This is a genomic window from Terribacillus saccharophilus (genome assembly GCF_002272745.1).
In the GTDB taxonomy this organism is placed as follows: domain Bacteria; phylum Bacillota; class Bacilli; order Bacillales; family Amphibacillaceae; genus Terribacillus; species Terribacillus saccharophilus_B.
Genome location: NZ_NPBD01000005.1, coordinates 57,672 through 113,075 on the forward strand (window position 1 = coordinate 57,672; position 55,404 = coordinate 113,075).

A 55,404-nucleotide genomic window follows, 5' to 3' on the forward strand; every position below is an offset into this window, starting at 1 on the left:
TCGGTATCATGATATCGCTTATTATTGCTATCACTTTCTGAATTTGCGCCCATTAATGGCATATGTATGGTCGAGTTTCCATCACTATCTGATTTACTCTTGGATTGTGCGTTATCTTTTGATTGCGTATGACTTTGATCTTCATCCCGCTTTTTCTTTCGGATGGCTATTAAGGCAATTACTACGGCTGCTATAAGTACAATGATTACGCCTACAAAGATATTTGTCGCTATACTATTGTCAATCGTTATTCTATCCATTAGAACTTCACTCCTTAAAACGAAAATAAGCTTTAATTTCCAACATAAACTTTTCTTGTTTTTACAGAATAACATAGATTTATCTACTTTATTTCATGCATTTAAAATGTGATATGTACCTTATCGGTTGTTGAAGGATTATTACTGATATATACCTAACCTCGACAGCTATTGTAATTGGATAATAAATGAACCAGATAAATGGTAAAATTAAGCGAAGAGCTATTAGTTAGAAGGAGCGAAATTATGCGGACAGAATTAAGGAAAATGACTGAGGACGAATTTGATAAATACATAGAAGATTTTATTCCTGACTATGCGAAGGATCTATCCGATAACTTTTTTTTACCCTCGGATTTAGCTTTGGAAGAATCAAGGCAATTTATGGACAATATATTGCCTGACAAACAGGAATCTGATGGTCAATCAGTGTACAATATCTATTCCATCGAAGAGGAGAAAAATATCGGGGTCATTTGGTATAACATACAACCTGACAGTAAAAAAGTTTTTGTATTTCATATCCTTGTTTATGAGGACTTCAGAAAGAAAGGATATGCAACTTCTGTTCTTCAGCAGTTAGAGTCAGATATGAAAAATCAAGGAATTACTTCTTTAGGATTAAGTGTTTTTGGAAATAATCCTGGCGCTTATAACCTATATAAGAAGCTCGGGTATAATACAGCATCAATTTCAATGGGAAAGACTATATGAAACTTTAAACCGTTCTTATTTAATTAAGAACGGTTTTTATACTGCGGTAATTGACCAATCGGCCGGATAAATGCAGAATATGCATTTATCCTAGAACCTAAATTACTATTTATTTACTGTAAACGCGTACTTCTTATTCAATAAATAAGGGCGGTAATAACCGTTAATTGTAGACATCGGAAGCACTTCCGGATGAAGTTGAATACCAAGAGTTTGGATCATATACTCTCTGCGTATTTGGATTCTTTCCCATAATTCTGGATAGTGAGCAGCTAACTCTGTACGCAGTTCTTCGTCCGCCAGCGCAATACCATCTTCAGCATTCGCTCCACCGTATCCTGGAATACTAGGGATAATATCCACTTGGAGCATCATGCCGCTAGCAAGTTGGATTTCTGAATTGGGGTAGATAGGAGAAGACATCCATTCTTCTCCAGCAGTCAAATGACCCGGATTTAACTTCCATCCATATTTTGATTTAGGCAGGACGGATTCAATTAATTCATACATTTCTCCGCCAGTCATACCAATTCTCACATTTTCATACCAAGCAACACTTGCTGCGTAATAAGGTTTAGCAACTGCATCGATATAATCAGACACATTCGTTGGCAACTCTTCAGCAGATGATACAACATATGCAGAACGGTTAGTAAGACCTCCTCTGTAACCTACAGTGACTGAAAATTTATCACCAATCTCTACCTTCTTTGCTCTTGGAGCCACTACTGCGTTCGTAAAACGATCACCCGTAGCACAAATCGTCTGAACATTATTCGGCTGTCCATAAGCAGCCAGTCCATCCGCAAGCTCCATCTCTGTTTTTCCAGGTTCTAATTGATCCAGCACTCGTAAAATTCGGCACGATGCAAGTGACGCTCCAAATTCATAATGAGCGATTTCGTTTGCATTCATTAAAGTACGAGCACCCGTACCTGGATGAATGAACAATGAAGTGGTGTTTAAAACACTACCAGTATCTTTCACAAGCTCTTTCACAGCGTTAACGATAAAATACGGCGTTTCAAATAGTTGTTGATTATCTTCATAAGAACTCGTAAACATTTTCCACCCTGCTATACCAACACACATACCTTCTTTTACTCCTGCAGATGCGATAAGTTCAGCAAATGTTTTTTCAGTCTGCATCGGCTGGTTAGGCAGAGAGAAGTAAGGTACAAGGATAGCTTCTGCTTCTATACGGCTGTATTGTTTCATTCGGAGAGACTCGTTACCCAATAACAGGTACGTACTCCCATTACTATGTAAAACCAATAGAGCTTCCTCGAATCTTGGCTCAAAACCAGTAAGATAGCCAAAGTTGGTACCATGTTCACGGTCACCATAAACAAGAAGAACATCTAGATCTTCATTTTTCATCTGAGCAATCAATTTCTCTTTGTGAAGCTGCATCGTTTCATCAATTAGATCCACTGGTACCTCCGCCGATGTTTCTACAGGTGCAGGTACTTTACTATAGCTGATTCTCTCTATAAAGTTCATTATAATTATCTCCTTCGTTTACCCATCTAGTAGTTACATTGTAAGCGATTTACACAATCATGCGTTAGTGATTCAGCAAATGTTTTATAATCAAACAATTTATGTAGAAACAAAAAACCGACCATCACAGTCGGTTTTAGATAGCCATCACAGCAAGCCAGTACTCTCTATTCGCTTACAAACAGCTATGTCAGTCGACAGGCGAGCCATGCCTGTCAGAGCTTCAGTTCCCCCATACGAAGGAGCTCCACTACAGCCTGAGACCGTCCCTTTACTCCCAGTTTCTGCATCGTATTTGCAATACATACCTTTAGCCAATAATGAGCATAGATGAGTGCGATTTAAAGCTGAAATGTGTATTCAATCTCTAATTCTCCAGTCTGGCCAATACGGATTTCCTTTATAAGTGTCTTAAACACTTCGTGAAGATCCTCGCTGGTGTTGTTCAGTGCAGTGAAAGCATGCTTGATGTTTTGGATGTCCAGCTGCTCTTCTTTCTCAGAAGACAAAAGGAACAATTCATCCTCTGCTTTCTTTGTCTCAGCTTCAATTTCACTTCGTTTGACTTGGAACTCTGCCTTGGAAATAAGCTGGTCTTCTAAGTACAGTTCGATAAGTCGCTTATTCTTTCCTTTTAGTGACTCAATTCTTGCTTTAAGATCCTTCTCCAGCTTTTCTTTTTTCTGCATCATATTGTTCTTTAGATTAAGTGGCATATCATGACCATGCTGCTGCAGCTTAGATATAACCAGCTGTCGTATCTCTTCATATTTTATCGGAGCATGGTTTACACAGCCGTACTCTCCACCGCGTCGGTAGCTACTACATTTGAGATAATCCCAATGTGTCTTAGTACCGTCTTTCTTAGCTTTCCATGAAGCATTTACTACCATGTTTGATCCACAGACATCACATTTCACTAATCCTCTTAACTCATTCCAAGGAGTGATTCTGCGCTTCGTTGCAATGATACTTTTAGTGTTGGCCTTCTCCCACTCTTCCTCAGAAATAATCCTTGGGTGTTGATCATAAAAGATATTCCATTTCTCCATGGGGTTCCGTATCTGCTTCTTCCGGCCGTCCACTTTAACGTGGGTGTATTTGTTTAAAACGACTACACCTGCATACATTGGATTTTGAATAATGGTCTGTATAGTAGTAACTTGCCATTTGTCCTTGCGTTCAGGTCCTACGATTTCCCCTTTGGCCAGTGCATTATTTAGCTCATATGTGACTTTTTTAAAGCCGAGACCTTTATTGTTATAGAGATCAAAGATCATGCGCACTACTTCTGCTTCATCCTCTTGAATAATGAGGTGCTTATCCTTGATTCGATAGCCATACGGAGGTCTTCCACCTCGGAATTCACCTCTACGTACCTTTGAGGCATGAGCAGCACTGATGGACACTGACAGGCTCTTTGGATACTGTGCAGCAAACATGGAAAACATTTCGAACTTATAGTCATTCTTTCCTTCATACAAGCTATCATATTGTTCTTCAATTGTAACTACTCTGACATTTGCAGATAAAAGAAGTTCTTTGATCTCCAGGGAATCTTTTAGATCACGCGCTAGTCGGCTAATGGATTTGAATACAACCATTTTAATTTCTCGTTTACGGGCTTTTTCTAAGATGAGGGTCATTGCTTTACGGGCGAGTATTGTGGTTCCGGAAATCCCGTTGTCCAAGAATACGGAATCGGGATTCCATTCGTAGCTGTTTTTCTCTAACCAGTCACGGCATATATCGATTTGGTTTTCTATAGAAGAAACTTGTTCATCTTTGTCTGTTGAGACACGACCATACACCAGGTACGGATAATCTACATAAGGTGTGACCTGGTCTTTTTCTTTTTGGATCTGTTTAAATATCTCCATATAAGGCCTCCCTAATTGGTATGTGTATCCATTATAGCAGGAACTTAATATGAAAATATAAAACGGACTACATATTAAAATGTAGTCCGTAATATTTATTTAAGTCTTTTTTAGCAATCTGATTAATGATGAAATTATTAATGGAAGAACCAATACAGTACAGAAAGAATAAACATTAAAATACATATCATTTGTATAGGTATTTACCCATTCCATATCAACTATAAATGAATTGGGATTTTCTGGACCTCCGCCAAGATATTCAATCTTATCATTAAAGTGATTTACAAAGCCTATATATAACATAACTTGGATTAACACTGTTGCGATTAAGAATAATATGCCCCACAGTTTATTCAAACTTTTCAGAAGGCAAAGGTTTAATTTAGTACCATATACTATTATCAAAATAGCTGAGACTATAGCAAATGGATACCCTGCAAATGCTAAATTACCATTTCCTGATCGGTTTCCATTCGCAGGTATGTCGAAATTTAATAAGTTGATAATTATGAATGAAATCGCACAGACCAACATTGATAGAATGAGAGTCAGCGTTTTCTTTTTATATTTAGCCAAATGTCGCACCACTCTTTATATTAACTTAGATAAGCAAATCCCATATCTTGGTCATTCACAGTCCAGTCAAACCAATGAGTTCCGTTATTATTTTCAGTTCCATCAGGATTCTTATAAGCTACATGAAGATCCCCTTCAAAACTTCCGTCTCTATCGTAACCTATGCCTGCAACAAAATGATGTTTGAATTCTACTCCGGAAGCTCTAAAGAAATCAAACCTAATACCTGCGGGGTCTCCACTGTTTATTGCTCCAATATATTTAGATTGAGCATTTGTCCCTACAGCATCATTTACAACATTATTTCTCCATGCAGACGCACTACTAGTGTGAAGTACATGCTTGTGCATACCTGAAGCAAACCCCCAGAGAGATGTACCAAAAGCTGTTGTTCCCATGTCACTTCTTAAATGATTTGATAATTTTGCCCAACTACCGTAATATGCATTATCTCTCACGTTATATCCTGAATGATCATGGTAATAATCAATTATCATTGCGCCTGTAGCAGGACCGCAATTAGAATCCTTACCAGTCATTCCACTTCTCCGTTGCCAGATGCGATCGACCTTAAGAACCTTGTATCTTGTATCACCCGCAGCCAAAGTAGAGAATCCACCTCCAACGCTGTTCTCTCCAGTACTCCAACCAGGACTGACTTCAGAAGATAATTCTACAGTTTTAAATTCTTTGTTCATAGCTTCAGTATATTCCTTTTCAGCTTCAGCGATGTCAGTTTTTGAAGTTTTTGAATTAGAACTAACTTTACTCTCTGTTTCTAAGGGAGGAACTAAACTCTCTTTACTTTCTTCAAATTTTTGTTCAGCAACAGTTGCATTTTCAGCAAAGACAAAGCTATTTACAGCTAAATAATATGCTTTTTCTCCTTCTAGCATATTTGTGAATTCATATTCTAATGTGCCATCTACTCCGTACTGAGGTAGTGGATCTAATCTTTTATCTGCTGCCACTATAAAATACCCATTTGTACTTTCAGTTTGGATTTCATAGTAATATGCTATGACATTATCATTCTCATCGTACAAATTATGTACTAAATTAATTTGTCCGCCATTTAGAGCATTAAGATATGGTTTAGCTTCAATTGTTTGATTTATTTTATTAATTGCTTCTTCTTCTGTTACAACGTAAGACTCCGCCTTAGTTACTAAAGGCGTTACTAGGAATACAAGTAACCCTAGCATAAATACGAATATTTTTGAATACATTTTCAATTCGATACCCCCATACAGTTCTTATGACATAGAACTTTATATTTATTGCTTTGTGAAGTAAAAGCAAATCCTCCCACCTATTTATTTGCCATAATTTTATAATATCTTAAAGAAGATGGATTTTGTGGAAAATAAAGTAAAGTGAGGGTGGGAAAGTTGACGTGTGTTTTAAAGCATTAGATCCACGATAATGTTAATGGTTGGGACTTTTATGCCAGGTAATCTTACATGATACATGGTTTTACCTATAATCAAGTACGGATTACATATCACGACGGTAGTTACATGGATACTGTTGTTGGCCGGATCTCATCAGTTAACCACCAGCAGCAAAGAATAGAGATGTTAGTGCCTGAGGAGTACGGATTGATATTCATTCCTTATGATAAATTGGTGGATACAGAAATATTTTAAAAACATATAACACTTTTCGTGGCGCTTGAACTTGATTAAGATGAGGGTATGAATTATGATTTGACGCCTAACAATCCACTGCTACACAAATTTACTCAAGGTGAAATTGATGTATTTAAGGAGATATTCAAGAAGGATACAACTGCAATATTTGGTGAATGATTAAAACCCCTCCGATTAAGGAGGGGTTGTTTTTTCACATCTTCTTAACTAACGAAGGAAATGCTTTAGTCAATTTAATTGGTTCATGAGTAATAAATCTATAATACAGACGCCAACCGATTTACCCTATCGAGGTCATACTTGTAAGCAGATAGATTTAGATCTTTTACAAGAGTTTCATAGAATAATTTTCCATGACTTAGCAACTCTTTTACCACTAACTTTTTATCTAATGTTACAGTCTGATGATCGAATTGGATTTGAATGTTAGTACCTTTGTCTTTTATTGCTATTTCTACCGGTTGCCCTGGAAAAAGGCACTTACCTTCACCGGATTCCAAACATTCTTCTAGAGTATTAATTATAAACGCCCAAAGCATTGGTAAGTCATCCCAATACTCGACACCGAGATACTCTCTATATTGATATTTAAATGAGATTCCTCCATCAAAACTTAAGAGGTTATCGTTAAGTAGCTCGTCTATGTTTGCTTTAACAAACTCAACACATCTATCTTTATTGTTTTCAAAAAAACAAACATAGTCTTCAGGTCTTAAAGAGGCATTATCTAAACTCTCAATTGGTTTCGTTACTATAAATTGTTTGATTTGCAGCATAAATTTACTCCTAATATTTTGGATAAAGTTGTTTCATATGTCCTTTGGATATTCCGAGAACATAAGTCACGCCGTCAACCTTCGCTTCAACTTGATAAGTTGTATTCATTGATTTCTTCCCTAATGTAAAACTATGTTTCTTGGCTACTGCAAGGACTATATTTTTAACTTCGTTTACACTTAAATCCGGATCCAAGAAAGTCTGCGTTTTTTTAGTGCTTCCGTCCCAATATTTAGGATGATGTCTAGTTAGAATATGTTCCATATCCTTTTTATCTACGGTATATGATCTCCCCTTAACAGTATACTTTCCCGATCTATAATTTTTTAGCGCATTTGTTACTTTGGATTTCGGAGACTTCTTAAATATCTTTTTACCATACTTTATAACTTGTTTACCACCGCTCCACACTAACTTACCAATTAGAACTACTCTAGCACTAGCATGAAATACAGGCTCTTCTTGATTCGGATCTTTTACTAGAGGAACACTATCCCAATCTATCTCGTTATCATATGTATCATCAATGTCATCTGCCGAAACATCTTCAAGATTCTCAAATAGTTCCGGAGCTTCTTCTTCAGATATTTCATTATTATATTCTAACTTATCTGCCCAATCTTTATCAGTTACAATAACGTTCTCGGCTGGCTCTTGTCCAGGCATAATAATAATTACTTCTCCAATTGTATCCTTACTTACATGGCTTTCTTCAGCTCTAGCAAAACTCGGTGCTACTAAAGAAAATCCTAGAACAAAAACAAGAACTAAACTTAATAACTTTTTCATGATATTCCCCCACAAATTTTTAATATATTTTCAAACAAATAAAATATATTCTATATATGTGTATTTTGTGTGTTTTTTGTATAATGAGTGAAAATCTACCATTCAGGTAGATATTTATTCCCTCCAATATCTACTAAAAATCAGGGGTAACTTACCATATGGAAAATAGATTGATACTATTGTTGACCAGATCTTATCTGTGAAAATTAACGTTGATTGGAGAAGCTGGTGCCAGAAGAGTAGTACTTAGTGTTTATTCCTTATGAGAAGTTATTGGATAAGGATATAATCTAAATTATAGTTACTTTCACCCTAATTATCATTTATAATTGCTTTAATTATGAATAATTAGGAGGAATTACCTTGGGAATAGATCCCAAGAAAGCTATCATCGCAGCAAGTGTTGTATCACCTTTATCGGGTATGTTAGCTGATGTAGTAGTTGAGTCATATACTAAATTTAGAAAGAGAAAAGAAACTGCTACTGCTGAAGAATTAAGAGAAGATGCTGAAAAAGAAACGCTTGAATATAGAGTAACAGAAGAGTATGCGAAGGTAATTCAAGAAATCGCTATCGCCAAACGTATTGAGAGTGCGGTAGAAGTAGAGATAGAAGAGTTTTATGATTACTCCGGGGAAGCTACCGCTGGTTTTAAGAAAGGGAAGGCTAGCTCAAACCTTGGTCTTACTGGTAATGGTAAGAAAGTACAAAAAAGAATATATAGATTTAAAGGTTCTCTAACCGAAGATACAGAAAGTACAATCGAAAAGCTTTTCAAAGATGCAGAAAATCTAAAGGAAAATGACAAGAACGAGCATGGTCAAGAAGAGCAACCGAACTTTATTTTTGTTGAAAAAGAATAAAAAACATAATACATATCACACCTTTTCTTACTCCCCTTCGATTATAGGAGTAAAAGGAGGAGATATTATGCCAACACTAATCAGAATTGAACTCTACGGAGAGTATGTAAAGCGAGAAATGAGATTTCAAAGGAACGGCTGCTAGAATGGATTGATTCTGAAGAGGATGACATCCAGTTTCCGGAGCTCACACCAAAACATCCATTGATTATTTAGAGGATTTACACCCGGAGAAATATTTGCTTTTGAAGACTTGCTTAGAAAAGATATGGTGACTGTACATTGCGGACCGTTTGTTCCTCTACCTTAATAATGAAGCCCCTCTCCAATTATAGAAAGGGACTCACTCTATACTCTTAAGTTCTTTTCCATACAAGATTAATTGAAACTTATAATTACAATGTAACACTAACTTTTGATTTGTTCTCCAGTATCATATTTATTAAATCCTCGCGATCCATAAGTTGTACATTAGTTCTAATGGCCATTTGTACTGCGCTCTTTGTATATGTATTATTGCTAACTACCCAAGCATCTGTGCAATTGTAGTAGTTCATTGCTGCGACTGCGATAACCTCTTGAACGGCTTTAACACCAACAGGCTGGCTATACCTTTTTGCTTGAATAGCAATTCGCTTTTCTTCTTTTTCTATTATTAAATCGGCACCAAAATCTCCGCTACCCGGAGTTGCCTTTACTAGATAACCTTTGTTCGCAAATAATGCCTTTAAATACACTTCAAATTCATGGCCACTCATCACATCAATCTCATCTATACCGCTTTGACTTAGTCTTTGTATGTACTCCGCTTCTTTTCTCTGTACTTCTTTTATATATTCTGCTTCCAGTCTGCGTCTTCTTTTTGATAAAAGTATAAAAGGAATAACTATTACACAAAAAGTTACTCCCATTAAAATTAGTGTTTCCATTACAACCCCCCTCTTTGTAAACCAAATGTTTGTTTGGCTCCTTCTATTAAAAGTGCCTTCATTCCAGTTGCATAATGCAATTTAATTCGGAATACTTCACGATTATCTCCGCGTGTCCATGCAAGCATTGAGACGGCTGCTTATTCCACAGCGCCTTTGCGCGATCCCAATCTCTTTTATCCCGGCTTACATGATAAGTAGCATGAACCTGTTCAAATTGCTTTTCCTTAACTGCTAACATAATATTTTCCTCCTAATAGTTTGTTAAATACTCAGTACTTCAGATGCTTTCCACTTTCTTTTAACAGCCTTGTCCAATTCCTTACCGTTTAACTTATAGAAATCAGCTATCCTGGCACAAAGGTTACTCATAACCCATTCGAGTTCTTTACTTTCACGATAAGCTGTCTCTGCAGCGTTTATCTCAACGTCTGAAGCATGTTCTGGATTGCGTATAAACAGTTTTAAATCCAATACTTCTGTAACATCCTTAATCTCTTCAAGAGCCTGAATCATAATAGCCAAAGGTGTTTGCCTGTCTATAGCTAAACCATCTATTGTTGGAGCTGTACGACCATCTGTGAAGAGATGTGCTACATCTTGTGTGTATTCGCCATCGTCGTATACCTGTAAGCTAAAGTGTGCTGTATCAGTAGTGACATTTCGTTTATCGTTCTTCATTTTGCTTACAGTGGTTGGATCCAAGTGAAGTTCCTTCGCCATTTGTTCGCCATTAATACCCTGTCTAATTGACAAATTCGTTAATGCTTTTCCTAACTGCATTTTTCCCACTCCTTAAATTGTCAAAGTTCAGTTATTTTTATTGCTTCGAATTACTGTTATGTTTGTTCTAAGGTGTGAGATAGCTTGTCCTTGCAGCTAAGGGCTAGTTAGCCTTAGCCTTAACGGTGTAACCGTCTTTCTTTTGGAAGTACGGTTCGAATGCTTTTTGGAAAGCTTCTTGCTTATCCATGGTGCCGAAGGTCTCCTTGACGACTCTGAGGTTAGCTTTCAGTGGTCTAGCTTTAGGTTTGCTCACATTAGAACCCTCCCTTAGTAGACCTTATGCCAACGGCTCAGTAGGACTAACCTGTTTATTTACTGAGCTTATCTCTGGTGCATCTTCGTCAAGAAGATGCAAGCAAGTCTTCCTTCATACAGGTCGTACTCTTCTTGTATGGACTCATTAATTTCAATGAAGCTGTAAAGTTTGTCCAACTGCCTTTGCTGATCCTTGCGTATTCCTTGAAGTTCTTCGACCAATTGCTCTGATTTACTAAGCGTTTTATTAGCAAGTTCCAACGCATTTTCGTAATGCTCAACCTGCTCTTTATGAATCACTAGGATGTACTTAATTGCTTCAAACTTTTCATCTGGAGTCATGAACGGCCATCCCTTTACGTACCGTTCTAATTTCTTCTGCTGAATATCGTTCATCTCATCACTCCTTTTAGACGATATTCTGATTTATTTTTCATTTGAGCAGGTCGCATATTTCAGTGCATGTATTAGAATAGTCTCTCTCACCAGATATTCTGAAGGCACTTGAAATGTGATCCTCTTTTTGTGTTAATCGCAAGGTAGGAAATTCTGTTATTTAAGCGAATACCTATAATGACTTGCCTTTCGGACAAATGTGTCCAAAAGTCATTTAACTAGATATAGATGTGGTTTTTTAGGAACTGCCTGTTCCACTCTTACCGGAACGCTAGAACCACTTAGATAAGTCTCCATGATGGACCTTCCAGTCTTCCTCTTGTGAAGAGTGCTAACACTCATTAGTAAAGCTGTACCTAACTCTGAGATAAAAGGATTCTCATAGCAATGTGTCATGAGCAGCTTGTTAAAACTCTTCTTAGTGAAGATCGGTCCGAGCTTTTGCTTGAACTTGAGCGAAGAAGTATAATCCCAACTGCCATCATCCACATAATTCTTAATGGGAGGAAAGAGCGTAAAGAACTCCTCCGTGCTTCTTCCTGCCATGAGACTCTAGAGCTACGAAATATTCTTGCAGTTCCGCAGCGTTTTTTCTGGCGTAATCTTGTTGTGCTTAAGTAACGCAACATTAGTGGTGATATACAAGGTGGAGTTAAGCAGGAGGCTGTGCTGGAATTCTTAACGCCCGAAGGAAAAACAATCGATCCAGCTTCTGTTAAAGAAATTAAGTTAGTCCTTGGAGATGTAACTTCAGGTGACTATATGACAACTGAGCCAGTCGAATTTACAGTTACAGTAGAGTAAGTAAGGCCCCTTTGGGGCTTTTTATTTTTCTTAGACTGTTTTTTCGTTTTGATGAGTAGAATTATTAAGCAGATATGAACGTTGAGTTTAATTTTTGTGGTTAATGTTATCTATTCAAATGGACGGTATGGATGACTTATACATCATGGGCGGTATGATGTAACTTTAATCTAAAGAAACAGATCTACTTTTGTAGGTCTGTTTTTTTGTTACTTGAGATAGTTAATGTGTTACATCCATAAATGGTATATAATTCTATGCGTTGGGTAATTGCGACTATTCACATTTGAGGCAACATCAATACATAGGTTCAAAGAGCCAGCCATTGATTAGTTAAATATACTCAACAAAATTAATCTGGAGGAGTTTTTGTTTTGAAAAAGATTTTCGGTTTACTCAGCATGGCACTATTAGTCTTTGTTTTAGCAGCATGTGGGAGTTCAGAAAGTAAAGCATCTGGTGAATCTGACACGAAGTCTAATTCAGTATCCCAAGAGAAAGAGACAGGTGCATCTGAGGTTACTGGCCAAAACACATCTGCAAACACGGAAGACCAAAATCGGACTACAGCTAATGGAGAAAAATCTCAAAAATCGAGTGAAGAATTTTCTATAGAAGGTCCAGACGGCACTTATAACGTAATTGGAGCGTATTATAATGATGAAATGTTAAATAGTGAAGATGGCGCACTCACACTAGATTTCGACGGATTTAAACTGTCTTTCGTTACTTTTCTAGTGGAATACACTCCCAATGAAGAGAATTTATCGGTAGTGCAAAATGATAAGAGGTACGCTGAAAAAGGGAAAATCAGATTACTCATGACTATGACGTCAACTAAAAATACGAATGATTTTGAAGTTAATTATGCAGGCGGTATTACAGTTGTAACAGATACAAACGAGCAAATAAGTAGTTTTGAGGGCTCTCTATCCTCAGTGTCAGCTGAAACATATAATAGCCAAGAAGAAAAAGAAGATAGATTTTTCTTTATTTTAGAAGATCAAGAATCAGTGCCTGATCACATCGAAATGACATTTGAGAATCCTGGTAAAAACGATAATTACTTTGAGATAAGTCACTTAGGAGAAAGGCAGACTATAGAACTTGATTATGGAACTGCAGAAGAATTATCAAAGATAGATTAATGACTATTAAGTTAGTAAATCACATAGCATTAAGCAAGGCCCCTCTGGGGCTTTTTAAATACAACAAAAAGAAATAGGTGTTTAATTATGCAAGAAATGAAAGACTTATTAAGCAATATATCGCAAATTATCCCATATCTTCCGGTAATATTAATAATAGTTACTTTAATTCCTAAAGTGATTAGACTTATCTCCTCTACCTATAGAGAGCGCATAATGCTTACCCACGATGCTCTTTTCTTACGTGAGACTATATTTACCTTATCTGCCTCTTTAGTATTTGCTTTTTCAATTGTAAATACTATATTTGATCCTGACTTTAGTAAATTCACTACAGAAGGTACTTGGGTTTATCTTTTAGTCAACCTCTTATTTACATTGCTCATTTGGTTTGTAGCAGCGCTATATTACAGGTTAATTATAAAGTTACAAGAGGATAAAATGTATTATAAGCTACACCTTAATGGTGAAGATTGGTACGTTATCAAAGCTATTAATAAAAATGAATTACTCTTATATGACCGGCCTATTCGATATGAAACAGAAGGATTAAGAACCTTTATAGTCCCCAAATCAGTTTTAGAGGATAAAATATTGGAATTACATATAGAAAAAAAGAAGAGGAAAGTTAAGAAACAAAATAACTCTTAAAATAAAACTAATTTTCGAAACACTATTTTAATGAAAATGTATAGAAGATATGCATCAGCATAGTCCATGAAAAGAGAGGTTACAATTTGAAAAAATTTATCTTCCCCCTCACTCTATTTCTCGTTATTTTCGTCAGCGCGTGTTCTAACGCATCATCTGGATCTAAAGAGAAACACCTGATGATGTTGTAGCAGCCTTCCAGGACGCGAGCCTTGAAGCTGAGAATCCTACTAAAATGACTAAGGATGACTATGGCGTTGGTCCAATGAAGTCTAAAGACGGTGTTCGTGTAACTGTCCCTCAAGTCTGCAGCGATTGTAATGCCCGTATCATCAGCTACGAAGATGAAGCTGATCTCGATGAAATGAAGGAATACTATGACTCTATGGGCGAAGAAAGCGCCATGTTATTCTCCTGGACTGCCAAGCATAAGAATATCCTGGTACAAGTTAACGGCGATATGGAGGAAGATGAATTTAATAAGTACAAAGAGGCTTTGGAAAGTCTTTAAACAAAGAAGAGGACCCAAGTAGGTCCTCTTCTTTGTCTATGGCATTTTTTAAATGTAGGTTTTGGCAGTATGATTATTAGAGTTAGTTGTATAGTATGTTATTTCTAATCAAACACATATCATTGCTTGTTCAACTAACGAAGCAGTAGTGTTAACTAAGATAGGGTTTAATTATCCTTAAATAAGATATTCCTAAAAAAATAGTGAAAGGAAGTGTGTAATATTGGATAGTGAAAGTAAAATCATTATTTCTCCATTAAATAATGAGTTAATAGAGGATATCAATAAGACTAATGATTATTTTAAGTTATACGGTAGAGTTGTTCCCAGTTTACAATCAGGAAAGTGGTCTTATAAAGAGATTCTTTTTGATGAAACTAGAGAAACACGATTTCCAGATGACAAACTTGATTGGAGCCAATATATAAACCGAGAAGATAAAACTTTGTTTTTAGCTTACATGAATAATACTTGCATAGGACAAATTCGAATAATTAAGGATTGGAATCGCTTCTGTTATATTGAAAACATTGCTACTAAAAAAGATTATAGAGGCAGTGGAGCCGGAAAGTTACTCTTAAATAAAGCGGAAGAGTGGGCAAAACAAAGAAAACTTATAGGAATGTCCTTGGAAACACAAGATGATAATCTTGGTGCATGCAGATTTTATATGAAACAAGGATTCATACTAGGTGGAGTTGACACACTAAAGCAGTCATATAATCCTAATATTGAAACCACTTTGTACTGGTATAAGTTATTCAAGTAACGGGGGCTTTACTTGAATAAACTCTAAAAGACATTCAATATACACCATTTTATTCATTGGCTGTATGTTGAATGTCTTTTAATAAACAGAATATATACTGTCATTTCGTACATGGATTAATGCAGACTACACTCTTCTTTTTTATACTATGAGGTAACGATCCATTACGTCCTCTATAATAAACATATAAACTCTAAGGAGGTTCTCCTATGGATTACAACAATGAGAAGCTTGTCCAAATTTACGCGCAGCAATGTCACCATGATAGTTCTTATATCGTGGGCAACCTACAAGGGCTTAAGGAATTACGTGATGCGATTGATGAGGCAATTAAAACTGGACAAAGCGGAGCATTACTCTGTCCTTCTGACAACGAACTGTACGATGTGCATATAAGAATGCTTAATTCAGAGGAGGTAGACAAGATCCAACTTATCGAGATGCCGTACACTGAGCAGTTTGGTCCAAAGAATGAGAACTTTTATTATGAGCATAAAACAGATGACCCCAAAGCCCCCTACCCTCCTTCTCACCTTTACAAGTGACGAGCTTCAGATTTGCGGCTCTTTTTATATACGTAAAGAGGACAAGTGTCACATTTTCTGTAAAAGGTATACACCACATTTGATATGTGGTTCCGCACTGTTTTTTCTGATATAAACAGTTCTTGGGCGATTTCCTTAGTTGTCTTATCCTGAACCAATAGTTCAAAGACTTCTTTTTCTCGTTTGGTGAGTAATTGTTTTGGCCTGTAGTCATTATCCTTCAAATGTTAACCCCTCCTTGCTATCTTCAGGGTTGCTGCGTCAGGTATTTATTTAGTCCATGTAGCTTATGTAAACCAGAGACGGAGGGTGAACGGAATCAGCGAATTGTTAACGATTGTTTGGAGAAGAGTTACGAAGTGGTGTATTTACTTAATACCGGCTTTTTTTCTATGTAGCAATTTATTCTTTCACTGTATACCTCAAGATTGTTCGAGGAGGTTTAAGAATTTGTATGAAAAAGCCCTGCCTTACGCTAAAATAAAAGGAGATGATGGAGGTTTTAAAAAGTGAATACGAATAAGATTATGTTGTACTTCTGGTTAGTAATTATTGCAATTATTGCCTATTTTACAGGAGAAATTGCTACCTTTATGATGCTGTATTTAATTTTAATGGCTTTACATGCAATACATTCCACAATTATAGACTTTTATAACGATTGGAAAAGTAGTAGGTATTAAAAAGAACTGATACCATTTCTAAAGTGCTCTAATGGAGAGTATGATTGAATTGGATGATAAGTTGTAACTTTGGCACTTATTCTAGAGATGCAGATCTACATTGGTAGGTCTGTTTTTTCGTTAAAAGACAATATTTAATGAGGCTGAATTACAGCTACCTTTCCATGTATTAAACCTCTGGTATACCATTAAATACTTTTAATAATAAATAGTCTTCTTTAATTCTATAACCTCTTTTTGTACCTTTGACCACATCAAATAACTTGCATGCATTAGAGCTTAATTGCCCACTCGTTTTCGCGAAAATGTATAAAGTCTACAATAGCATCGACATACAATACTCATCAAAATTTGTACCATTAATATTAATCGAGTTTCTTTTCGTACCTTCTATATCAAATCCGATTTTCTTATATAATGCTAGACCAGCCTTGTTTTCGGTGACAACGGTTAGTTCAAGTCTCGATACGTTATGCTTTGGAGCCCACTTAATTACTTTATCAAACAATTTTGAGCCTATCCCTTTTCCTCTATATTCTTGTAAAATGCCTATGACAAGATAAGCACAATGTTTTGTTCTCTTAACAGTTCCACCAATAGCAATCAAATACCCAACTAATTTACCTTTTTCCTCGGCTACAAAAATAGTTGAATTATTTTGCTGTTCAAATCGTTCTAGTTGTTTTTGTTGTTGTTCAGGGGTGGTTTTTCTTTCTCCAGCTTCCATAAGCATAAAATCAGATTTTCTCTCAACTTCTTTTACTAGATTTATAAAATTTTCTCCATCATCTATCCTTATCTCTCTAATTAACAAATCAATCTCCTCACTTCTATTTCACTCCTAATATTTTAACATAAAATTCCATATATCCTTAAATTAGAGCTCACAATGTAAAGAATGCCAAATGACAACTGTTAGTGTTTATATTATTAGTACTATTTTTCGTCCTAATGTGCAGACATGATCCAGCTTTTATATTTCTGCTTAGCATTATAATTCAAGTTAATACGATTGGTTACGATTATTAAACCAGGATATAATTTTCCCATTGCATTTATCAGCTTCTTGCTTTTAGCAGGCATTGTTCCCCCAATAGTGTCCTATTTAGGAGAAAATCTGACTTCAGTAACAGATTTCCTGCTTAATCTATCTGTGCCAATCCTCTATATTAGCGCCCTGCTTCTTGGGTTTGCTATTTACGCAACTTCATGGGGTATTACCACCATCATTTATCGAAGGAAAGCTTTTTAGTTGGTAATAGTGTAGAGTAATTCTTTAAATTAATGAGCGTATTCAAGTAATACTTGGATACGTTTATTTCATTTTCAATTACCCTATCTAAACGTAAATACTCTACTTTAAGGTACATTACAGGTATAAAACAAACCTCTTCATTCTCCATTGAATAACCACTTCTTCTTTGCCTATACTTGTAATAGTTAAAGACTGTATCATAATAGACCGATACTAATATAAAGTAGCCTTCTTACAATAAAAGAAGTATTAACTATACCACTTTTAACTTCCATTACGTTCTCACTTCGATTATTCTTAAGGTAGTACAAACAGTACAACAAAAGGGGACATTACAATGAAAGATGAATTGAGATATATAGGAGAGAAGATACAAAAGAACAAGGACGTTATAGCGGAATCTGTCCTTCATAACCTCGATTCTACACTGAACCATGAGCTCCGTATCTTATCCTTACCCGAGAAGCATTTATCTGAATTCAATGCAGAATTGGTATCCATTATCGGCGCCATCCTTTTTGCTGAGGAAAATAAGGAAGAAGTAAAGCAGAATTTTCTTAGCTGGGGAGAAAGAGCCGGAAAATCTGCTACGGAGATGAATCTTTCTCTGACAGCGACACTGCAGTATGTTTCTGGCTTCCGCAGTGTAATATGGGACATCTTTACAGAAGAGCTGGAGGAGCGGCATTTCGCTGCTATTACTATGTTGGATGTATCGAAAATCATCGATCCAATGCTGGAGGTAGTCAGCTTCGAAATCGGAAGACAGTTCGAAAACCACAATAAAAAGATGGTTAGCATTGCTTATAGTGCACTGGAAGAATTATCTGTACCGGTTGTTCCGATTTATGAAGGATTAGCGGTTATACCTATTGTCGGCGAGATAGATACACACCGAGCCAAACTGATTATGGAGACTGCATTGACCCAAGGCAACACTTTGGAGTTAGATCATCTTGTCTTGGATGTTTCTGGTGTATTGATGATTGATACAATGGTCGCCAATCAGATTGTTCAAATTGTCCAATCACTACGTGTAAGCGGAATTAAAACTATCATCACTGGTATCCGTCCAGAAATTGCACAAACAATGGTATCACTCGGCTTAGATTTCAAGTCGATAACCACAATATCGAATCTAAAAAGTGCGTTGCATCAACTAGGATATGGGAAGTTGGACACTAGCAAGAAGAGCTGATCATTATGATCAGCTCTTTCCCTTTTCACTTCACTCTGCTGTATATATTCTTTACCGCTTCATCAATTTCATCGCGTGACATTCGTAAAGCCTTCGCAGATGACCCGTAGCCTATCTCTGCCTTGCCTTCTGCCAGCCCTTTAAAAATACCTTCAGCAAATTCATCGACTGGTTCTCCGAATGTGTGGATACCCACACCTCCCAAATCCGTGTTGACTGCCGGCGGAGCAACTTCAATCACTTCTACTTCCGTTTCAGCAAGCTGCAAACGCAGACTCATCGTGAATGAATGCAAAGCTGCTTTGGTTGCCGAATAAATTGGTGCTATGGCCATTGGTGTAAACGCAAGTCCTGATGTGACATTCATAATCGCCGCTTTCTTCCCTCTGGAAGCAAAGAACGGTGCAAACAACATCGATAGATGGAACGGCGCCTCGATGTTGGCGGATATCTCTTTGTTGTAATACGCCCAGTCATTCACTGGATTTGCTTCTAAAACATTAAAACGCTGCTGAATTCCTGCATTATTGACGAGCACATTGACTTCTGAATGCTCCTTCTTGACCCATTCAAGCAAAGCGAGCCTTTCTTCCTCTACTGACACATCGCATACGCGGGTAATAAGTTCTGGATGTTTGTCTTTCGCTTCTTCTAATTTACTTTCTCTTCTTCCGCACACTATCACCTGACTGCCTGCTTGCAGAAATCTTTCTGCAAATGCAAAACCTATACCAGATGCGCCACCTGTTATTAAAATCGTATTCCCATTAAGATCCATTATGATAACCTCCTACTTAACCAAAACACCGCTTTTATCATTCCCTTCCTTTTGTATCCCATAACTTTTTTGATTAGTATTTTCTCTTTATCTGGTTACAAGCTGTGCGTCTCACACGATGCATTGCTTTCTGCTCTTGTAAGCTGTGTCCATCCCTTTTATTATGGAAATAGAGACAGCTAGAAGGAGCTTATAACAGCATGAGAAAAACAATACATAGTACGATTTGGTTAATTGTCGCCCTGTTCTTAATTAGCGCATGCGGTACAGTCAGCACGACAAATCAACAGTCAGGTTCTGATAGAAATGCTACTACAACATCAGGAACGACTAATAAAGTCGAGGTTTCTTTAATCCGAATTGTCGATGGAGACACAATTAAAGTGAACTACAACGGCCAGGAAGAAACAGTCCGCTATTTGCTCGTCGATACTCCAGAGACAAAGGCACCGAACAAGTGTGTTCAACCCTTTGGTAAGGATGCCAGCAAACGCAATGAAGAACTAGTTACGAATGCGGAGAAACTGGAGCTTGAATTCGATGTTGGTTCAAGAACGGACAAGTACGGCCGACTGCTTGCTTATGTATATGCCGATGGAGTGAGCGTCCAGCAAACATTGCTGATAGAAGGATTGGCACGAGTAGCTTATGTGTACCCGCCAAACACAAGATATCTTGATACTTTCGAGGAAGCGGAAGCTGCTGCTAAAAACGATGATGAAGCAGTTTGGCAGCAAAGTGGCTATGTGACAGATCGCGGATTCAACGGCTGTGCCACCAGCCAAGATTCCTCCGATAAACCAGTTGATAGCTCATCAAATGAATCGACGCAATTTGCCAATTGCACTGAACTGAGAAAAATATACCCGGATGGTGTGCCGAGTACTCACGCCGCCTACCAGCGCAAATTTGACCGGGATAAGGATGATTATGCATGTGAATAAGAAAGGAGATTATTATGGAAGGGACAAAACATGTACATATTTATGCACAGAGCAGGCATCATAATCCAGCGTATATAGTCGGAAATGAAGAAGGGCTTCGAGAATTGATTTTCATATTAGAAACAGCTCTCTCAACAGGCTGCGGATCCGCTGATGTTTTCCCTTCTGACGGGGAAGGCTATAAAGTACTTGTGAAGAAATTGGAACCATCAGATGAAAAGCTGTTTGAAAGCCTGGAGATGCCGTATACAGAACAATACGGCCCTCGAAATACACATAGTTATTATGAGCATCAAGTAGATGATCCAGCAGCACCTTATCCAATTCACTCAGTCTTTCACAAATGACAATACCTAGTCTTATTGTTTATAGTGTAGAAGAAACTAACCAAAAGGAGAATACTTCATGAGTAAAACAGCATATTGGAAAGAAAACTGGCTGCAGCACCGCAACGTATTAATTCAACTGATCGATCAAATCGAAGATGGTCATCTCGATTTTAAACCATGGGATGATGCAATGACACTTCGTGACCTGGTTCTTCACGTAACCGCCTGGAACGGTGTGTTCGTAAATATGGTGAAAACGGAAGCTATGACACCTCCAACTTTACCTGAAGTACATACGATGGTAGATCTTAAGCAGGCTGTTAAGCAATTTACTGATCAAACGGCTCAAGCCTTTGAGGATATTACTGATGAAGAACTGGCATTAGATAACGAAGCAAAGATACCAGGAATGCACGGTAAGAAAGAACTTTATCTTCAAGCTATGTATGATCATGAATTGCATCACAAGGGTCAGTTGTTCATTTATGCCCGTCTAGTCGGAGCAACAGATCTTCCATTTTTCCGCTAAACAAAAATAACCTTACAGCATATTAGCTGTGAGGTTATTTTTTAATCTAGTATAATTTTCCTTAATATTTTCAAATTTTTACAAAAATCTGCTATACAACAGGTCATCTTCGATATATAATCTTTTAAACACATCTTAGATAGAAAACTATAAATGAGGGATGGATATTGGCGTATGTGATCATGCGTGAAGTGAAGGATGACATTCGCTGTCTGAAAGAGACAGGCAGTACGATGTGTAAGCTATTTGATACGATAAAAGATGCCGAATTGATGAAAAAGCAGCTGGTTTCCGAAACTGCTTCGCATATTCACTGGTTTATTGTTGAAATGTAACTGACGAATTTAATTCAGGTAAGCAGTCGGAATAACTTTCTCAAAAGTGCCGTCTTCTTGCCTGTTTATTTTATACACAGCAGCATCTTTCCTAGAGCATACAGCACGATTCAACTGTTCATCCACGAAATGTAAAGCAGCACTATCATCAACCCCATAGCCTTCTTTCATACTACCTTCACCAACAGCCTTTACAAAACTCGGTCTCCGCTTCTCCTCGCCATCAAAATGAGGATAAACACTGCCTGATAAGAAACCAAGCCCATCTATTGCATACAGAGGTCCGTTCAAAGGATCCGTCAGCCCCTCCTCAAACCAGCAATTGGCCCCTGCGCTTAGCCCTGCCAAGATGACTCCATTCTGGTAAGCTTCAGCTAATATGTTATCCAGATTCCATTCACGCCACAATACGAGCATATTGCGGGTACTTCCTCCCCCGACATAGAGGATATCCTGCCCCAATATAAATGTGGGCAAGTCCTCAAATTCAGGTTCAAACAATGACAAATGACTAGGCTTGCACGGAAGTTGATGAAAAGCTTTGTAAAAGCGACGAATATAATCCGGGTTATCTCCGCTTGCGGTTGGAATGAAACAAACACGCGATTCTATTTTACCGCTTTGAGAGATTATATACCGATCGAGAGCCAAGTTGTCCGGTTCCATTGAAAATCCACCACCGCCAAGAGCGATAATCTGTCTTTTCATCCCGCTTTCCTCCTTATCATGCAACATACCCCGGCCAACAGTAAAAGAAAGAGCTATTAACGGTCTCTCCCTTCACTATGCTTATCTCCTGTATGCATCGTTAGTAATACAAGAGAAACCACCTGTACTAAAAACCCGACGATAAACAGTATAGGCGTTTGTGTCACTGTTCCCAACAATAGCAATGAGGAAGCAAATAAAATCAACCCCACTCCCCAACGCTGAAGTCCAGAACGATACATTTTCCTCCTCCTTTTCGTTAGGCTTAGTTAAACCGTAACACATATCCCACGAAATGGAAAATAAACCCTTGTAAAACTAATGGTATTAGTTTATAGTTTAACTAATATCATTAGTTTGGAGTGTGACTTTATGCGTATACAAAAACAACACAATCTATATCAACTCACTTTCATGCCACGACTATTTCCCGTGAACTGTTATTTGGTTGAAGAAGAAAACGGATTGACATTGGTCGATGCAGCGCTAGCATCCTCAGCATCTTCTATTCTTTCAGCAGCACGTACAATCGGAAAACCGATAACTAAAATTGTATTAACGCATGCCCATTCAGATCATGTTGGGGCTTTAGACAGCTTGAAAGATGCTTTACCTAATGCAGAGGTCATGTTATCGCAGTTGGAGTGGGATATACTTCAAAACGGAACGAAAATGGAAGCTGGTCTTCCTATCAAGGGTGGTTATCCAAAAAATATCATAACAAGGCCAGATAGGTTCTTGAGCGAAGGTGCTTTTGTCGGATCACTCGAAGTGATATCAGCGCCTGGGCACTCACCAGGTATGCTGGCATTGTTCGACCATCGAGATGGTGCACTTCTTGTCGGAGATGCTTTCCAGCTTCGAGGTGGCATAGCTGTATCCGGCGATTTAAGATGGCAGTTTCCATTCCCCGCCTGGGCTACGTGGAGTAAAGAAATCTCAATTCAATCTGCTAAAAAGCTAGCAGACTTAAAGCCTAAGATCTTGGCCGTCGGACATGGAGATTTGCTTCACGAGCCGTTAACATCTATGAACACAGCTATACTGCGCGCTGAAAAAGGAGCCAGATAACATGCCAAGAATGCAGCTCACGAAAACAATCATCATTAACACCGCTCTTTCATTAGCGGAAAAGCAAGGATACGAAGCAGTCACAATGGCAAATATCGCCCGTTCTCTATCAATTAAGCCTCCCTCTTTGTATAACCATTTTAAAAACTTAGAAGAAATCAAACACGCAATGGCCGAAACTGCCCAAAAACAACTGTATGAAGCTTTGAAATCTACTGAAAAGGGAGCACAGCCGCTATTGTCATTAGCAAAGGCATATGTCCATTTTGGTTCTTCTCGTCCTGGCCTGTATACGTCTTCCCTTCCTGGTGGAACTAATGAAGTTAGTGAAGCGCTTGTTCAGCTTATAGCAGATAGCTTAACATCATACTCATTAGGTGAATCAAAAAAGATTCATGCCATCCGAGGATTCCGAAGTATGCTGCACGGCTTCATTGATTTAAATAAGCATGAAGGATTCAAACTTGATGTTGATTTGGAGAAATCACTTGAAGAGATGGTTGGTATATTTGAACGAGGTTTATAAACATAAACAAAGCCACCAGATCATTATCTGGTGGCTTCTATTTTAGTAATTCGTGTCACTTCCAAAGAAGTTCTTGAACGACTGAATATTCGTTGCACGGTTCATCTCAGCAATGGACGTTGTCAACGGAATACCTTTCGGGCATACCTGCACACAGTTCTGTGAGTTACCGCAGCTGCCGATGCCGCCTTCACCCATCAATGCTTCCAGACGTTCCCCTTTGTTCAGTGCACCAGTTGGATGGGAGTTGAACAAACGTACTTGGGAAATCGGGGCTGGACCGATGAAATCGGATTTATCGTTTACGTTCGGGCATGCTTCCAAGCACACGCCGCAAGTCATGCATTTGGAAAGCTCATATGCCCATTGTCTTTTCTTCTCTGGCATCCGCGGACCAGGTCCGAGATCATACGTACCATCAATCGGCACCCAAGCTTTGACTTTTTTCAAGCTGTCGAACATTTGAGAGCGGTCAACTGCCAAGTCGCGGATAATCGGGAACGTGGCCATCGGCTCAAGACGGATTGGCTGTTCCAGTTTATCGATTAGTGCTGCACAGGACTGTCTTGGTGTACCATTGATAACCATGGAACATGCTCCGCAAACTTCTTCCAGACAGTTCATATCCCAATAGATAGGTGTCGTTTCCTTGCCTTCCGCATTTACCGGGTTTCTCCGGATCTCCATCAAAGCAGAGATGACGTTCATATTCTCCCGGTATGGTACATGGAAGGTTTCTTCATAAGGGGCGCTACTCGGATCATTCTGACGCGTCACAATGATTGTAATCGTCTCTTGCTTCGTTTTCGTCGCTTCCATTATGCTTTTGCCTCCTTCGCTTTCGCGGCGCTATAGTCACGTTTTCTCGGCTTGATATAGGAAGTGTCGACTTCTTCGTAATAGATATCTGGCGAGTTGGATGATTCATCATATCTAGCCATAGTAGTCTTTAGGAATTCTGCATCGTTCCGCTCTGGGAACTCTGGTTTGTAATGGGCGCCGCGGCTTTCATTCCGCATGTAAGCACCTATTGTCATTACACGAGCCAAATGCAGCATGTTCTTCAGCTGGCGGGTGAACATAACACCTTGGTTGCTCCAAAGGGAGGTATCATGAATGTTGATATTGTTCCAGCGCTCTTGCAGTTCTTGCAATTTATCATCCGTTTTGAGCAATTTACTGTTCTCACGGACTACTGTTACGTTATCTGTCATCCACTCACCTAGCTCACGGTGCAGCTTGTACGCATTTTCTTTTCCATCCATCTTAATCATCTTATCGAAGTTTGCTTGCTCTTTTGCAAGCGCATCGTCGAATAGTTTGCTGGAGATGTCGTCGGCATGCTTATCTAGTCCGTCGATATATTTGATTGCATTCGGTCCGGCAACCATTCCCCCGTAAATTGCTGACAGAAGAGAGTTCGCTCCAAGACGGTTTGCACCATGCTGGGAGTAATCGCATTCCCCAGCTGCAAATATTCCTGGAATGTTTGTCATTTGATCATCACTGATCCAAAGACCGCCCATAGAGTAATGTACTGCCGGGAAGATTTTCATTGGAACCTTACGTGGATCGTCACCAGCGAATTTTTCATAAATCTCAATGATACCGCCCAGTTTCACATCCAGCTCTTTTGGATCCTTATGGGACAAATCAAGATAGACCATGTTTTCGCCATTGATGCCGAGCTTCTGATTAACACACACATCGAAGATTTCCCGTGTCGCAATATCACGCGGCACAAGGTTTCCATACGCCGGGTATTTTTCTTCAAGGAAGTACCAAGGTTCTCCATCTTTGTACGTCCAAACGCGGCCGCCTTCTCCGCGTGCTGATTCACTCATAAGGCGGAGCTTATCGTCACCCGGTATGGCTGTAGGATGAATCTGAATGAACTCTCCATTCGCATAAATTGCACCTTGCTCATACAAAGCTCCAGCAGCAGAACCTGTGTTGATGATCGAGTTCGTCGATTTTCCGAAGATGATACCAGGACCGCCTGTCGCCATGATGACAGCATCTGCTCGCAACGCGCGCAATTCATGGGATTGGATGTTCTGTGTCAGGATACCGCGTCCGACACCTTCATCATCAATGATGGCATGAACAAATTCCCAGCCTTCATATTTTGTTACCAGACCTGCAGTCTCATAGCGCCGCACTTGCTCATCAAGTGCATAAAGCAGCTGCTGACCAGTCGTCGCACCGGCATAAGCTGTCCGGTGATACTGCGTACCGCCGAAACGGCGGAAATCAAGCAGACCCTCTGGAGTCCGGTTGAACATAACACCCATCCGGTCGAGCATATGGATGATACTCGGTGCTGCATCGCACATTCCTTTTACGGGCCCTTGATTGGCAAGGAAGTCCCCTCCGTAAACCGTATCGTCGAAATGCTCCCAGGTGGAGTCACCCTCACCCTTTGTATTGACCGCTCCGTTGATGCCTCCCTGTGCACAAACGGAGTGAGAGCGTTTTACCGGAACAATGGATAACAAATCTACATGAACGCCGGCTTCTGCTGCTTTGATGGTTGCCATCAAACCTGCCAGTCCCCCGCCGACAACAACTATATTTCGTTTACTCATATCTTTAAGTCCCCTCTCTTAAAGCCGCTATCTTATACACCCATGCCGAATGCCAGCAAAGAGCGTACCCCCAAATACGTTACGCCAAGGAACACAAGCAGCGTCGCATATGTCGCGATTCGCTGGGAACGCGGAGATACTGTGATTCCCCAAGTAACCAGGAAGCTCCATAGTCCGTTCGCGAAGTGGAACGTTGTGGAAATGACGCCAATCAAGTAGAACCAGAAGAAAAATGGCTGTGTCAGAATAGCTTCCATAAAATCAAAATCGATTGTTTCCTGCGTAAAGATTGTAATAACGCGAGTCTGATAGACATGCCATGCGATGAAAATCAGTGTCACGATACCAGTGATCCGCTGCAGCAGAAACATCAGGTTTCGGAAGTATCCATATCTTCTTGTATTGTTCTTACCTGTCAGTACGATGTACACACCGAGAATGGCATGATACAGGATCGGTATGTAGATGACGACCCATTCGAGCACAAAGCGGAATGGAAGATTGTGCATGAAACCGGCAGCAGTATTAAAGCTGCCGCTTCCATATGCAGCAAAGTGGTTAATGACCAAATGCTGGATAAGGAAGATTCCGATTGGAAGCACTCCTAACAACGAATGAAGCCTGCGGTAGAAAAACTCTCGATTCTCGTTCATACGTACCCCCTCAATAGCTCTCTGAATTAACAGAATGATTGCGTTTTCAAATTCGATTAAAAATAAAACCGAAAGAAAACCGAATCCGTTATTAACAATATTATTGTATAACTATCAAATTTAGGCGTCAAGAAAACGCTTTAAAAAATTTACTAATCTCTTTTTTTATTTTATATAATTTACGTGAATATCGACGAATATTGTCAGTTTCATAAACATTGTCAATTCAGTTAAAAGACATTGGCAGTATACCCGGTTTTCATGGTAAAGTGAATAAAGATACTTTGTAATTGCAACAAGGCGGGAAAGGAAGACATGCATGCAAAAAAAAATGCAAGAATTCGACAAGGATTATATGGAACAGCTCATCACTCATGGAGCCGGCCATGATATATTGCGTTTTGTCAGTTTACCAGACTTATTAGGTGAGGACGCTTCCTCCATCCTTTACGTGCTGGGTAAAAAACTGGCACGAAGAGTAAACCCGGCATCCATGGAACAAATCGAGGACTTTTTTATCCAGATGGGCTGGGGGAACTTGAGCTTAGTCAAACAAAAACGGCATGAAATGACATTCGAACTCTCGGGAGCACCAGTTATACATAGATGGAACGTCGGAGTCGGACAAGAGTACAGAATGGAAGCAGGCTTCCTCGCTGCAAGCATCGAGCAGATCAAGGAGCTCGCTTGTGAATGTGTGGACGAAAATGTGCCGAAAAAGGAACATGTCCAGTTTAATGTTTATTTTGCTAAGGAAGATTGATGGATTCAACCTATAAAATTGAAAAAAGTGACGTGTGTATCTTACACGTCATTTTTTATTGTTTCATCTTAAAAAATACCTGTTACAACAGTTATGGAGCATAATGTAAGACCCATAACTAAAGCAGATAAGATAAGTGTTATTCTCACTTCTTTATCAGGCGCAAAGAAGGAAAAATAAAACTAATCAGTGTGCCAAATACTACGGTATTAATAACAAAACCTTCTAAGAAGTTTAGTTGTTTCCATAATTCAGGGGTGAACTTGATAAGCAGCAAATTTAATGTACCAAGTGTTAAGGACAATAATGCACACAAGGTGCATATAGCAACAGGACCTTTGAAAAAGTTCTTATAACTAAATAACGTAAAGCCCCTCCTATTTGCATCCATTACCCTTCTTACTTTGATATTGGTTAACCAATATGCCTCCCACCGGCAAAATAGTAAAAGCCAGTGTCCCAAGTCCGATAATGGAAATAGCCATACCATTCCAAGCCCCCACTATTAGTCCTGCAGCTATAATTAAGATACCGAAACACATACTTGGAAATACTAGTGGAATATGAAACTTAGTTTGTTTATTAAATATCCACGCTATAGCACAGACTATAGCTCCTACAGCTACTCCTAAAAAAGTAAGCCGTAAAACCCCATTATTTCACCTCACATCATTTTACAAATAATAAGTACAAATCAAAGTAATCTTTAAGGGCCATTACAGTATCCTATGTTCCTTTATGAAGTCAGAAAACAAATATTCTCATAGCGAACCAACCCATTCAACATTTAATGCATAATGTTAATGGGATTTCATCATAGATACAGGCTATTGAGAAAGTATTGACAGTCTTTTTTGGTTCATTTCTTGCCATATCGAGCTATTTATTCAGGTACTTCTGTCCAGCTGTCCATTGATAATAAAAGAACAATACATAAAACCGAGTACGCTCATATTCCCTGAATTCACGATGGATCTCAGGATATTCTTTTAATAAAATGTCATTCTGGTTACTCCACTCTGGATGCCTTAGAAAGAAGTTCAGGCTGCACCAATAAATTAATCCCTTTTCAGGAAGCTTACTTCTTATTAGATGATACACAGCTCCTGCAATTTCCATCCAATATGTATTCCAATCCGCTAAATCCAATTCTTTCGTCCCTGAGTGATCTGCTATCATGCGCCGCAAATCTGTATAAGGAAATGGCTCCATCAAACGAAGTGCTAACAGTTCGCCCATCGTTTTTATCCACCTCTCCTTCACAACAGCCTGTAAAAGCTGGCGATGGTTTACTGTGGGCACAGCTATATATTTTCTTTCTCTCATATATCTCCTCTTTTTCTTCTGGTAATTTATGTTAATTTAAGCATATCATAGAATAACGGAGAATAAAAGAACATCTATTACTCATTTATCTACTGCGTTCTCTAAATTAGTCACACAAAAAAGCCAGGCCCATCTTAGGCCTGGTCTCCTTCTTCCTGCTCTTCCATAACTTCCTCAGGATTATTCAAATGGTTCAAAATAACTTGTGCGGTTGGTGCCGGGATACCTAGCTTAGCGATTTCTTCAACGCTTGCTTCTTGAATAGCTGTCACTGATTTAAAGTGACGCATGAGCAACCTTCTGCGTTTCTCGCCAACACCTGGAATATCGTCCAGCTTTGATTTGATTGCGCTTTTACCGCGCAGCTGGCGGTGGAAGCTGATGGCGAATCGGTGTACTTCATCCTGGATACGCTGCACCAGATAGAAATCTTGAGCATTCCGTTCGAAATCGACAACTTGCGGCGGCGTCCCGTACAGCAATTCACTTGTCCGGTGCTTATCATCCTTAGCAAGGCCGCAAACCGGTATATCAAGCCCCAGTTCGTCTTCCAGTACTTCTATTGCTGCGCTCATCTGCCCTTTTGCGCCATCAATGACAATCAGGTCAGGCAGAGGCAAATTATCCTGCAGCACTCGTTTATACCGCCTGCGAATGACTTCTCGCATCGTATCGTAATCATCAGGGCCTTTTACATCACGTATCTTGTACTTCCGATATTCCTTCTTATCCGGTCGGCCATCTGTAAAGACGATCATTGCAGATACCGGATCACTACCTTGGATATTGGAGTTATCGAATGCCTCGATACGGTGTGGTGTCGCTATATTAAGCTTCTCCCCAAGCGATTCGACCGCTTTGATTGTCCTGTCCTCATCGCGCTCTATAAGTGAGAATTTCTCCTTGATGGCAATCTTTGCATTCTTTTCAGCAAGCTCGACAAGCTCTTTCTTTCGACCGCGATATGGAATAGCTACATCCGTTTCCAAGAGCTGCTGTAATCCCTCTACGTTTGTACCGATCGGGACGAGCACTTGCTTAGGAAGCAAATGGTTTTGGTGCAGATAGAAACGTCCGACAAAAGTAAGGAATGTTTCCTCTGGTTCATCGAAGAATGGGAACATACTCACATCACGTTCTATCAATTTACCTTGGCGGATGAAGAATACTTGTACACACATCCAGCCTTTGTCATAGGCGAAGCCGAATACATCGCGGTCTGTCTGATCCGTCAATGTCATCTTCTGCTGCTCCATGACAGATTCAATATGCTGGATTTGGTCACGCAGCTCCTTCGCACGCTCGAAATCGAGCTCTTCAGAAGCTTCTTGCATCTTCTGACGTAAATCCTTCTTGATCTGATGGTGTCCGCCGTTTAGGAATGTCGTGATATTCTGGACAATATTCCGGTTCGTCTCCTGCGAGACAGGATAGACACAAGGACCAAGACATTGGTGCATGTGGTAATACAAGCAAACACGGTCCGGCATCGTATTGCATTTGCGCAGCGGGTACAGTCTGTCCAGCAATTTCTTTGTCTCCCTGGCTGCGATTACGTTCGGATATGGTCCGAAGTACTTGCCTTTATCTTTTTTCACTTTTCGTGTCACCAGCAAACGCGGCTGTTCTTCTGCTGTGATTTTCAAATATGGATATGTTTTATCATCCTTCAAGAGGATGTTATATTTCGGATCATATTTTTTGATTAGGTTCATTTCAAGAATGAGTGCTTCAATTTCGGAGGAGGTAACAATATATTCGAAATCCACAATTTCCGCGACGAGCCGCTGTGTCTTGCGGTCGTGCGCACCGGTGAAATAGGACCTGACCCGGTTGCGGAGGAGCTTGGACTTTCCCACATAAATGACCGTCCCATTTTTATCCTTCATCAAATAACAGCCAGGCTGCGGCGGTAGAACAGCGAGTTTATCAGTTATCGTCTTGTTCATTCGCTTTCCCCTTTTACTAGTGCTTTACATAAAGGAACCCTTGCTACAAAAATGTAACAAGGGATCTCATGTCTAATGCTTACGCGTGTTTGTTAACAAGCTCAACAAGAGCTTCTTTTGGCTGGTAGCCAATTACTTGATCTACAACTTCGCCATCTTTGAAAAGAAGCAAAGTTGGAATGCTCATTACGCCGAATTTACCAGCAGTAGCTTGGTTCTCATCTACGTCAAGTTTTACGATTTTAACTTTATCGCTCATTTCGCCGTCGATTTCTTCCAATACTGGCGCGATCATTTTACAAGGTCCGCACCAAGTTGCCCAAAAGTCAGCAAGGACAAGTCCTTGACTTGTTTCTGTATTAAAGTTTGAATCAGTAGCATTTACAATTGCCATAATAAATTCCTCCTAAATAAAAGCTTTCATCGAGTATAGCACTGCTGAAGACCGTAACGCTACTAGTTTGCTTAGAAGCGTTCATTCCTAAACATTACACTAAATACTTGCTCCTATAACATAAGATAATCCCACTGAAATAACAAGCGAAATAAATCCGACTGCCCGATTATCATTAGCGATCTCCGTGTCGATTTTGTACGTCGGTGTCAGGAATTCGAAGATAAAATAGCCGATCAGCAGCATAACAAAACCAATGGAGCTCCACATGATACTCTGGAGGATACCATCATTATGTTCATAGGAGAAGCGAAGCACGTTCGCTATTCCGAACATCTTACCGCCTGTTGCCATCGCAACAGACAAATTTCCCCTGCGGATTTCTTCCCAGTTCTTATAGGAAGTCACCAGCTCAAAAATAGCCATAAACACGATGATACTCAGTACCGCTACGCTATAACGCGCGGCTGTCAGGACAATCGTATTTTCCCAAAATGACTCCATAACCCCGTACTCCCCGCTGTTTACTGAAATTCAAGCACGGTTACACCGGTTCCGCCTTCATTCATACCGCCAGAACGGTAATTCTTCACTGCTCGGTGGCGTTTGGCTAATTCCTGCACGCCTGTACGCAGGGCACCCGTTCCTTTACCGTGTATGATCGATACGTGCGGATATCCAGCCAGCAGCGCATCATCTACATATTTCTCGACGCGGCGCAGTGCGTCCTCGTAGCGTTCCCCGCGTAAATCCAGTTCTGTGCTCACATGATAGGCGGAGCCTTTAACTGTTGCAACCGGCTTTTCTTTTAATACGTCCTGTCTCTTTACGAACTCGATGTCTTTTCGTTTCGCTTTTATTTTCATTATTCCAATCTGAAGCATATATTCTTTGTCACTGACCTTCTCGACAACTGTTCCTTTTTGTCCCAAAGTTAAAAGAAGCACTTCATCTCCAGGCATGAGCTGCTTGTTTTCCTTCGTTTGCGGCGCTGCTTTGGAGCCTTTTTTCGCAAGCTCCGGTGAAGCATCTTCCAGTCGTTTGCGGGCTTCGATGATTTCATGCTCTTTTACACTGGCTTGATTTTTCATTGTTCGAAGAGAAGCAACAATTTCTTCTGCTTCTTCTCTAGCCTGCTCGACAGCTTTGGCAGCCTTTTCTTCAGCCTTTTGGTATAAACGTTCACGCTTGCTATCGAATTCCTGCCACTGCTTCTCCAATTCGCGTTTCAGTGTTTCGGCTTCTTCAAGCTGTGCCCGAGCTGTTTCATAATCATGTTCTGCTTCTCTACGGGATGTTTCCAGAGATGCAATCATGTTTTCAACACTCTTCGAATCGGTTCCGATTAATTCCTTGGCACTATCAATGATGGATTCCTTTAAGCCAAGACGTCTGGAAATCTCGAATGCATTACTGCGGCCTGGTACACCGATCAGCAAGCGATATGTCGGTCTGAGTGTTTCGACATCAAACTCCACACTAGCATTTACGACGCGGTCGCGGTTATAGCCATATGCCTTCAGCTCAGGATAATGCGTCGTCGCAACAACAGTTGCACCGCGTTTTATCGTTTCATCGAGTATGCTCATGGCCAGTGCCGCACCTTCCTGCGGATCTGTTCCGGCACCAAGCTCATCAAATAGTACGAGCGATTCATGATCAACTTGCTTCAGAATATCTACAATGTTAACCATGTGCGAGCTAAATGTACTCAAGCTCTGTTCAATGGATTGTTCATCACCGATGTCTGCGAACACTTCCGTAAAGACTGCCATTTCACCGCCATCGAGCGCAGGCACCTGAAGACCTGACTGGGCCATAAGCGTGAACAAGCCGATAGTCTTGATTGTAACGGTTTTACCGCCGGTATTCGGACCAGTGATTACGATGGTAGAGTAATCTTCTCCAAGATCGATATCATTTGCTACTACCTGCTCTTGATCAATCAGCGGATGTCTTGCCTGCTTCAAATGAATAATACCTTTGTCATTCATTTTCGGCATAGAGCAACGCATAACTGTACCTAGCTTGGCACGTGCTGAAATGAAATCAATTTGACCAAGTATCTCGATATTTGCAAGCAAAATTGCTTCATCTTCCGCAACTCGCATACTTATTTCCTTCAGAATACGTTCAATCTCTGCTTTTTCCTGTGCTCTTGCTTCCTGAAGCTGGTTGTTTAAATCTACAACAGCCTGCGGTTCCATAAATAAAGTCTGACCAGAGGAAGACTGATCATGGACGATGCCGCCGATTGCCCCGCGGTATTCTTGTTTTACTGGCAGTACATAACGGTCATTCCGAATTGTTATGATGGAATCTGACAACATCTTGCTTTTAGACCTGGTATAGGAATCAAGTTTCTCCCGTACTCTGCTTTCGTTCGTACGGATGCGGGAACGGATACCGCGGAGTCGTTCTGAAGCTCCATCCATCACTCGACCATGATCATCAATTGCACTCTTAATATGACGCTCCAAATCACTCAATGATATAAGCTGATCAACAAGACTGCGGATGATCGGCATCTCCGGTTCTTCCAGCTCTTCGATGAAATGCTTCAAGTTTTTGCCGCCATAAATTGTGCTGGCAATATCAAGGCATTCATTGGCGTTTAGAATACCTCCGATAACTGCACGCTTGACGCTTGCATGAATGTCATAGATGCCGCCAAGCGGTATACCGCCACGAAGACGGATGACAGAAGCTGCTTCATCTGTTTCTGCCTGAAGCTGTTCTACTTCCTCCAGCTCTGTCGCTGGCTGTATTTTCATGGCTCTTTTTTTACCAAGTGATGATGCTGCTTGTTCACTTAGCTTCTGTATGATTTTATCGAATTCCAGTACTCGGAATATTCGTTTATTCATGTTTTCCCCCCACTTTTTAAGCTGTTAGCTGCGCTGAAAAAGCTCCATTAATTGTTGCTTAGACCATGTATTGATGACCGTCTCTGGTTTTAGCCAGCCTTTACGTGCCATCGCCACACCGACTTCCATGAATGATAGCGTTGCATAACTATGCGCATCTGTATTAACAGCAATCTTCACTCCAAGCTCTTGGGCTTTCTTCAAATATGTCCATGACAGATCCAGCCGGTTAGGGTTGGCATTCAGCTCGATGACGGTACCTGTCTCAGCAGCCTTTTCAAGGAGCCAGTCAGGATCGGCCGCATAGCCGGCTCTTCTTCCGATAAGGCGGCCGGTTGGATGAGCGATGACATTGACGTTTGGATGCTCAAGCGCCGCAGTCAGACGTTCTTTGATTTGATCAGCTGATTGCGAGAAGCTGGAATGAATTGCACCAATGACGTAATCCATTTCTTGCAGGAAGTCATCCTCAAAATCTAAACGAGCATCTGGCAGGATATCCATTTCCACACCAGCGAATATATGAAAGTCCGGATACAACGCATTGATGCGCTCTATTTCTTCGCGTTGTTTCCGTAGTCGTTTCTCATCCAGTCCATTGGCCACTTTAAGATACTTAGAGTGGTCCGTGATTGCTATATAAGAGTAGCCAAGCTCTATCGCCTGTTTGGCCATCTGCTCGATCGACTGGGCGCCATCACTCCAAGTTGAGTGCATATGCAAATCGCCTTGGATATCCGATAGCTGAACGAGCGGCATTTCCTGCTTGAAGCTCTCTAGTTCACCTTGCGCTTCTCTTACTTCAGGCGGAATGAAAGACAAACCAAAGTGTCCGAAAAATTCCTTTTCAGATTGGAAGGTTGTTAATTCCCCTGTCTCTACATTCTCAACACCATATTCACTAATACGCTCACCACGTTTTTTCGCCAGCTGACGCAAAGCTACATTATGATCAGCAGAACCTGTGAAATGGTGGAGCGTTGTTGCGAATGCTGCTGGTTCGATCAATCGGAAGTCTACGTTGATGTCATAGCCTTCTTCTAACGTGACAGACACTTTCGTATCGCCTTTAGCGATGACTTCTTTTAAGTTATCGATTGTAAGCAGCTGCTCTTGGACACTTTTTGGATCATTGGTTGCGATGATGAAATCCAAATCCTTCACTGTTTCCTGCATCCGCCGCAGACTTCCTGCACGGGCATACTGCTCAATATCGTCCAATGATTCCAGGAAGGACTCGATTCGTTCAGCCAAGGGCAGCATCATTGCGATTGGAATACGTTCTGGTCTAGATCCAACATTCGCAAGGCCATCGAGAATCTTTTCGGCAGATTTCTTACCGAAGCCGCTTAACGATGCGACTTTACCTGATTCGACTGCTTCTTTCAAGCTAGCTGCATCAATAACGCCTAGCTCCTGATACAGCTTGGCCAGCTTCTTCCCGCCTAGGCCAGGCAAATCAAGCAGAGGGACTAATCCTTCTGGCACTTCTTCCTGCAGCTGACGTAATGTATCAGACTGTTCGTCTTTGATGTATTCCTCGATAACTGCCGCCGTTCCCTTACCGATTCCGTTTAGCTTCGTAAAGTCCTCTATTTCATCTATGGATTGGTCATTTGCTTCCAGTGCCGCTGCAGCTTTCCGGTAAGCGGACACCTTAAATGTATTTTCCCCTTTTAGCTCAAGATAAATTGCAATTGTCTCAAGCAGTTTTACTACGTCCTTTTTATTGATAGCCATACCTCTCATCCTTTCAAAACAAGGTAGAAAACCCTTGCGCACGATGCCGCAAGGGTTAAGCATTTCATCCCATCAATTCTGTGGGTAATTTATTTGCAACGTGATTCAGCCATAGATCCTTGATCTCACCAGAAATATATGGTGTATGTTCCACGATCCATGCTGCGAGTATTGACCTGTCCAGCGCTTCCTGCACTGGTGTGATCGGCAGCAATACCGATAGATACAATATCACGAATACAAGCAGATAGATTTCAACAAATCCGAGAACGCCGCCGAGTAACTTATTAACTGAGCGCAAAATCGGCAAATCTGCTATGAAATCAAGCATGGATCCGATGATATGCAGGATGATTTTCGTCGCAAAGAACAAAATTGCGAACGCAATTGCATTGTAGAAAACCTGATCGAGCGGTACTGCTCCGAATATATCAGACCAGGCGCTATCGGAAGATATATCCGGATACGGAATCCAAAGTTCGAGCTTCGGTGCGAGCTGATCATAATATATAGCTGCTACAATGAATGATACGACAAAGCTTGCTAAATGAAACAGCTGCATGATGAAGCCACGCTTAAGGCCGACGAGTACGCCGAACAGGAGCATGGCGATAATAAGTAAATCAATCATTATCCTTTCTAGCCTCTTTCCTTGTAATAGAGCCTAGCAATTGTGCATACTCTTCTTTCAGTTTTAAATAATCATTAGTTGTATTCACAGCCGTCAATACGGCCAGTTTAGCGGTATCAAGATTCGGATTCGCTTGATGGATCTCCGACATCTTCTGGTCGACAAGGCTTGCCACCATCCGCATGCGATGGGCTGGCTCTTGTCCGACAATTGTATAGGACCGGTTATGTATCTCCACCGTAACACGTGTTTTATCAGATTGGGACACGTTATCTCCCCTCACTTCTCTTATAATACTAGTCTTTATAGTAACATGAAGGTGTCGATTTAGGAAACTATTCTGTATAGACAAACGGCATGCTATACTAATTGTCAGATTGGAGAGATGAACGTGGGACAAATTGTTTTGCAACTGCCGCTGGACACGATCCAGCAGATGAAAGTAAATTACAGCCGTACTGAGAAACCTGCCCCTCCTGGAGCTATCTTTTCAGCGAAGACACCGAGCTGTTCCATCACAGCATACAAATCCGGAAAAGTACTTTTCCAAGGTAAAGCGCCGGAAACAGAAGCAAATAAATGGGGAACTGCATCGGCTCCACCGAAAGGCCCAAAGCCAGGTGTCAAAGATCACAAACATCCTGCTCCTAAAGGACCTGCAGGCCTGAAACCAAGTGTTAATGATCACAGGTATGCCCCAGCTCCGACTTTATTTTCTTCTTCCCATATCGGCTCGGATGAAGCAGGGACTGGCGATTTCTTCGGCCCGATTACGGTGGCAAGTGTATATGTAGACAAAAGCCAGTTCGCCCTTTTGAAAGAACTCGGAGTCAAAGACTCTAAGCTTTTAAAGGATGATGCGATCCAGCGTATTGCCAAGGATCTAATGCACGTGGAGCTTCCATACTCCCTGCTCGTGATGCGTAACGAGAGATACAATCAGCTCCAGCAGCGTGGTTGGTCCCAAGGAAAGATGAAAACGATGATGCATCATCATGCCATCCAAAACCTGCTGGCTAAGATTGCACCAACGCAGCCAGAGGGAATTCTGATTGACCAGTTCCAGCTTCCATCAACGTATATCAAACACCTTGCTACAGAAGATGAAAGACTTCAGCAGAACGTGAGCTTTATGACAAAGGCAGAAAGCCATTCCCTTGCCGTTGCTGCCGCTTCGATCATTTCCCGGGCAAGCTTTGTAAGGGAGATGGATAAACTGTCCAAACAGGCAGGCTTCACGATTCCAAAAGGAGCAAGCGCTGCTGTCGATCAAGCAGCCGGTCGCCTTATCCGTACACATGGACGCCAAGCATTGCCTGTGTTTACAAAAATGCATTTCGCCAATAGCGCAAAAGCAGAGAAGTTTGTCTAACGGCCGTATCCGCGACGGCTGTTTGATTTCCTTGTCCGAACAAGCCTGCCCGCAGGCTGTTTACGGATCCATTTGATGTATTTAGACAGTTTCTCGTCCGTCCGCAAGGCTTCAATACTATGCAGCCTTGCCGCAAGCTCCTCATTCGTATATAAAGCATGAATTTGCTTATGGCATGGTATACAGATCATGGCTGTATCCAGAAATGTGCCACCCATTTCCTTCGGGATCAGATGATGCTCTGTCAAGGTGACCTCGTCCCTGCCACAGAGCTTGCATCTTCCTGATTGCTGCCTTGCCATTTCTTATCCCCTCGCTTATTACCAGTATAGACAGGATTTATGCCTTTTAACGTTATAATTCCCGATAATAGCGCAGCGACACTTGCGTTTCCTCATGTGTTTTAAATTTGCTTTAGTTATCGCTAATCTCATTGTTTTAACATTCATTTATTTCAACGCTTGTTGAAAATCCTCAATGAGTGATATATGCTCCTGGAACAACTCTTCAGGTAATGCTTTCAGCTTGAAAAAACTATTATCAGCAGACTCGCTATTGGATCTAATCAGTTCGCCAGTGAATTCTCGACATCTATATAAAACTTGTACCAGTGACACTTGATCACCATTGACAAAAGTCTTGTCAAATTCCGGTCCAGAGTATACTCGAAACAGCTGCAGTTCGCCAAGGCATAGACCAGTTTCTTCGAATACCTCACGTCTGGCTGTGTCCGGAGTGCTCTCTCCCATTTCCATAAAGCCCCCGGGCAATCCCCACTCATCTGTGTCTTTTCTTTTTTGCAATAATAGATCTCCTGCTTTGTTTTGAACGAAAGCTCCTGCAACCACCATGATTACTTTCTCGTTTCCTACTTTACTCCGTATGTAAGAGATATAATCCATTTTTTCTCCTCCTTCAAATGATAAAAAAAGGATAACAAAGCTCCACGAGCTTCGTTATCCTTCAACTTAACTTCTTAATTCTGCATCATGCTTCGCTTTCACATTTTCGATGATATTGTTATAAGATGCCTCTACTTCTTCATCTGTCAGGGTGCGTGTTGGATCCTGATAGAGCACTGTGTAGGCGATTGATTTCTTGCCTGCTTCCATGTGCTCACCTTGGTATACATCAAAGATCTGTACCTGCTGAACAAGATCTCCGCCTGCTTCTTGGATTGTACGCTGGATGTCACCTGCGTACGCAGCTTCATCCACAACTAGCGCGATATCTCTCGTAACAGAAGGATGACGCGGAATAGTACGGAAGCTTGGCACTTCCTCATATTGATCCATCAAATAAGCGATATCTAAATCAAACACATATGTTTCCTTAAGATCGAATGCTTTTTGAACTGTCGGATGAAGCTGACCGACTACGCCGACAACTTTGCCGTTAAGGGAAACAGTTGCTGTACGTCCTGGGTGGTAGCCATCGACTTGTGCCTGCTGGAATACAGGTTCAAGATCAAGCTGCGCAAAGATCCCCTCGACAATTCCTTTTGCTACATAAAAGTCGACAGGCTTCTTCTCTTGCTGCCATGGCTGTTCCATCCAAGCACCAGTCAACGCTCCGGCAAGACGCGCTGTTTCGGTCGGCTGCTCAGAAATTTGTTCCTCTTTGGAAAGGAAAACACGACCAAATTCGAAATAGCCCAAGTTTTCTTGTTTACGAGCGACGTTGTAGGAAAGTATATCCACAAGTTCTGGAATGATGCTAAGGCGCAAATGGCTGTGTTCTTCACTCATCGGCATTTTCAGTGCAACCGGATAAACTGTCTCTTCTTTCACATCAGGACTCACTAGCATCTCTGTGCGTGCTTTGCTTGTCAAGGAGTACGTGATCGTTTCCATCAGTCCTGCACCTTGTAGGTATTGCTTCAGCTGACGCTTCAAGTATTGCTTGGTAGTCAGTTTACCAGCGGATGCTTCTCCTTCAGGCAATGTGTAAGGGATATTATCATAGCCGTAAATACGGGCGATTTCTTCCAGCATATCTTCGAACAAGCTGATGTCTCCACGTCTTGTTGGTACGAAGACAGTGAACTGACTGTTATCTTTTTCAAATCCGAACTGTAATTTGGTCAGGATGCTCGCGATTTCTTCATCAGAAATTGTTGTACCTAGACGGTTATTCACACTTGCTGTATCAATCTTGACTTGCTTCTCTTCACGATCAAGCTCGTCGAATGCCACAATACCTTGTGCAATCTTGCCGCCAGCATACTCAGCTAGAAGACGCGCTGCATATGCTCCAGCTCGCTGCACACGATTCGGATCGATGCCTTTTTCATAGCGTGCACTCGCTTCACTGCGCAAGTTATGATGCTTGCTGGAGCGGCGGATGGCACGTGCCTCAAAATATGCTGCTTCCAGCAATACTGTTTTCGTATCATCGGAAACCTCTGAGTTAGCTCCGCCCATCACACCCGCAAGAGCAATTGGCTCATTACCGTTCGTAATGACAATTTCATCGCCTTTTAATGTGCGCTCCTGATCATCCAATGTTTGGATTTTCTCGCCCTGCTTAGCAGAACGCACGACGATTTCCTTCGTTGCAACTTTATCATAATCAAACGCGTGCAGTGGTTGTCCGTATACGAGCAGCACATAGTTCGTAATGTCAACAACGTTGTTGATTGGACGAATGCCTGCTGCCATCAAGTAATTGCGCATCCACAGCGGTGATGCACCAATTGTCACGTCTTCAATGACGAACCCGCCGTAATACGGGTTAAGCTCGCCATCTTCCACTTTTACTGATACAAGATCAGCTGCCTTGCTGTCACTTGTCTGATACGTTTCTTCGGGCTGCTTGACTTCTTTGCCAAGAATGGCTGCTACTTCATAAGCAACTCCAAGCATGCTCATTGCATCAGCACGGTTTGGCGTTAAACCAAGCTCTAAAATAACATCATCCAAGTTCAGCAATTCTGCTACTGGAGTACCAACTTCCGTATCTTCAGGGAAAACGAAAATACCATCTGTAACATCCTTCGGCACGAATTTTTCATCGATGCCCAGTTCTTGCAACGAGCAGACCATGCCATGCGATTCCACGCCGCGCAGTTTTGCTTTTTTGATTTTTACGCCGCCTGGAAGACGCGCTCCCGGCAGTGCCGCAGCAATCTTTTGTCCTTGGGCGATATTCGGTGCACCGCAGATAATTTGATATGTTTCTGTGCCAACATTGATTTGGCAAAGGTTCAATTTGTCTGCGTTCGGATGCTGTTCACAGCTCTCCACGTAGCCTACGACAACATTTGTGCTTTCTGGTGCTACGCGTTCGATACTTTCTACTTCAATTCCGGAGCGTGTGATTTTTTCTGCCAGCTCCTCCGGCGTAATATTATCTATGTCTACATATTGCTTAAGCCAATTCAAAGATACATACATCGTTTTTGCCTCCCGTTATGCCTTATGGTATTGCGATAGGAATCGTACATCATTTGTATAGAAGTGACGGATATCATCGACACCGTACTTGAGCATCGCAATCCGCTCAACACCCATACCAAATGCGAAGCCAGAATATTCTTCCGGATCATAGCCGCTCATACGAAGGACGTTGGAATGCACCATACCAGCCCCGAGGATTTCGATCCAGCCAGTATGCTTACATACGTTACAGCCTTTACCGTCACAAACCTTACATGTTACATCGACCTCAACAGATGGCTCTGTGAACGGAAAGAAGCTAGGACGCAGACGGATTTCACGGTCGGCTCCGAACAGTTTGCGAGAGAATTCAAGCAGAACGCCTTTTAAGTCACTCATGCGTACATTTTTATCGACTAGCAGACCCTCAATTTGGGTGAACTGATGCGAATGCGTTGCATCATCTGTATCACGGCGGTACACAATACCTGGGCAGATCATTTTGATCGCTTTATTGCCGTCGTATTCACGCATTGTACGAGCTTGAACCGGGGAAGTCTGCGTGCGCAAAAGCAGGTGATCTGTAACATAAAAGCTGTCCTGCATATCACGTGCAGGGTGGTCCTGCGGCAAGTTCAGTGCTTCAAAGTTGAAATAATCTGTTTCCACTTCTGGACCTTCTTTAATTTCAAATCCCATGCCGAGGAAAAGATCTTCCACTTCTTCAATGATACTAGTCAAAAGATGCGGGCCGCCTGCTTTAACGGGGCGTCCTGGCAATGTGACATCGATTGCCTCTTGTTGCAGCTGTTCATTAAGTGCTGCTTCTTCCAGCAAATTCTTTTTATTATCTAGAGCAGTCGCTATTGCCTCACGGACTTTGTTTGCCAATTCACCGATAACCGGACGTTCTTCAGGAGAAAGTTTTCCCATGCCGCGAAGTACTTCAGTGATTGGACCTTTTTTCCCTAAATAAGCGACGCGCACATCCTGCAAACTCTGCAGATTGTCTGCTAACTGTACTTTCTCGATGGCTTCTGCTTGTAATGCTTCGAGCTTTTCTCTCATGCTTTTGCCTCCTATGATTTTTGAGCATAAAAAAAGCCCCTCCCTCCGAAAAGGGACGAGCTTTCATTCGCGGTACCACCCTTGTTGGTATACATGTATACCCAACTTGAAGCTTGATAACGGATTTAGCAATCCGGATACACCTTTACTTGTCATCGACAAGGTCCCGGTGCCTGCTCCAGAGTGAAGGTTCATCCGCTGCCGCAACCGGCATGCTCTCAGTCTATAGGCATGCCTTCCTGTTGTTACGATCCGCAGGGATTACTGACTCTTTCCACGCATCTCAATATTAATCTTGTTTCATTATAGAAAATCCCGGGACTTCTTGCAACCCGCTTTTACCTATTTACCGTGTGATACAGCAAAATACCCGTAGCAATACTCACATTCAGTGATTCTGCTTTCCCGAAAATAGGGATCTTTACAGCCATATCACTCTGGGCGATCAGCCGTTTGTCGATTCCTGCTCCTTCATTGCCAACGAGCAGTGCTGTTTTTTTCGGTGCAGTCAAATCTCGATAATCGACAGCACCTTCTAATGCTGCTGCCCATACGGTATACCCGCTATCTTGCAGTTCCGGCAATAGAAGCTCCAAATCGGCAGTTAAAACAGGTAAATGGAAGATAGAGCCTTGTGTCGCGCGGATAACCTTGTCATTATACCGATCAGCCGAGCCTTCTCCCAAGTAGACAGCGTCAAATCCGGCTGCATCCGCTGTACGAATGATTGTTCCTAAATTACCTGGATCCTGGACAGCATCCAGCATAAGGATACGATTGTGACGCTTTAGCTTCTTGTCCTGCATCTGTACAACCGCTGCAATTCCTTGCGGTGTTTCCGTTTCAGTGATTGCTTTGAAAACATGGTCAGATACAAGTATCGGCTCCAATTCCGACGCCCATTCCGGATGTTCCGTTTCATCGCGCAATATGAGCTGGTCAATCGTCCAGCCAGCTTTAATCGCTTCTTCTACAAGATGGAATCCTTCTACCAGGAAGGTATTTGATTTTGTCCGTTCCTTTTTTCGTTTCAATTTCTGCCACTGTTTCACTTGGGCATTTTGAGTTGATGTGATCAACGCACGTTCACTTCCTCTTTCTTGACATATCCTCTATCATACATAGTTTTACGAACAGCGGTCAAACTATAAAAAAGAAAAGAGGTGCTCATGCATGGATTTAGATATCCGCCGTGCCATCTTGGCCAACATCAAGGACAATAATGAAGAACAGCTGCAAGCCACTATTACAGATTCCATCGATGGTAGAGAAGTTCTTCTGCCTGGATTGGGAGTTCTATTCGAACTAATCTGGAAAAACGCCAGCGACCAAGATAAGCAGGAAATGGTTGATACACTAGCTAAGGGCGTCCAAACACAAGGATAAAACACCGCTGAAATAGGTCTTGTACCCCTGGTTCTTTTGAGCTACAATGGGACTAACAATATGTGACAGGAGATATGTTTTTTGGATACATCTTATCTACTTTCCACACTTAGTCCGACGATACTCGCTACTTATCAGCAACGGGCAGCCTTTTCAGCGACCACCAGTTCCAGTCAGTCTTTCAGCAATCTGCTCCAGCAAACGATGAACACCGGTTCTTCGGTTAGACTCAACCCTTATGTAACGCTTAGTTCCATGACACAAACTCAAAGCGTTCCTTCGGTTCAGTCTGTTACAGATAGTACTCCCAAGAGTTCTGGTAATAAGACGATTGATGGTATCATCTCTGATGCTGCTTCTAGATATGGAGTCGACGAAAAGCTCATCCGTTCTGTTATTCAGATGGAATCAAACTTTGATCCATTAGCTGAAAGTGGTGTAGGTGCACAAGGTCTTATGCAGCTTATGCCAGCTACAGCAGCTGGACTCGGCGTGACGAACAGCTTCGATCCGGAGCAGAATGTTATGGCAGGTACGAAATATTTGAAACAGATGCTGGACCGCTACAAAGGCAACACCAGCCTAGCTTTGGCAGCATACAACGCTGGCCCGGGCAATGTCGATAAATATAACGGCATCCCGCCATTCAATGAAACGACGAATTATGTCCAAAAGATAATGGGCAGCTACCTAGCATAAAAAACCAGCTTCCGCTTGGAAGCTGGTTTTTTTATTTAGCTATAAGTAATTTTCTCGACTGTTTCTTTGTCCAATTTCTGAATAACTGCAGTCAATAGTTTTACTGTATTATCATAATCATCTTCATGCAGCATAGCCGCATGTGTATGGATATAGCGCGTAGGAATTCCGATTGTCAACGCAGGTACACCATCGCCCGTCAGATGAATGCTGCCCGCATCTGTCGCTCCGCCTTTGATCGTATCGTACTGATAAGGAATATTCAGTTCCTCTGCTGTTTCTATTACAAGATCACGCAAGCCTTTATGGGCGATATGCGCAGCATCATATAAAACAATCTGGGGTCCAGCACCTAGCTTACCTGTTGCTTCTCTGTCGCTAATGCCAGGTGTGTCACCTGCGATACCTGTATCGACTGCAAATGCTATATCTGGCCCAATTTTATTGGCAGAAGTAGTTGCACCCCGTCTTCTTACTTCTTCCTGGACAGTACCAACACCATAAACTGTTGCTTCTTTGTCGGTATCATGCAAGTTCTTCAAAATATCGATTGCTACTGCACAGCCAATGCGATTATCCCACGCTTTCGCCAGAAGCAGTTTTTCGTTCTTCATTTTCGTGAATTCGAAATAAGGTACAACCGAATCACCTGGACGTACGCCGAATTCTTCCGCTTCATCCTTGCTGCTTGCACCTATATCGATGAACATCTCTTCGATAGAAGCAGGTTTTTTTCTTTTCTCAAGTGATAATAGATGCGGTGGCTTGGAACCGATAATGCCGACAAGCTCACCCTTCCTTGTATGGACAGTCACACGCTGCGCCAGCATGACTTGACTCCACCAGCCGCCGAGTGTCTGGAAATACAGATAGCCATTCGCATCGATGCGTGTCACCATAAAGCCGATTTCATCAAGATGACCGGCAACCATCACTTTCGGCCCATCTGTCTTACTGCCTTTTTGGATGGCAATCAAACTACCGAGATTATCAGTCGTTATCTCATCAGCAAACGGAGAGATATACTCGCGCATTACCTTGCGGACACCTGCTTCATCTCCCGAAACACCTGGTGCATCAGTCAAACTTTTCAGCATGTTTAATTTGTCATTCATTATGTATTCCTCCTCCTTTTAATAGCCTTCGTCCTGTCTTGTATGATTCACTTCGTTTTTCTGCTGATAGGCCTTTAGAATCGAGGCTTCATTGAAGCCAAGCTGCTGACCTAGCTGAAGGAAGTTTTGGAAAAGCGTAACATACGTTTCCTGTACTGGTTCGCTATAAAAAGCACCGATGCTGCGGTACAGTGCCAAAAATGAATCGGTTTGATCGATTCCGTTATCTGTTAGCGGACTGGACGTATATGTAAGACCTTTATCAAGTCCGACTGACAGAATGAAATGCAGGCCATCCACATATTCCTCTAGTATGATACTTTGTTCGCTCGGGCCTTTTCTGCTCCAGAATTTGAAACAACGGGTCTCATTAGCCAATTCACCGATTTCGACCTGAAGCGCTAGTATTTTTTTACGGAAAAGATCGTCACGATTAACTGATTCGAGATTATCTTCGATGTAGCTATCCAGCTCGCGCTGTTTATTGAATAAATATTCGTAATCCATATATAAGACTCCTTCTTGCGTTATTCCTATGTAGTGAGGGTATAGTAAAACGGATGAAACTTCTTCTTTAGCGTAATCGTATCTATACAAAAAGTAAAGGAGGCCTGCTCGCTATGAAGATTCTTTTTCTCCTGTTGCTTGCAGGTGCAGCGATTCTTTTGTTCTACACCGTCATGAAAGCAAGGAAGAACCAAGCCTTTGATCCATCACACCTCGATGCAGAGGAAGTAGAATATCGCGAACAGTACGATCACTACTTTTCATTAAGCTATCGCGGGTATCGGATGATTGGTAAGAAGTATTTGCAGCCAAGGGAAGACAGATTTGAAGTGACCAAAGTTGTTATGAATGCTGTACAGCCGGATCGATTATCCGGATTTTCCCGAAATGATTTATATAAGATGGAAGAATGCATTCTAAGCCATTTCCCTTATGCTTCTATTGAATGGAAGCATCCGATAAAAGAGCTCGTCCTCACAGAAATATGATAAAGCACTGGAGCTTATAGAAGCGCCAGTGTTTTATGCACTTTCTTTAAAAAATTCTTCCCATTTAATCGTAAATTCCTTTTTTCTCATCAGATAAATACAGACCAGCAGGACTACTAAGACACCTGCTATCGCCGCTGGCGGCAAATAGCGCAGCCATGTGCCAGCAAAAGAATAGGCAGCAGCGAGCGGGATACTCGATAGAATCGAGGCCTTCCCATATGATCTCCAACTGCGGTTATTTTCCATCAAGCAGACGCTTAAGATGTGGAAGTGTATAAAAGGTACTAGCCGCATTAAGGCGACTTGCCCCGTTGTAAAGCTCGTGTGCCTGCCAATCAGCTTTTGTTTCAGCATGAGAATCCTGTTTGCTGATCGAGGAAAACGCTGGGCGATACCATAGAACAGCATACTGGATGCGGTAATACCAATAATGGATAAAATCGTACCAGCTACAGCACCGAACAGGATTCCTCCCGAAATACATAGGAAAACGACAGGCAGAAATAAAGCTGGCCGAAGCAGGTACAGGAGGACGAACAAAAGCGGTGCAAACAATCCCCCTGTTGCGACGACCGTCAACATACTCACGCCAACCTGGTCCATTGCTGCTCACTCCCTCTTAGATGTCTCTAATATATATGACAGGAGACGAGCCTTTATGACAAGCACGCAGCATTTATCTTACAGTAATTAAAGAATTAGCAGGACATGCATGACGACAAGGCATGGAAAGCCGATAACAAACGCGGTATGCTTCGTTTTATGTCGGAATGCCTGCATCCCGAGCCAACCGCCCAGTGCGCCGCCAATGATTGCTGTAATCCACAGCCTTCGTTCACTTATACGCCACGCCTGCTCCTTTGCTCTTTGTTTATCTATCCCCATCCAGCTGAACAGCAGTATATTAACAACCAGCAGATACAGACTAATGACCAGCTCCATATTCCTACCCCTTTCTATACAAAAAGCCGCTATCAAAGGATAGCGGCTTTTTGGCTTATTTCAATGCGTCTTTTGCTTTAGTAGCAAGTTGCGCGAATGCTTTTTCGTCAGAGATTGCAAGCTCTGAAAGCATTTTACGGTTTACTTCGATACCAGCAAGTTTAAGACCGTGCATCAAACGGCTGTAAGAAAGTTCGTTCATACGTGCAGCAGCATTGATACGTGCGATCCAAAGTTTACGGAAGTCACGTTTTTTCTGTCTGCGGTCACGGTATGCATACTGACCGGATTTGATTACTTGTTGTTTTGCAGTTTTGAATAGTGCATGTTTCGCACCATAATAACCTTTAGCTAGCTTAAGAACGCGTTTACGACGCTTACGCGTTACTGTTCCACCTTTTACACGTGGCATAGTATTCCCTCCTATAGGACAAAAAAATCTTTAATTTTATTATTTAGGTAGCATTTGTTTGATACGTTTAAGATCACCAGCAGAAACAAGTGTATCTTTACGAAGCTTACGTTTCTGTTTAGTAGATTTATTAGCAGCCAAGTGGCTTGTGTAACCGTGGTTACGAACTACTTTTCCAGTACCTGTTTTCTTGAAACGTTTAGCGGACCCTTTGTGGGTTTTCATTTTTGGCATCGTATTTCCTCCTTATATCCTTCGGCTTACTGTTTCTCAGCTATAGGAGCAAGCATTAGGAACATGCTGCGGCCTTCCATTTTCGGTCTCATTTCAACCGTTGCAACATCCTTGCACTCTCCAGCTAGCTTTTCGAGAACTTCTTGGCCTAATTCTTTATGCGTAATGGCACGTCCGCGGAAACGAACAGAAGCCTTTACTTTATCGCCTTTTTCAAGAAACTTACGCGCGTTGCGAAGTTTCGTATGGAAGTCATGATCCTCGATACCCGGGCTCAAACGAACTTCTTTTACGTTGATTATTTTCTGGTTCTTACGCGCTTCTTTTTCTTTCTTTTGTTGCTCGAAGCGGAATTTACCATAATCCATAATCCGGCACACGGGTGGTTTTGCGTTTGCTGCCACAAGCACCAAATCAAGATTTCTTGTTTGTGCGATTTCTAATGCTTCTTGACGGGATTTTACGCCAAGCTGGTCACCGTTTGAATCAATGAGTCGAACCTCACGTGCGCGAATTTTCTCATTGATATTCGTATCTTTGCTAATAATCATCCACCTCCAGGATATTTTGGGAAACTTATGATCGGGGACAAGATATCCGCCGCTTATCAGTTAAACATGGTTGTAAAAAAGCATAAAAAAAATGCCGGTACGCATACGGCACCCACATTTGTCCTAGAACACTGTTTTCATACCTGCCAACTGCCAAGCGGCGTCAATCAGGTGAGAAGTGGGTACTTCTGCTTGTCTCAGATCACATATTTATTTCACTTTTACAATCTTATCATAGCTGATTAATGCTGTCAATCATATTGAAGCCCAGTAATCCTGCTCAATTAATGTAACACATTCTTCAGGTGCTGACAACCGTCATTTAAAATATTCCAGCTGAAACTTATTCCCCGACTGTTTCGTATGTAAACTATGAGGTGATAAACAGATGAGAAAAAAACTCAACATGCCGAAAACACGCGAAGAGAAAATCTGGGATATCATCGGGGTTGGCGGCTATCTTGCTACAGTAATCTTCTTAATCATAATCTGGAAGCAGCTCCCTGAACAAGTACCTCTCCACATGGACCTATCCGGTGAAGTGGATGACTGGGCGGCAAAGATAAGCATACTCGTTCTCCCCGCTATTAGTATCATTATGTTTATTCTCTTGCACATATTGGAAAAGTTTCCTCACGTGTACAATTATCCGAAGCGATTGAATGACAAAAACGCGGCTGCTTTCTACCGTGTTAATCGAAAGATGCTGAATAAGTTAAAGAACCTTATTATTCTGGTCTTTTGCTTCATTGAATTGGAATTTAGTATGATTGCTCTAGGCTGGATTAATGATGGTAACGCCTGGACATTGATAATCATATTGCTCGCTGTTTTTCATCCTATTGTGGAGGGTTTAATGAAGCAGCGTAAAATAAAATAATCTGTTTCTGACATGTCGGGAAGTGTCTTGGCCAAATAAAAAGCCATCCCCTGTAATCATAGCAGTCTTGAAAAACATAAATCCTTTTCCTTTATGCCTATTTAGTCTCTTCATCTATCTTAGCAGACAAAAAAATCCTTCCACCACTTTAGTGATGGAAGGATTTTTTATGTTATTTACGCAATACCCGCTTCGCTACTTCTTCTTTAATTTCTGCAACGAAAGCTTTCAGATCTTTTGTTTCGGATTGTTTTTCTCCGTAACGGCGGATGTTTACAGCTTGGTCGCTCACTTCCTGATCCCCTACAACAATCTGGAACGGAATCTTCTGTACTTGTGCTTCACGGATCTTATAGCCGATCTTCTCTTCGCGCTCGTCCACTTGTACACGAATACCTTCCATACGAAGTGTATCTTCCACTTGGCGTGCATAATCCATATGTGCTTCAGGAGAAACTGGAATGATTTTCGCTTGAACTGGTGCAAGCCATGTTGGGAAGGCACCTTTGTATTCTTCGATCAAGAAGGCAACGAAACGTTCCATTGTCGATACTACACCACGGTGGATAACGACTGGACGATGTTCTTTACCATCTTCGCCAATGTAAGTCAGATCAAAGCGTTCTGGCAAGTGGAAGTCCAATTGAACAGTGGACAATGTCTCATCTTTACCAAGAGCAGTTTTCACCTGAACGTCTAGCTTCGGACCGTAGAATGCTGCTTCGCCTTCTGCCTCTACATAATCAAGTTCAAGATCTTCCATTGTTTCTTTCAGCATCGCTTGCGCTTTGTCCCACATCGCATCGTTGTCGACATATTTTTCTTTATCTTCAGGATCACGGTAAGAAAGACGGAAGGAATAGTCATCGATACCAAAGTCTTTGTACACAGCTTGCACAAGCTGGACAACACGGATGAACTCATCTTTCAATTGATCTGGACGTGCAAAGATATGTGCATCATTCAATGTCATCGCGCGAACCCGCTGCAAGCCTGCAAGGGCACCAGACATTTCATGACGGTGCATCGTACCAAGCTCTGCAATACGGATAGGCAGGCTGCGGTAGCTATGCAATTCATTTTTGTACACCATCATATGGTGCGGGCAGTTCATCGGACGAAGCACAAGGTCTTCATTGTCCATTTCCATCGGCGGGAACATATCATCTTTATAATGATCCCAGTGTCCACTAGTTTTATAAAGGTCTACACTGCCCAGTACTGGAGTATAAACATGATCATAGCCAAGTCTTTCTTCCAAGTCGACGATGTAGCGTTCGATTGTACGACGGATAGTTGCACCTTTTGGTAGCCAAAGCGGCAGACCTTGTCCGACCTTCTGGGAAACTGTGAACAATTCCAGCTCTTTTCCTAGTTTGCGGTGGTCACGCTCTTTTGCTTCCTCAAGCATTTTCAAGTGGTGATCTAGCTCGCCTTTTTTCTCGAAAGCAGTACCATAAATACGCTGAAGCATTTGGTTTTTGCTATCACCTCTCCAGTAAGCGCCAGAAATGCTAAGCAGCTTGAACACTTTAATTTTGCCTGTAGATGGTACGTGGATACCGCGGCAAAGGTCGAAGAATTCGCCTTGCTCATAAATTGTTACATCTTGCTCTTCCGGTATCGCATCAATCAATTCCAATTTCAACTTATCGCCAATTTCAGAGAACATCGCTTTTGCTTCATCCCGGCTGACAACCTTACGGACAATCGGAAGGTTGGCATCAACGATACGCTGCATTTCTTTTTCGATCTTTGGAAGATCCTCCGGTGTGATAGAAGCCTCTAGATCCATATCATAAAAGAAGCCATTCTCAATTACCGGACCTACTCCGAACTGTACGTTGCCATATAGGCGTTTTACTGCTTGTGCAAGCAAATGCGCAGCAGAGTGACGCATGATTTCTACGCCTTGTTCCTGCTTAAGTGTGACTATTTCGATTGCACCGCCATTTGGAAGTGGTGTGCGCAGATCATATGCAACGCCGTCAACATTAACTGCGATAGCCTGCTTCTTCAAACCTGATGAAATGGATCCAGCGATATCCTCGCCAGTTGTTCCAGCAGGAAACTCTTTTTTTGCTCCATCTGGGAAAATGATTTCTAATACATCTGCCATTGTTCTTTCCTCCTAAAATATAAAAAGCCCGTCCCTTTGCACAAAGTTTGTGCAAAGGGACGAGCGTTTGTCTCGTGGTTCCACCCTAATTCCCGGTAAATATACCGGCTCAAGAATCAGTAACGTCGATTAAACGCTGCCGGTTTTCTTTCGTCCCCCGACAGAGCTGTAAAAGGTGGTAACAGCAAAGCGTATGCAGGAAGCTCCCAGCCTAGGCTCCCCTCTCTTACATGCAAACGGATTTCACTATCATGTCCTTTATTGTCGCTTCTTCATATAAAGTAAGTATAAGCGCTGATTCAGGAAAATGCAAGGACATGCTAATAACGGGAGAAAGGAAATTGATGTAAGGGAAGGTATGTGGCTCTTTCCTGAAAAACATTAATGACAGTCAGTGTCTTCGGTTCAGATGGGTAGTCACCATACAAATATATCTGCCGTGGCGACATAGCAATCAAAGGCGTCAGATTTTTTTCCTGTTTCCCTATACCAGCTAAAAAGAGCGGTTCTTCATCAGCAAGCGAAGTAATTTCCTCAGCAGAATAGCACGTTCCATCTTCTTTGTAAAAGGAGAAGTCACGCCCTTGTATAACATGGATTTCGTCAGTTCCTATCGGCTTTTTACCAACGTATTCTCGCAGAGATTCTACATAAAGCTGATATTCTTCTTCACGCTTGTACTCATCTATCGCATGACCGACTACATCCATCAATGCTTCTCTGTATGCAGTGCTGCGAAATTGGATGACGGCGTCGTAGAAAATCCTGATGTGCTTGGCAGCAATCTCTTGAAAAATCTGTGTGATTTGCTGACGGGGCAAACTCGGTTCTTTTTCTTCTTCATACATATCTCCGACGAGAATCGTATGTGTCAATTCTGCTATACGCTTTATCGCTTCCTCGTCCTTATAATAATAGACTTCTTTCACAATTTGCTCGATCCATTCTGTCTCTCGGTGATGAAGAAATGTTTCTACTAAGGCGATTGCAATCCGCCGGTGATAGCCATCATGAATCGTCGCTTCATAGCCCCAGCGGTCATCTTCATCTACATACACCTGTTTCGTTCCATCCAGTAGAGCCAGGCACGAACAGAATGTATCCATCTCTTTTTTTGATTTGATAAACACTTTACGCAATATCAACCACCCTCGCCACTATCAACTGTTACATTATATGGGCGGAGAATGGAAATATGAGCCTAAAAAAAGACAAGCCGGTTTTCGGCTTGCCTTTTCACTTAATCATTTCTTCTATTTTTTCCGAACAACGGCACCTCGTTGGCAACACGCTTAATACGCTCCATGATCCTGCCTGCTTTCACTCGTTCCACATCACCGCGATTGGTAGTGGCAATCTGCTGCTCCAGCTGGGCAATCGAATAGTTAGATGTAAAGAAGACCGGCAGCCTTTCCATCATACGATAATGTAAGATGGAACCCAGTATCTCATCTCTGAACCAAGCCGATTGGGATTCGGCGCCCATATCGTCGAGCATGAGTACTGGTGTCTTCTTGAACAGCTCCACTTTTTCATTGACCGAGTCATCTTTCATAGAAGCTTTCATTTCTCTTACAAACTCCGGCATATAGATAAGCATGCTGGATATATTTCTCTCGGCTAAATAGTTAGCAATGGCACCGAGGAAATACGTTTTACCTACGCCGAACGGTCCATAGAAATACAGCCCTTTTTCTGGGATGGTATCTCCTGTCTGCTGCAGGAACTGCAATGTCTTCAAAATAGCTTGCTGGCGTTCTGCATCGCCATGATCAAGCATTTCTGTCGACGCCTCCAGTATATCCTTCGGCATGTACAGGCTGTTGATTCGTGATTCCTGTTTCTCACGTTCTTCCTGCTGAAGTCGGGTATGGCATTTATCATATGCAAGACGAATGACATTACCTTCTACCTCAATAGTTGGAGTATAGCCATTAAGGATATTCCGGCATTCTCCAAGTGATGGACAATCGTGGCATTGCTTTGATTGTGTTGTATATTCGAATAAGCGCATCATATTCCGCTGGATATCCTGTTCCGTCAGCTGCGGATTTGCTTCCAAGACCGCTTTGACTTCTGGATCCTGCCTTACTTGCTGCTGCATGCGCTCAAAGTTCTCTTTAAAATTACTGTTTTCCTGCATCCATTTCCGCAAGGATGCTTGAATAGGTTCCATACGTGCCCCCCCTTCCTGCTATCAGTCAAACATGCCGCTTATTTTCATTGAACTGTTTAAGTAATTCCGCTACATCCGCATCAGGCACAGCTGCAGTACTTGGAGCTTCCACTTTGCCTTTTTGATCAAACCATTCCGGGACAACCTCCGCACGGCCTGAAGTTTTTCTTCTTGCTGCGGACTGGTTCGTGCTGTTTGCTGCGTTCCACGGCTGGTTGCTGCTTTTAGCAAGCTCCATTGCTTCTCTTACTGTACTTATCTTTTTCCGAGCCCAATGCGCTGCAATCTTCTCCATATATGCTTTCGACAGCTTCATATCGGATTTGAGAAGCACATAATAGACTAGCACGTTCATAATGCCAGGTGCCATGCCTTGCTCCGACATAACGTCACGGATGACTTTCAAGTCGGAAGCTGCTGCTGTCCCGTTCCCTGATATATCCTCTAAAAGCTGTTTAGGTGATATTGTCTCCAGGATCTGGATAAGCTGCTCTTGCTTAGTAGTAGCCTGTTTGTCCGTTTCCTGTTTGGATTCCTTTTGGACAAGCTCCATAACCTTCGTATCGGCAGTTTTTGGGCGTGCTAGAAACAAGTCGTGGCAGGCAGATTTGAATTCTGCCGGATTCAGCTCATGTTCATCGGAGACAGCCCAAAGCAGTGCTTTATCTAGTTCTGGCGAAGTGAGGCTGTACAAAACTGCCATCGACTCAAGCAATTTTTGGTTTCGAGGTGTAAGAATCGCTTCCGGATCGAGCATCCGCTGCTTCAATGATTGACGCAGCCAGTCGAAATCGACCACTTCGGTTTCAATGGAAGGTCCTCTCTTTACATCTGCAACCGACCTAGTTGCTGTCTTTCTCGGCTGAACAGCATGCTTTGTCAAATTCTCCGTTGAAAAGACAGCTTCAAACGATGCTGTAACTTCCTCCATCGTTTCAGGCAAATCCTCCTCTTTAATAAAGAGATCTTTCATCTGCTTGAATCTGCTTTCGCCTA

At 41.6% G+C, this 55,404-nt stretch carries 67 protein-coding genes, 1 pseudogene and 1 other annotated feature (2 of these 69 running past the window's edge); of the genes and pseudogenes, 22 read left to right on the plus strand and 46 right to left on the minus strand.

The window, feature by feature from the left end:
* Positions 1-260, minus strand: partial view of a hypothetical protein gene (locus CHH58_RS06575; RefSeq protein ID WP_095226659.1) — the 5' portion only. Its footprint begins 91 nt before the window's first position; only the first 260 of its 351 coding nucleotides appear in the window; its start codon is at positions 258-260; its stop codon lies beyond the left edge, outside the window.
* Between the two features lie 246 nt (positions 261-506).
* Here CHH58_RS06575 and CHH58_RS06580 point away from each other — a divergent pair, with 246 nt between their 5' ends.
* Positions 507-974, plus strand: a complete 468-nt coding sequence (locus tag CHH58_RS06580) for a GNAT family N-acetyltransferase (protein ID WP_170937546.1) — start codon at positions 507-509, stop codon at positions 972-974.
* Between the two features lie 105 nt (positions 975-1,079).
* Here CHH58_RS06580 and CHH58_RS06585 read toward each other — a convergent pair whose 3' ends face one another.
* The 5 genes and pseudogenes from CHH58_RS06585 to CHH58_RS06605 form a co-directional block, all read right to left on the minus strand.
* A complete protein-coding gene (locus tag CHH58_RS06585; RefSeq protein WP_095262223.1) occupies positions 1,080-2,477 on the minus strand; it encodes a M24 family metallopeptidase in 1,398 nt (465 codons plus the stop codon).
* Positions 2,478-2,692: 215 nt separating this feature from the next.
* Positions 2,693-2,779: pseudogene (locus CHH58_RS06590) on the minus strand (helix-turn-helix transcriptional regulator); the annotation flags it as partial.
* Between the two features lie 39 nt (positions 2,780-2,818).
* Entirely contained in the window at positions 2,819-4,357 is a 1,539-nt protein-coding gene (locus CHH58_RS06595; RefSeq protein WP_095262224.1) for a recombinase family protein, read from the minus strand.
* A gap of 99 nt (positions 4,358-4,456) precedes the next feature.
* Complete coding sequence (locus CHH58_RS06600) at positions 4,457-4,936, minus strand: hypothetical protein (protein WP_095232937.1); 480 nt, start codon at positions 4,934-4,936, stop codon at positions 4,457-4,459.
* 20 nt (positions 4,937-4,956) lie between these two features.
* The gene (locus CHH58_RS06605; protein ID WP_249275058.1) at positions 4,957-6,165 is read right to left on the minus strand and encodes a C39 family peptidase; all 1,209 of its coding nucleotides are present in this window, start codon (positions 6,163-6,165) and stop codon (positions 4,957-4,959) included.
* 234 nt (positions 6,166-6,399) lie between these two features.
* On the opposite strand from CHH58_RS06605, the gene CHH58_RS18170 reads away from it, so the two are divergent.
* On the plus strand, positions 6,400-6,585 hold the full coding sequence (locus tag CHH58_RS18170) for a hypothetical protein (protein WP_141235091.1): 186 nt from the start codon (positions 6,400-6,402) through the stop codon (positions 6,583-6,585).
* A gap of 260 nt (positions 6,586-6,845) precedes the next feature.
* On the opposite strand, the gene CHH58_RS06610 is transcribed toward CHH58_RS18170, so the two are convergent.
* Positions 6,846-7,364: a hypothetical protein gene (locus tag CHH58_RS06610; protein ID WP_095262225.1), complete on the minus strand. Its 519-nt coding sequence runs from the start codon at positions 7,362-7,364 to the stop codon at positions 6,846-6,848.
* A 10-nt stretch (positions 7,365-7,374) separates the two neighbouring features.
* Entirely contained in the window at positions 7,375-8,154 is a 780-nt protein-coding gene (locus tag CHH58_RS06615) for a hypothetical protein (protein WP_095232941.1), read from the minus strand.
* 363 nt (positions 8,155-8,517) lie between these two features.
* Here CHH58_RS06615 and CHH58_RS06620 point away from each other — a divergent pair, with 363 nt between their 5' ends.
* The gene (locus CHH58_RS06620) at positions 8,518-9,018 is read left to right on the plus strand and encodes a hypothetical protein (protein ID WP_095232942.1); all 501 of its coding nucleotides are present in this window, start codon (positions 8,518-8,520) and stop codon (positions 9,016-9,018) included.
* Positions 9,019-9,413: 395 nt separating this feature from the next.
* Here CHH58_RS06620 and CHH58_RS06625 read toward each other — a convergent pair whose 3' ends face one another.
* The 5 genes from CHH58_RS06625 to CHH58_RS06640 all read right to left on the minus strand — a co-directional run bounded on the left by CHH58_RS06625 (position 9,414) and on the right by CHH58_RS06640 (position 11,384).
* The gene (locus CHH58_RS06625; protein WP_249275057.1) at positions 9,414-9,947 is read right to left on the minus strand and encodes a restriction endonuclease; all 534 of its coding nucleotides are present in this window, start codon (positions 9,945-9,947) and stop codon (positions 9,414-9,416) included.
* A 58-nt stretch (positions 9,948-10,005) separates the two neighbouring features.
* A complete protein-coding gene (locus tag CHH58_RS06630) occupies positions 10,006-10,188 on the minus strand; it encodes a hypothetical protein (protein ID WP_095232943.1) in 183 nt (60 codons plus the stop codon).
* Between the two features lie 23 nt (positions 10,189-10,211).
* Positions 10,212-10,730 carry a helix-turn-helix domain-containing protein gene (locus CHH58_RS06635; RefSeq protein WP_095262226.1) on the minus strand — a complete coding sequence of 173 codons (519 nt, stop codon included), beginning with the start codon at positions 10,728-10,730 and terminating at the stop codon, positions 10,212-10,214.
* A gap of 103 nt (positions 10,731-10,833) precedes the next feature.
* Positions 10,834-10,986 (minus strand): hypothetical protein, encoded by a 153-nt coding sequence (locus CHH58_RS18335; RefSeq protein ID WP_170937542.1) that lies wholly within the window; start codon positions 10,984-10,986, stop codon positions 10,834-10,836.
* Between the two features lie 68 nt (positions 10,987-11,054).
* Positions 11,055-11,384, minus strand: coding sequence for a hypothetical protein (locus CHH58_RS06640; RefSeq protein WP_095262227.1), 330 nt, complete (start codon positions 11,382-11,384; stop codon positions 11,055-11,057).
* Between the two features lie 666 nt (positions 11,385-12,050).
* Between CHH58_RS06640 and CHH58_RS18340 the strand changes: the two genes are divergently transcribed.
* The 6 genes from CHH58_RS18340 (at position 12,051) to CHH58_RS06670 (ending at position 15,812) form a co-directional block, all read left to right on the plus strand.
* Positions 12,051-12,188, plus strand: a complete 138-nt coding sequence (locus tag CHH58_RS18340; RefSeq protein ID WP_170937547.1) for a hypothetical protein — start codon at positions 12,051-12,053, stop codon at positions 12,186-12,188.
* 374 nt (positions 12,189-12,562) lie between these two features.
* Entirely contained in the window at positions 12,563-13,336 is a 774-nt protein-coding gene (locus tag CHH58_RS06650) for a hypothetical protein (RefSeq protein ID WP_095262229.1), read from the plus strand.
* Positions 13,337-13,423: 87 nt separating this feature from the next.
* Positions 13,424-13,987, plus strand: a complete 564-nt coding sequence (locus tag CHH58_RS06655; RefSeq protein WP_095262230.1) for a hypothetical protein — start codon at positions 13,424-13,426, stop codon at positions 13,985-13,987.
* A gap of 235 nt (positions 13,988-14,222) precedes the next feature.
* A complete protein-coding gene (locus CHH58_RS06660; protein WP_095262231.1) occupies positions 14,223-14,498 on the plus strand; it encodes a hypothetical protein in 276 nt (91 codons plus the stop codon).
* Positions 14,499-14,721: 223 nt separating this feature from the next.
* Entirely contained in the window at positions 14,722-15,267 is a 546-nt protein-coding gene (locus tag CHH58_RS06665; RefSeq protein WP_095260799.1) for a GNAT family N-acetyltransferase, read from the plus strand.
* A 209-nt stretch (positions 15,268-15,476) separates the two neighbouring features.
* Positions 15,477-15,812 carry a hypothetical protein gene (locus CHH58_RS06670; protein ID WP_095260800.1) on the plus strand — a complete coding sequence of 112 codons (336 nt, stop codon included), beginning with the start codon at positions 15,477-15,479 and terminating at the stop codon, positions 15,810-15,812.
* On the opposite strand, the gene CHH58_RS06675 is transcribed toward CHH58_RS06670, so the two are convergent.
* Positions 15,803-16,036 carry a helix-turn-helix domain-containing protein gene (locus tag CHH58_RS06675; RefSeq protein WP_306452979.1) on the minus strand — a complete coding sequence of 78 codons (234 nt, stop codon included), beginning with the start codon at positions 16,034-16,036 and terminating at the stop codon, positions 15,803-15,805. The genes CHH58_RS06670 and CHH58_RS06675 overlap by 10 nt on opposite strands.
* Positions 16,037-16,811: 775 nt before the next feature.
* Positions 16,812-17,309 carry a GNAT family N-acetyltransferase gene (locus tag CHH58_RS06680; protein WP_095262232.1) on the minus strand — a complete coding sequence of 166 codons (498 nt, stop codon included), beginning with the start codon at positions 17,307-17,309 and terminating at the stop codon, positions 16,812-16,814.
* A gap of 778 nt (positions 17,310-18,087) precedes the next feature.
* Here CHH58_RS06680 and CHH58_RS06685 point away from each other — a divergent pair.
* On the plus strand, positions 18,088-18,948 hold the full coding sequence (locus CHH58_RS06685; RefSeq protein ID WP_095262233.1) for an STAS domain-containing protein: 861 nt from the start codon (positions 18,088-18,090) through the stop codon (positions 18,946-18,948).
* Between the two features lie 25 nt (positions 18,949-18,973).
* Here the strand turns inward: CHH58_RS06685 and CHH58_RS06690 are convergent, their stop codons facing one another.
* Positions 18,974-19,726 carry an SDR family oxidoreductase gene (locus CHH58_RS06690; RefSeq protein WP_095262234.1) on the minus strand — a complete coding sequence of 251 codons (753 nt, stop codon included), beginning with the start codon at positions 19,724-19,726 and terminating at the stop codon, positions 18,974-18,976.
* Positions 19,727-19,926: 200 nt separating this feature from the next.
* Here CHH58_RS06690 and CHH58_RS06695 point away from each other — a divergent pair, with 200 nt between their 5' ends.
* The 4 genes from CHH58_RS06695 to CHH58_RS18345 all read left to right on the plus strand — a co-directional run bounded on the left by CHH58_RS06695 (position 19,927) and on the right by CHH58_RS18345 (position 21,863).
* Entirely contained in the window at positions 19,927-20,670 is a 744-nt protein-coding gene (locus CHH58_RS06695) for a thermonuclease family protein (RefSeq protein ID WP_095234878.1), read from the plus strand.
* A gap of 14 nt (positions 20,671-20,684) precedes the next feature.
* On the plus strand, positions 20,685-21,017 hold the full coding sequence (locus tag CHH58_RS06700; protein WP_095226650.1) for a hypothetical protein: 333 nt from the start codon (positions 20,685-20,687) through the stop codon (positions 21,015-21,017).
* A gap of 58 nt (positions 21,018-21,075) precedes the next feature.
* Positions 21,076-21,528 carry a DinB family protein gene (locus tag CHH58_RS06705; protein ID WP_095260806.1) on the plus strand — a complete coding sequence of 151 codons (453 nt, stop codon included), beginning with the start codon at positions 21,076-21,078 and terminating at the stop codon, positions 21,526-21,528.
* A gap of 167 nt (positions 21,529-21,695) precedes the next feature.
* Entirely contained in the window at positions 21,696-21,863 is a 168-nt protein-coding gene (locus CHH58_RS18345; RefSeq protein WP_170937548.1) for a hypothetical protein, read from the plus strand.
* 9 nt (positions 21,864-21,872) lie between these two features.
* Here the strand turns inward: CHH58_RS18345 and CHH58_RS06710 are convergent, their stop codons facing one another.
* Positions 21,873-22,571 (minus strand): peptidase E, encoded by a 699-nt coding sequence (locus CHH58_RS06710; RefSeq protein ID WP_095262235.1) that lies wholly within the window; start codon positions 22,569-22,571, stop codon positions 21,873-21,875.
* 56 nt (positions 22,572-22,627) lie between these two features.
* On the minus strand, positions 22,628-22,813 hold the full coding sequence (locus tag CHH58_RS06715; RefSeq protein WP_095226647.1) for a hypothetical protein: 186 nt from the start codon (positions 22,811-22,813) through the stop codon (positions 22,628-22,630).
* 130 nt (positions 22,814-22,943) lie between these two features.
* On the opposite strand from CHH58_RS06715, the gene CHH58_RS06720 reads away from it, so the two are divergent.
* On the plus strand, positions 22,944-23,642 hold the full coding sequence (locus CHH58_RS06720) for an MBL fold metallo-hydrolase (protein ID WP_095226646.1): 699 nt from the start codon (positions 22,944-22,946) through the stop codon (positions 23,640-23,642).
* Position 23,643: 1 nt separating this feature from the next.
* Positions 23,644-24,168, plus strand: a complete 525-nt coding sequence (locus tag CHH58_RS06725) for a TetR/AcrR family transcriptional regulator (protein WP_095232960.1) — start codon at positions 23,644-23,646, stop codon at positions 24,166-24,168.
* A 42-nt stretch (positions 24,169-24,210) separates the two neighbouring features.
* On the opposite strand, the gene sdhB is transcribed toward CHH58_RS06725, so the two are convergent.
* The 3 genes from sdhB to CHH58_RS06740 are packed head-to-tail and all read right to left on the minus strand — an operon-like array spanning position 24,211 to position 27,409.
* Positions 24,211-24,987: a succinate dehydrogenase iron-sulfur subunit gene (gene sdhB / locus CHH58_RS06730; RefSeq protein ID WP_095262236.1), complete on the minus strand. Its 777-nt coding sequence runs from the start codon at positions 24,985-24,987 to the stop codon at positions 24,211-24,213.
* Entirely contained in the window at positions 24,987-26,756 is a 1,770-nt protein-coding gene (sdhA, locus tag CHH58_RS06735; protein WP_095226644.1) for a succinate dehydrogenase flavoprotein subunit, read from the minus strand. Before sdhA ends, sdhB begins: the two co-directional genes overlap by 1 nt.
* A gap of 32 nt (positions 26,757-26,788) precedes the next feature.
* Entirely contained in the window at positions 26,789-27,409 is a 621-nt protein-coding gene (locus CHH58_RS06740; RefSeq protein ID WP_038562061.1) for a succinate dehydrogenase cytochrome b558 subunit, read from the minus strand.
* 319 nt (positions 27,410-27,728) lie between these two features.
* Between CHH58_RS06740 and CHH58_RS06745 the strand changes: the two genes are divergently transcribed.
* Positions 27,729-28,172, plus strand: a complete 444-nt coding sequence (locus CHH58_RS06745) for a YslB family protein (protein WP_095226643.1) — start codon at positions 27,729-27,731, stop codon at positions 28,170-28,172.
* A gap of 145 nt (positions 28,173-28,317) precedes the next feature.
* Here the strand turns inward: CHH58_RS06745 and CHH58_RS06750 are convergent, their stop codons facing one another.
* The 9 genes from CHH58_RS06750 to zapA form a co-directional block, all read right to left on the minus strand.
* Positions 28,318-28,662 (minus strand): hypothetical protein, encoded by a 345-nt coding sequence (locus tag CHH58_RS06750; protein ID WP_095262237.1) that lies wholly within the window; start codon positions 28,660-28,662, stop codon positions 28,318-28,320.
* A 389-nt stretch (positions 28,663-29,051) separates the two neighbouring features.
* Positions 29,052-29,498, minus strand: coding sequence for a YxiJ family protein (locus CHH58_RS06755; protein ID WP_095262238.1), 447 nt, complete (start codon positions 29,496-29,498; stop codon positions 29,052-29,054).
* 134 nt (positions 29,499-29,632) lie between these two features.
* Positions 29,633-31,447 carry an excinuclease ABC subunit UvrC gene (gene uvrC, locus CHH58_RS06760; protein WP_095226640.1) on the minus strand — a complete coding sequence of 605 codons (1,815 nt, stop codon included), beginning with the start codon at positions 31,445-31,447 and terminating at the stop codon, positions 29,633-29,635.
* A 79-nt stretch (positions 31,448-31,526) separates the two neighbouring features.
* Entirely contained in the window at positions 31,527-31,841 is a 315-nt protein-coding gene (trxA, locus tag CHH58_RS06765; RefSeq protein WP_038562082.1) for a thioredoxin, read from the minus strand.
* 99 nt (positions 31,842-31,940) lie between these two features.
* Positions 31,941-32,345 carry a DUF350 domain-containing protein gene (locus CHH58_RS06770; RefSeq protein ID WP_038562084.1) on the minus strand — a complete coding sequence of 135 codons (405 nt, stop codon included), beginning with the start codon at positions 32,343-32,345 and terminating at the stop codon, positions 31,941-31,943.
* A 20-nt stretch (positions 32,346-32,365) separates the two neighbouring features.
* Positions 32,366-34,708: an endonuclease MutS2 gene (locus tag CHH58_RS06775; protein WP_095226639.1), complete on the minus strand. Its 2,343-nt coding sequence runs from the start codon at positions 34,706-34,708 to the stop codon at positions 32,366-32,368.
* Between the two features lie 24 nt (positions 34,709-34,732).
* Positions 34,733-36,448 carry a DNA polymerase/3'-5' exonuclease PolX gene (gene polX / locus CHH58_RS06780; protein WP_095226638.1) on the minus strand — a complete coding sequence of 572 codons (1,716 nt, stop codon included), beginning with the start codon at positions 36,446-36,448 and terminating at the stop codon, positions 34,733-34,735.
* A 64-nt stretch (positions 36,449-36,512) separates the two neighbouring features.
* Entirely contained in the window at positions 36,513-37,079 is a 567-nt protein-coding gene (locus CHH58_RS06785; protein WP_095222221.1) for a CvpA family protein, read from the minus strand.
* A complete protein-coding gene (zapA, locus tag CHH58_RS06790) occupies positions 37,072-37,347 on the minus strand; it encodes a cell division protein ZapA (RefSeq protein ID WP_038562093.1) in 276 nt (91 codons plus the stop codon). Before zapA ends, CHH58_RS06785 begins: the two co-directional genes overlap by 8 nt.
* A gap of 117 nt (positions 37,348-37,464) precedes the next feature.
* Here zapA and rnhC point away from each other — a divergent pair, with 117 nt between their 5' ends.
* Positions 37,465-38,451, plus strand: a complete 987-nt coding sequence (gene rnhC / locus CHH58_RS06795; protein ID WP_306452912.1) for a ribonuclease HIII — start codon at positions 37,465-37,467, stop codon at positions 38,449-38,451.
* On the opposite strand, the gene CHH58_RS06800 is transcribed toward rnhC, so the two are convergent.
* The 5 genes from CHH58_RS06800 to CHH58_RS06820 all read right to left on the minus strand — a co-directional run bounded on the left by CHH58_RS06800 (position 38,448) and on the right by CHH58_RS06820 (position 43,975).
* Positions 38,448-38,753, minus strand: a complete 306-nt coding sequence (locus CHH58_RS06800) for a hypothetical protein (RefSeq protein WP_095232966.1) — start codon at positions 38,751-38,753, stop codon at positions 38,448-38,450. The genes rnhC and CHH58_RS06800 overlap by 4 nt on opposite strands.
* A 147-nt stretch (positions 38,754-38,900) precedes the next feature.
* Positions 38,901-39,353 (minus strand): NUDIX hydrolase, encoded by a 453-nt coding sequence (locus CHH58_RS06805; protein ID WP_095262239.1) that lies wholly within the window; start codon positions 39,351-39,353, stop codon positions 38,901-38,903.
* Between the two features lie 66 nt (positions 39,354-39,419).
* Complete coding sequence (gene pheT, locus CHH58_RS06810) at positions 39,420-41,846, minus strand: phenylalanine--tRNA ligase subunit beta (protein WP_095262240.1); 2,427 nt, start codon at positions 41,844-41,846, stop codon at positions 39,420-39,422.
* A 15-nt stretch (positions 41,847-41,861) separates the two neighbouring features.
* The gene (gene pheS, locus CHH58_RS06815; protein WP_095262241.1) at positions 41,862-42,896 is read right to left on the minus strand and encodes a phenylalanine--tRNA ligase subunit alpha; all 1,035 of its coding nucleotides are present in this window, start codon (positions 42,894-42,896) and stop codon (positions 41,862-41,864) included.
* Positions 42,897-43,234: 338 nt separating this feature from the next.
* A complete protein-coding gene (locus tag CHH58_RS06820) occupies positions 43,235-43,975 on the minus strand; it encodes a TrmH family RNA methyltransferase (protein ID WP_095226633.1) in 741 nt (246 codons plus the stop codon).
* 94 nt (positions 43,976-44,069) lie between these two features.
* Here CHH58_RS06820 and sspI point away from each other — a divergent pair, with 94 nt between their 5' ends.
* Positions 44,070-44,282, plus strand: coding sequence for a small acid-soluble spore protein SspI (sspI, locus tag CHH58_RS06825; protein ID WP_038562113.1), 213 nt, complete (start codon positions 44,070-44,072; stop codon positions 44,280-44,282).
* Positions 44,283-44,363: 81 nt separating this feature from the next.
* Entirely contained in the window at positions 44,364-44,981 is a 618-nt protein-coding gene (locus CHH58_RS06830; protein WP_283162799.1) for a lytic transglycosylase domain-containing protein, read from the plus strand.
* Between the two features lie 35 nt (positions 44,982-45,016).
* On the opposite strand, the gene CHH58_RS06835 is transcribed toward CHH58_RS06830, so the two are convergent.
* Complete coding sequence (locus CHH58_RS06835; RefSeq protein WP_095226632.1) at positions 45,017-46,096, minus strand: M42 family metallopeptidase; 1,080 nt, start codon at positions 46,094-46,096, stop codon at positions 45,017-45,019.
* Positions 46,097-46,114: 18 nt separating this feature from the next.
* Positions 46,115-46,603, minus strand: a complete 489-nt coding sequence (locus CHH58_RS06840) for a dUTP diphosphatase (protein ID WP_095232970.1) — start codon at positions 46,601-46,603, stop codon at positions 46,115-46,117.
* A gap of 113 nt (positions 46,604-46,716) precedes the next feature.
* Here CHH58_RS06840 and CHH58_RS06845 point away from each other — a divergent pair, with 113 nt between their 5' ends.
* The gene (locus tag CHH58_RS06845) at positions 46,717-47,091 is read left to right on the plus strand and encodes a hypothetical protein (protein WP_095226630.1); all 375 of its coding nucleotides are present in this window, start codon (positions 46,717-46,719) and stop codon (positions 47,089-47,091) included.
* Positions 47,092-47,124: 33 nt separating this feature from the next.
* On the opposite strand, the gene CHH58_RS06850 is transcribed toward CHH58_RS06845, so the two are convergent.
* The 5 genes from CHH58_RS06850 to infC all read right to left on the minus strand — a co-directional run bounded on the left by CHH58_RS06850 (position 47,125) and on the right by infC (position 49,233).
* A complete protein-coding gene (locus tag CHH58_RS06850; RefSeq protein WP_095220176.1) occupies positions 47,125-47,697 on the minus strand; it encodes a TVP38/TMEM64 family protein in 573 nt (190 codons plus the stop codon).
* 87 nt (positions 47,698-47,784) lie between these two features.
* A complete protein-coding gene (locus CHH58_RS06855) occupies positions 47,785-48,036 on the minus strand; it encodes a DUF1294 domain-containing protein (protein WP_095262242.1) in 252 nt (83 codons plus the stop codon).
* Between the two features lie 55 nt (positions 48,037-48,091).
* Positions 48,092-48,448, minus strand: a complete 357-nt coding sequence (rplT, locus tag CHH58_RS06860; protein WP_095226628.1) for a 50S ribosomal protein L20 — start codon at positions 48,446-48,448, stop codon at positions 48,092-48,094.
* 39 nt (positions 48,449-48,487) lie between these two features.
* Entirely contained in the window at positions 48,488-48,682 is a 195-nt protein-coding gene (rpmI, locus tag CHH58_RS06865) for a 50S ribosomal protein L35 (protein WP_095226627.1), read from the minus strand.
* 26 nt (positions 48,683-48,708) lie between these two features.
* On the minus strand, positions 48,709-49,233 hold the full coding sequence (gene infC, locus CHH58_RS06870; protein ID WP_095226626.1) for a translation initiation factor IF-3: 525 nt from the start codon (positions 49,231-49,233) through the stop codon (positions 48,709-48,711).
* 79 nt (positions 49,234-49,312) lie between these two features.
* Positions 49,313-49,433 (minus strand) — a sequence feature (ribosomal protein L20 leader region).
* Between the two features lie 188 nt (positions 49,434-49,621).
* Between infC and CHH58_RS06875 the strand changes: the two genes are divergently transcribed.
* Positions 49,622-50,113, plus strand: coding sequence for a DUF1648 domain-containing protein (locus CHH58_RS06875; protein ID WP_095262243.1), 492 nt, complete (start codon positions 49,622-49,624; stop codon positions 50,111-50,113).
* A 172-nt stretch (positions 50,114-50,285) separates the two neighbouring features.
* Here CHH58_RS06875 and thrS read toward each other — a convergent pair whose 3' ends face one another.
* The 4 genes from thrS to CHH58_RS06895 all read right to left on the minus strand — a co-directional run.
* Positions 50,286-52,232, minus strand: coding sequence for a threonine--tRNA ligase (thrS, locus tag CHH58_RS06880; RefSeq protein ID WP_095226624.1), 1,947 nt, complete (start codon positions 52,230-52,232; stop codon positions 50,286-50,288).
* Positions 52,233-52,552: 320 nt separating this feature from the next.
* On the minus strand, positions 52,553-53,362 hold the full coding sequence (gene ytxC, locus CHH58_RS06885) for a sporulation protein YtxC (RefSeq protein WP_249275059.1): 810 nt from the start codon (positions 53,360-53,362) through the stop codon (positions 52,553-52,555).
* A gap of 110 nt (positions 53,363-53,472) precedes the next feature.
* The gene (gene dnaI, locus CHH58_RS06890; RefSeq protein ID WP_095226622.1) at positions 53,473-54,408 is read right to left on the minus strand and encodes a primosomal protein DnaI; all 936 of its coding nucleotides are present in this window, start codon (positions 54,406-54,408) and stop codon (positions 53,473-53,475) included.
* Between the two features lie 25 nt (positions 54,409-54,433).
* Positions 54,434-55,404, minus strand: the 3' portion of a protein-coding gene (locus CHH58_RS06895; RefSeq protein ID WP_095226621.1) for a replication initiation and membrane attachment family protein. The gene runs 394 nt beyond the window's last position; 971 of the gene's 1,365 nt are visible here — the last part of the coding sequence; its start codon lies off the right edge, out of view; it ends in the stop codon at positions 54,434-54,436.

Bases quoted from the DNA above. Each gene is read 5' to 3' on its own strand.
- CHH58_RS06850 (WP_095220176.1), bottom strand. From the start codon at position 47,697: ATGGACCAGGTTGGCGTGAGTATGTTGACGGTCGTCGCAACAGGGGGA.
- CHH58_RS06840 (WP_095232970.1), bottom strand. From the start codon at position 46,603: ATGGATTACGAATATTTATTCAATAAACAGCGCGAGCTGGATAGCTAC.
- polX (WP_095226638.1), bottom strand. From the start codon at position 36,448: ATGGCTATCAATAAAAAGGACGTAGTAAAACTGCTTGAGACAATTGCA.
- infC (WP_095226626.1), bottom strand. From the start codon at position 49,233: ATGATTATTAGCAAAGATACGAATATCAATGAGAAAATTCGCGCACGT.
- CHH58_RS06660 (WP_095262231.1), top strand. From the start codon at position 14,223: ATGACTAAGGATGACTATGGCGTTGGTCCAATGAAGTCTAAAGACGGT.
- trxA (WP_038562082.1), bottom strand. From the start codon at position 31,841: ATGGCAATTGTAAATGCTACTGATTCAAACTTTAATACAGAAACAAGT.
- CHH58_RS06700 (WP_095226650.1), top strand. From the start codon at position 20,685: ATGGAAGGGACAAAACATGTACATATTTATGCACAGAGCAGGCATCAT.
- sdhA (WP_095226644.1), bottom strand. From the start codon at position 26,756: ATGAGTAAACGAAATATAGTTGTTGTCGGCGGGGGACTGGCAGGTTTG.
- CHH58_RS06855 (WP_095262242.1), bottom strand. From the start codon at position 48,036: ATGGAGCTGGTCATTAGTCTGTATCTGCTGGTTGTTAATATACTGCTG.
- CHH58_RS06710 (WP_095262235.1), bottom strand. From the start codon at position 22,571: ATGAAAAGACAGATTATCGCTCTTGGCGGTGGTGGATTTTCAATGGAA.
- CHH58_RS06655 (WP_095262230.1), top strand. From the start codon at position 13,424: ATGCAAGAAATGAAAGACTTATTAAGCAATATATCGCAAATTATCCCA.
- CHH58_RS06610 (WP_095262225.1), bottom strand. From the start codon at position 7,364: ATGCTGCAAATCAAACAATTTATAGTAACGAAACCAATTGAGAGTTTA.
- CHH58_RS06585 (WP_095262223.1), bottom strand. From the start codon at position 2,477: ATGAACTTTATAGAGAGAATCAGCTATAGTAAAGTACCTGCACCTGTA.
- CHH58_RS06690 (WP_095262234.1), bottom strand. From the start codon at position 19,726: ATGGATCTTAATGGGAATACGATTTTAATAACAGGTGGCGCATCTGGT.
- sdhB (WP_095262236.1), bottom strand. From the start codon at position 24,987: ATGGAAGCGACGAAAACGAAGCAAGAGACGATTACAATCATTGTGACG.
- CHH58_RS06750 (WP_095262237.1), bottom strand. From the start codon at position 28,662: ATGGTATGGCTATTTCCATTATCGGACTTGGGACACTGGCTTTTACTA.
- CHH58_RS06805 (WP_095262239.1), bottom strand. From the start codon at position 39,353: ATGGATTATATCTCTTACATACGGAGTAAAGTAGGAAACGAGAAAGTA.
- CHH58_RS06670 (WP_095260800.1), top strand. From the start codon at position 15,477: ATGGATTACAACAATGAGAAGCTTGTCCAAATTTACGCGCAGCAATGT.
- CHH58_RS06635 (WP_095262226.1), bottom strand. From the start codon at position 10,730: ATGCAGTTAGGAAAAGCATTAACGAATTTGTCAATTAGACAGGGTATT.
- CHH58_RS06695 (WP_095234878.1), top strand. From the start codon at position 19,927: ATGAGAAAAACAATACATAGTACGATTTGGTTAATTGTCGCCCTGTTC.
- rpmI (WP_095226627.1), bottom strand. From the start codon at position 48,682: ATGCCAAAAATGAAAACCCACAAAGGGTCCGCTAAACGTTTCAAGAAA.
- thrS (WP_095226624.1), bottom strand. From the start codon at position 52,232: ATGGCAGATGTATTAGAAATCATTTTCCCAGATGGAGCAAAAAAAGAG.
- CHH58_RS06875 (WP_095262243.1), top strand. From the start codon at position 49,622: ATGAGAAAAAAACTCAACATGCCGAAAACACGCGAAGAGAAAATCTGG.
- uvrC (WP_095226640.1), bottom strand. From the start codon at position 31,447: ATGAACAAGACGATAACTGATAAACTCGCTGTTCTACCGCCGCAGCCT.
- CHH58_RS06770 (WP_038562084.1), bottom strand. From the start codon at position 32,345: ATGGAGTCATTTTGGGAAAATACGATTGTCCTGACAGCCGCGCGTTAT.
- CHH58_RS06745 (WP_095226643.1), top strand. From the start codon at position 27,729: ATGCAAAAAAAAATGCAAGAATTCGACAAGGATTATATGGAACAGCTC.
- CHH58_RS06755 (WP_095262238.1), bottom strand. From the start codon at position 29,498: ATGAGAGAAAGAAAATATATAGCTGTGCCCACAGTAAACCATCGCCAG.
- CHH58_RS06625 (WP_249275057.1), bottom strand. From the start codon at position 9,947: ATGGAAACACTAATTTTAATGGGAGTAACTTTTTGTGTAATAGTTATT.
- pheT (WP_095262240.1), bottom strand. From the start codon at position 41,846: ATGTATGTATCTTTGAATTGGCTTAAGCAATATGTAGACATAGATAAT.
- CHH58_RS06715 (WP_095226647.1), bottom strand. From the start codon at position 22,813: ATGTATCGTTCTGGACTTCAGCGTTGGGGAGTGGGGTTGATTTTATTT.
- pheS (WP_095262241.1), bottom strand. From the start codon at position 42,896: ATGAGAGAAAAGCTCGAAGCATTACAAGCAGAAGCCATCGAGAAAGTA.
- CHH58_RS06595 (WP_095262224.1), bottom strand. From the start codon at position 4,357: ATGGAGATATTTAAACAGATCCAAAAAGAAAAAGACCAGGTCACACCT.
- CHH58_RS06785 (WP_095222221.1), bottom strand. From the start codon at position 37,079: ATGATTGATTTACTTATTATCGCCATGCTCCTGTTCGGCGTACTCGTC.
- CHH58_RS06615 (WP_095232941.1), bottom strand. From the start codon at position 8,154: ATGAAAAAGTTATTAAGTTTAGTTCTTGTTTTTGTTCTAGGATTTTCT.
- CHH58_RS18170 (WP_141235091.1), top strand. From the start codon at position 6,400: ATGATACATGGTTTTACCTATAATCAAGTACGGATTACATATCACGAC.
- CHH58_RS06775 (WP_095226639.1), bottom strand. From the start codon at position 34,708: ATGAATAAACGAATATTCCGAGTACTGGAATTCGATAAAATCATACAG.
- sspI (WP_038562113.1), top strand. From the start codon at position 44,070: ATGGATTTAGATATCCGCCGTGCCATCTTGGCCAACATCAAGGACAAT.
- CHH58_RS06580 (WP_170937546.1), top strand. From the start codon at position 507: ATGCGGACAGAATTAAGGAAAATGACTGAGGACGAATTTGATAAATAC.
- CHH58_RS06740 (WP_038562061.1), bottom strand. From the start codon at position 27,409: ATGAACGAGAATCGAGAGTTTTTCTACCGCAGGCTTCATTCGTTGTTA.
- CHH58_RS06720 (WP_095226646.1), top strand. From the start codon at position 22,944: ATGCGTATACAAAAACAACACAATCTATATCAACTCACTTTCATGCCA.
- CHH58_RS06640 (WP_095262227.1), bottom strand. From the start codon at position 11,384: ATGAACGATATTCAGCAGAAGAAATTAGAACGGTACGTAAAGGGATGG.
- CHH58_RS06685 (WP_095262233.1), top strand. From the start codon at position 18,088: ATGAAAGATGAATTGAGATATATAGGAGAGAAGATACAAAAGAACAAG.
- CHH58_RS06845 (WP_095226630.1), top strand. From the start codon at position 46,717: ATGAAGATTCTTTTTCTCCTGTTGCTTGCAGGTGCAGCGATTCTTTTG.
- CHH58_RS06605 (WP_249275058.1), bottom strand. From the start codon at position 6,165: ATGTATTCAAAAATATTCGTATTTATGCTAGGGTTACTTGTATTCCTA.
- CHH58_RS06725 (WP_095232960.1), top strand. From the start codon at position 23,644: ATGCCAAGAATGCAGCTCACGAAAACAATCATCATTAACACCGCTCTT.
- dnaI (WP_095226622.1), bottom strand. From the start codon at position 54,408: ATGGAACCTATTCAAGCATCCTTGCGGAAATGGATGCAGGAAAACAGT.
- CHH58_RS06835 (WP_095226632.1), bottom strand. From the start codon at position 46,096: ATGAATGACAAATTAAACATGCTGAAAAGTTTGACTGATGCACCAGGT.
- CHH58_RS06630 (WP_095232943.1), bottom strand. From the start codon at position 10,188: ATGTTAGCAGTTAAGGAAAAGCAATTTGAACAGGTTCATGCTACTTAT.
- CHH58_RS06705 (WP_095260806.1), top strand. From the start codon at position 21,076: ATGAGTAAAACAGCATATTGGAAAGAAAACTGGCTGCAGCACCGCAAC.
- rplT (WP_095226628.1), bottom strand. From the start codon at position 48,448: ATGCCACGTGTAAAAGGTGGAACAGTAACGCGTAAGCGTCGTAAACGC.
- rnhC (WP_306452912.1), top strand. From the start codon at position 37,465: ATGAACGTGGGACAAATTGTTTTGCAACTGCCGCTGGACACGATCCAG.
- CHH58_RS06800 (WP_095232966.1), bottom strand. From the start codon at position 38,753: ATGGCAAGGCAGCAATCAGGAAGATGCAAGCTCTGTGGCAGGGACGAG.